Source organism: Terrabacter ginsenosidimutans, from assembly GCF_039539425.1.
Lineage (GTDB): Bacteria > Actinomycetota > Actinomycetes > Actinomycetales > Dermatophilaceae > Terrabacter > Terrabacter ginsenosidimutans.
Genome location: NZ_BAABDC010000011.1, coordinates 1 through 54,370, shown reverse-complemented (window position 1 = coordinate 54,370; position 54,370 = coordinate 1). Strand labels below are relative to the sequence as shown.

The window sequence follows — 54,370 nt, the reverse complement described above, 5'->3', positions numbered from 1 at the left end:
ACCACGTCGGCGCCGACGTCGTCCGGGACGCCCTGACGCTCATCCCGGAGGGCGAGGTGGTCGTCGCCGCCTGCGCCCCGGGCAACGCGCGAGCGCTGCGCGCCTTCCTGTCGGCGGGATTCGAGCCGGTGGCCTCCGTGCAGCTCTGGCGCCCCGAGCGCTGAGCGCGTCCCGAGCACCCGGCGAGCCACCGGCCAGCAGACCGACGACTGGCGGATGTCGCTCGGACATGATCGGATCTGCGCGTGAACACCGGCGTTGACGTGCGACGAGGCGTGGGCCGACAGTCCCACCTCCGGCAGGCCCGCGCCCACCTCTGGCCGGTGCTGCCCCTCGCAGCCGCGGCCTGGTGGGTCGGCGGCGCGCTGCCCTGGGTCCTCGACGGGCTCGGCGCGCAGTCGCCGCGCAACTGGCCCTTCGACGTCGCCACGGGGTCGGCGACCGACGGCTACATCAGTCTGCTGCCCTTCACGACGGCCCGCCTCGGGCTGCTCCTGACGATCACGCTCGTCGGCGGTGGGCTCGCTCCTCTCGCCGTCCTCTGGGTGCGGCCTCGCGGCACCCGGCGCCTCGCCACCGCGACCCTCGCGACGCTCGGTGCCCTGACCTCCGCCGCCTACTCCATCGCCCAGTCCGCGGGAGCCACGCGCCAGCTCGGCGGCGACTTCGACCGTGACGAACGTGTCCTGCTCGGCGTCCTCGTGGTCGCCGTCGGCTGCACGCTCCTCGGACTCGCTCTGGGGCTGCTCGTCGCACTCGGCGGTCCCGTGCTGCGGGCCTTGGCCGCCGCTCCCCTCGCCGTCGCGCTCGGCAGCTGGGTCAACGCCGTCGTGATCGCCCTGACGGGGGTCGAGCGCGCGCTCGGCGTGCTCCGGTGGACGTCGGTCGTCGTGGGCGTCGCCGCCGGACTGGCCCTGGCCGGGCTCGGCCTGCGACCCGTCCGGCGCCTGCTCACCTGGCCGGCGGTGCTGCTCCTCGTCGCGGTCACCAGTGCGGGCCAGACCGCCTTCGCCTACCTCGCCACCTACGTGCGGCCCCGCTCCGGCCTGCCCAACGGGCTGCGCGACCACGTCGAGGCCAGCCGCGACGTCTTCGTCGCAGCGCTCGGCCCCGCCCACCAGGCCTGGGGCGTCCATGCCGCCGCCATCGTCATCGGCGTGCTCGGGTCGCTCGCGCGGTGGCGCCGTTCCGGGACCCCGTCGTCCGGGAAGGCACCGTCCGGGAGGGCACCGTCCGAGCGCGACGGGGGCACCCGGCATACGACCGCTCCGGCACCCGATCGTCACGTCGACTCCACGGTCCCATGACACGGGCGTCACGGAGCGGCACGTACCGTTGGCGCATGCTCCGGGGATCTCGCGTCAGGACTCTCGTCTCCGTCTCGCTGACGGGTGCGCTCGTCGGCACGCTCGCGGCCGGTTGCTCGATGTTCGACTCGCCGCCCGACCCCGGTGACGCTGCGCGTGCCCTCGCCTCGGGACTGGCCTCCGGCGACCTCGGTGCCGTCACGTTCAAGGGCACGACGCCGGCCAAGGCGACCGCGTTCGTCAAGGCGGCCTACAAGGACCTCGGCACCCTCCGGCCCCAGGTGTCGCTCAGCGAGATGAGCCACAACGAGGGCTCCGACCACGCCACGGCGACCCTCTTCAGCCGGTGGGACGTCTCGAAGTCCCCCACCGACTGGACCTACGAGACGCAGGTCAACATGACCCTCGTCGACGACCGGTGGCGGGTGTCGTGGACGCCGGGCGTCGTGGCGCCGCAGCTGGCGTCCGACGAGACCCTCGACGTCGCCCGCAAGTGGCCCCAGCGCGCCGACATCGTCGACTCCTCCGGCGGCAAGATCATGACCGAGCGCGAGGTCGCTGCCGTCGGCATCGACAAGACGAAGGTGTCCGGTGGCGAGGCCGCCGCGTCCGCGAAGAAGCTCGCGACCCTCCTCGAGATCGACCCCGGCCGGTTCGCCGCCAAGGTCGCGGCGGCGGGTTCCAAGGCCTTCGTCGAGGGCGTCACCCTGCGCGCGACCGACCCGCTCCTCGAGCGCAACGGCGCTGCGATAGCCAAGGTCAAGGGCGCGATCACGGTGCCGGCCATGCAGGTGCTCGGCCCGAGCCGCACCTTCGCCGCACCGATCCTCGGGAGCGTCGGTGAGGCCACCGCCGAGCAGATCAAGGCCTCCAAGGACACCCTGCAGCCCGGCGACACCGTCGGCAGGACCGGGCTGCAGTACCGCTACGACGCGCAGCTGCGGGGCGCCCCGGGCCTCGCGGTGCAGGCCGTCAAGCGCGGCGCTGACGGCAGCGTGCTCGAGAAGCGCGAGCTCTTCGCCGAGCAGTCGACCGACGGCACGCCGCTGACGATCACCCTCGACCCGAGGGCCCAGAGCGCTGCGGAGGCGGCCCTCGCCAAGCAGACGAAGTACCCCACGGCGCTCGTCGCGGTGCGTGTGTCGACCGGCGAGGTGCTGGCCGCTGCCGTCGGTCCGGCCGCCAACGGCTCGACCCTCGCCCTGGCCGGCAAGGAGGCGCCCGGCTCGACCTTCAAGATCGTCAGCTCGCTCGCCAACGTGCGCAAGGGTGCGACGGCCGACACGAAGCTGCCGTGCACCGAGACGCTCACCGTCAACGGCCGCCGGTTCAGCAACTACACGACCTACCCCGCCAAGCACCTCGGCGACATCCCGATGCGGACGGCGCTGGCGTTCTCGTGCAACACGGCCTTCATCAGCCAGCACGAGAAGGTCAGCCAGCAGGACCTCATCACCGCGGCACAGTCGCTCGGGATGGGCGAGAAGCTCGACCTGCCGTTCACCGGCTTCCTCGGCTCGGTCCCGCCCACCGACAACGTCGTCGAGCACGCCGCGTCGTTCATCGGCCAGGGCCGCGTCGAGGCCTCGCCGCTGACGATGGCTCTCGTCGTCGCCTCGGTCATGAAGGGCGAGACGGTCCGACCGCAGCTCGTCGCCGGCCTGCCGGCCCTGCCCAAGCCGGCCACCCCGCTCGACCCGACCGAGGCCGGCGTGCTGCGTCAGGAGATGCGCGACGTCGTGGCGGAGGGGTCCGGCACCGTCCTCAAGCCGCTCGGGGTGGAGTACGCCAAGACCGGCACCGCCGAGTTCGGCACGAAGAACCCGCCCGACACGCACGTGTGGATGGTCGCGGGCCGCGGCGACATCGCCATCGCCGCCTACAACGAGGTCGGCGACAACGGCGTGACCGGAGCCGCGCCCTTCATCGTCAGCTTCCTCAAGTCCTACGACCTCCGCTGACCCCCCCTCCCCGACACCGTCGAGAGGCCACGTCTGGCCCAGCCGACACCGTCGAGAGGCCACGTCTGGCCCAGCCCCGACACTCGAAAGGCCACGTCCCGTCGGGGGGACGTGGCCTTTCGACGTCGATCAGGGGCCTTTCGTGGCCTCTCGACGGTTGGGAGGACCCGGGGCTACTGGGCCGGGACGACGTCGACGTCCGCGGCGCGCACGTACGCGAAGCGGTGGCCGAGCGAGATCTGGTAGTAGCGGTCCTGCCCGACGACGTCGACGTGGTCGTTCGCCGTGTCGGGTGAGAACGTCGTCGCCCGGTAGTAGTCCGTCGGCACCGTGAGGTCGCCCACGGCATACCGCTGGCCCTGCGTGAAGGAGTACTGCAGCGGCGCGAGGGCCTGGACCGGGATCCCCGCCGGGTAGGCGGATGCCTCGGGGTAGGCGCGGCCGTAGACGGGCGCCTTGGCCAGTCCCGCCTTGGGCACGACGTAGGAGCCGGTGACCGGGACGGCGGTCGGGTCGGACGCCGGGTTGAGGAACCAGCCCTTGACGCCGTTGAACCAGATGGCCGTCCAGTCGCCCTGGCGGTCGGCGACGGCGAAGGTCAGACCGGTCTGGGCGCGAGCACCGATGTCGGAGACCGACGTCGTCGACGGGGCACCGTTGGCCTTGCGACCGATGTCGTTGACGAGCGGGGCCGTCTCGGACGGGGCGTTGTGCAGGTAGACGAAGTTCGTCGGCTGCGAACCGCAGCTGTCAGCGACCTTGCCGTCGCAGAACGTCACCGTCTGCCGGTTGTCGTCGAAGCCGGGCAGGATCCGGACGAGGTCCTTGGCCGCGCCCGACTGGTGGGACTGCAGCGGCGCACCGAGGAGCTGGAAGTAGTGCTCCCAGTTCCAGTAGGGGCCCGGGTCCCAGTGCATGCCGGCGACGTTGCCCGGCGCGACGCCGGGGACCTGGTCGTGACCGAAGATGTGCTGCATGTCGAGCGGGATGTCGTACTTCGTGGCGAGGTAGCGCACGAGACGTGCCGACGAGCGGTACATCGGCTCGCTGAACCACTCGGCGCCGGTCGCTGCGAAGCCCTCGTGCTCGAGCCCGATCGAGTGGCCGTTGATGTACCAGTTGCCGGCGTGCCAGCCCACGTCCTCGGGCTTGAGGTGCTGGGCGATCTGGCCGTCGGAGCTGCGCAGGCTGTAGTTCCACGCGAGGTACGTCGGGTCGGTCACGAGCTTGAGCGTCGTGTCGTACGACGCCTCGGTGTTGTGGATGACGATGTTGGTGATCTTCGGCGCGACCGGGCGGCTCGCGAGGTCGTGGTTGCCGTAGTCGCCGGGGTCGGAGCCCAGCTTCTCGTAGGGCGCGGGGACCCACTCGCAGTCGAGGCCGGGCGGGCAGTCGACGTCTCCCTTGTTCGCCTTCTTGAGCAGCCCGAGCCGGTCGACCTGGGTCGCCTGCGGCGTGACGCTCGAGGGGAGCAGCGAGACCTGCTTGCCGTCGACGGTCCGACGTGAGGCGCCCGAGGCGATGACGGAGTATGCGTCGTCGGCGAAGGCGTTCGCGACGTCCTCCTGGGCCGAACCCGAGGCGTCGGCCACGGACGCGAACCAGGCACCGGCGTCGGTGGACTCGCCGGTCGGCAGCCCGAGCCGCTTCTGCGTGGCGGCGAGCAGGGCGGCGCCGCCGCGGATGTTGGCGAGCTCGTCCGTGCGCAGCGCGTCCTCCGACAGGCCGGTCAGCGTGGCGGCCCGGCCGAGGGTGTCGGCAGCGGGTGCCGGAGCGGCGGCCGGGGCCTGGCCGAGGCCCTTGCCCTCCGCTGCCGATCCGAGCTCGCCGTCGACGAGGTGCATCGGCCCGTAGCCGCCCGACGTGCTGTGCCCGGGGTTGAAGTCCCAGCGCGTCTGGGCGTAGGACACCGCCTCGAGCACCGTGCGCGGCACGCCGTACTCGGCCGACGCGGCCGCGAAGGCACGCTCACGGCTCGCCGGGTCACTGCTCGCGCTGCTGCTCGCGCCGCCGCCGACGGCGCCCGCGGACGGGTCGGCCGCCTGCGCCGAGGGGCTCGACAGAGCCATCCCGGCGGTGACTGCTGCGAGCGCACCGAGCGCTGCCACGGACCGTCGCACTCTGCGAGTCCCTGGAGTTCGGTGCGGTGTGGAGATGGGTATCACTCGATCGTCCCTTTCGTGTCCCTAGGACCGCAGGACGCTCAGCCGCCGATATGGGTCCATCGGCGCCGACGTCCGTGCGGTTCGGTGCGTCCGGCCCCCGGCCGACTCACCTCTGACTCCGAGCATTCCCGTGCACCGTGAGGCCCGCCACTTGAAACTGTCATCCAACCGTCGTCCCGCATCCATCGCGTCCGGCGTGCATCGTCCGCCGACTGGGAGCACCATGGTTTCCATGGGGCGCGCAGGCCTGTGCGTGGGGTTGGCCATCGCAGCACTCTCCGTCGGGGGCTGCGGCGCCGCCGTGTCCGGCGAGGCCGGCGGCTCGGGTACGGCCGGCAAGGCCGGCACGACGTCCTCGGCTGCCCCGTCGACGACGTCAGCGCGGCTGCGGGTCGGTGGCGGCGGGTCCGACGCTCGCGAGCCCTCCTACGGGCCGGCCTTCCCGCTGACCCTGCGCCGCACCGGCGGCATCGCCGGCTTCGACGACCGCATCCTGCTCGGTCTCGACGGCCGGGTCCGCGTCGAGACGCGCTCGGTCCACGGCCGCGTCTGCACGCTGGGCGCCCAGCAGCAGCGCCAGCTCGTCCTGCTCCTCGCCACGGTGCGCCTCGACCCGTCCGGGTCCGGCCCGTCGGTCACCGACCTGCCGACCGGCGACCTGGCCCCCGTCGACCCCGACAGTCCGGACAGCGTGACCGACCCCATCGTCATCTCGGTGACCGACGCCGAGGCACGCCCGATCGACCTCAGCGACCCCTCGCTGGGCGAGGTCTCGGGACTCGTCGGCAACCTCGTCAACGACGTCACGCTGTCGGTGCCGGCGACGACCCGCTGCACGACGCCGTCGGCTTCGACGACACCGTCGACGTCCGCCGCTGCTCGCTGAGCGGCCGGCACACGCAGAAGGTCGGTATGCCGCGAGCCTGGGCCCGCGGCATACCGACCTCTGGTGGTGCGTGACGTGCAGGGCTGCTCACGCAGCCCGGAGGGCTCCGTCTGTCAGAAGTTCGTCGAGACGTCGTCGATGACGAAGCTCGTCTGCAGCGAGGAGTCCTCGGTGTCGGCGAACTTCAGCGTGACGTTCGTGCCCTTGTAGGCCGTGAGGTCGATCGTCTTCTGGACGTAGGACGCCTTCGGCGTGGACAGGTTCGAGTAGCTCTGCTTCGTGACGCCGTTGATCTGCACGGTGGCCGTGTCGTAGGCGCTCGTCGTCGTCGTCTCGGACGTGTCGATGCGGATGTAGTAGGTCAGCGTCGGCGAGGTCGCCGTGGACGGGACGGCGAAGGTCTGCGACTCGTTCTCCGAGCCGGCGGTGCCGTTGCCACCGAGCCACAGCTTGTACGAGCCGGTGCGGGCCGGGCGTCCCGTGTTGTTCGTGATCGGGCCGGTGGTGCCGGTCCAGCCGGTCTGGCCGGACTCGAAGCCGCCGTTGGTCAGGGCAGCACCCGTGCCGCCACCGCCGCCGGTGCCGCAGGTCTCCGTGCTGGCCGGGGCCGAGATGGCGCCCATGGCGTTGTCGACCGCGGTGCACTCGGCGGAGCCGGCGCCGTAGAGGTCCTTGGCCGCCTTGATGACGCCGGTGCGGGCCGCCGCGTAGTTGCTGCTCGAGGTGAGGTAGGTCGACAGCGTGCGGTACCAGATCTTCTCGACCTTGGTGTGGCCGATCCCCGTCACCGTGGAGGCGTTGCAGGTCGGGCTGTTGTAGCTGACGCCGTTGATCGTCTTGGCGCCCGAGCCCTCCGAGGCCAGGTAGTACCAGTGGTTGAGCGGGCCGGAGGAGTAGTGCGGGTCCAGGCCGCCGAGGGAGCTGCTCCAGCAGTCCTTCGAGGCGCCGTCCTTGCTCGGCTTGTCCATGTAGCGCAGCGGCGTGCCGTTGCCGTTGAGGTTGATCTTCTCGCCGATGAGGTAGTCCGGCGTGTCAGAGGCGTTGTTGGCGTACCACTCGACGGCGGTGCCGAAGATGTCGGACGTCGACTCGTTGAGGCCGCCCGCGTCGCCGGAGTAGGCGAGGCCCGCGGTGTTCTCGGTGACGCCGTGGCTCATCTCGTGGCCGGCGACGTCGAGCTCGACGAGCGGGGCGGCGTTGTTGGCGCCGTCACCGTAGGTCATCTGCGTGCCGTCCCAGAAGGCGTTGACGTAGTTCTGGCCGTAGTGGACGCGGCTGCGGGCGCCGGTGCCGTTGTTCCAGATGCCGGCACGGCCGAGCTGCGTGTTGTAGTAGTCGTACGTCTTGCCCGCGCCGTAGTGCGCGTCGACGGCGGCCGACTGGCGGTTGCTCTGCAGGCCGTTGCCCCAGACGTCGTCGGCGTCGGTGAACGTCGTGCCGTTGCCCGAGGTCGCCTGGTTGAGGTCGGTCGTGTAGTTCCCGTGCGTGTCCTTCATCGTGTAGGACGTGCCGGCCGTGGTGGCGAGCGTGACCGAGCCGACGAAGATGCCGTTGCCCGTGCCCTCCTTGACGTCGTCCCAGCTCGTCAGCGTCTTGCCCGTGGTGGCGTCCACGATGGTGTGGAGGCGGGTCGGGGTCTGGTCGGCCTTGATGCCCTCGGTGATGACCTCGTAGGCCAGCTTGGGACCGGTCGCCGACTGGAAGACGACGAGCTCGCCCGGGGTGGCGGTCTCCTTGTTTGCCTTGGAGGCCGCGAGACCGGCCTCGTGCGCCTGGCTCTTGGAGACGGTCGGGGTCATCGTCGACGGCGTCACGTTCTTGCGGAGGTTCCACGTGACGCTCTTGACGGCGCCCGAGGAGTCCTTGTGGCTGACGAAGTCACCGCCGATGACGCGGAGTCCGTCCAGAGTGCGTTCGTACCGGACGTGGGTGGCACCGTTCGGGTCCGCGATGACGGACTTGACGATGAGCTTCTCGCCGGAGGCGAGGCCGAGGGCGCTCGCGGACGATGCGGCTCGGGACTGCTCGGTCGCCTTGAGGCTCTGCGACTCGGGGGCCGGCGCCTTGTCGCGCCCTGCTCCGGCCGCTGCGCCCGCCGGGATCGCCGGCGAGATGGCGAGGGCGAGGGCGAGCAGCCCTCCGGTCGCCAGCCCAGACTTCAGTCGATTCACTGGTTGCTCCTTGTCGAGATGCGGCGTGTGGCCGCTTGGAGGGAGTTCCGCCATCCCACGACTTGAGATCGGGCCGGAACGAGCGCGACGTTGGCAGCAGCGGAGAACACGGGTCAACGGGGCTTACCAAGTCTTTGCCATATGCGTCCCAAGTTCTGAGTAGCGCTTGGCTGCAGGGGGATTCGGCACAGGGCGCGACTTGGGCGATCTCCCAGAGTCGCCGGGACCAGCCGTCAGTCGGTGGTCGGAGCCTCGTCCGAGAGGGCTCGACCACGGTTGCGAGCACGGTCGCGGGCACGGGCCAGGTCGTCCGGGGTGTCGACGTCGAGAGCCAGCTCGGCGGGGTCGTCGACGAACTGCGTGCGTATGCCGTCTGCGAGCCTGCGCATGCTGCTGCCGTACGCGTCGCCGAGGTCGTCGAGCCTGGCCCGAAGGGTGGTGAGGCGCCAGGCAGCGCAGAGCCAGTTCGGGCGCCCGTCGCGGTCCACGGTGACGGCGAGATCCGCCTCGCCGGGGTCGTGGAGGGCGGCGAGCAGCCGGTCGACATGGGCGGAGGTGACGAACGGCAGGTCGGCCGCGAGGACCGCGACGGCATACGGAAGCGGTGCCTGCGGGTCGGCGGTGAGTGCTTCGACGGCGGCGGCCAGCCCGGCGACGGGGCCGCCTCCGGGCACGCGCTCCATGACGACACGGACGCCCTCCGGGACGCCCTGACCGGGTCCCACGACGAGCGCCGGACGGTCACCGGCCGCGTCGAGCACGCGGGCGACGAGCGGTCGGCCACCCACGTCGAGCACCGGCTTGTGCGAGCCCATGCGCCGTGACGCGCCGCCCGTCAGCACGACGACGGCCGGGGGCGCAGCGGCTGGGACGGGTGGCACTCTCGGAGTCTGGCACGGAGTCTGGCAGGCTGACTCCATGGGACGGGTGACGGTGCGGCGCAAGGTCACGACGATCGATCTCGCGACCCCGGCCACGACGACGCGGCCTGACACGCTCACGGTGGAGGAGCCGCTCGAGCTGCGCGTCAACGGGACGCCGCTCACGGTGACGATGCGCACGCCGGGTCATGACATCGAGCTCGTCCACGGCTTCCTGATGTCGGAGGGGCTGATCCGGTCGGCCGACGACATCGCGCTGGCCCGCTACTGCGAGGGCGCCGTCGTCTCGGGCGAGAGCGGCTTCGACGAGAACACCTACAACGTCATCGACGTGACCCTGGCTCCTGGCGTCGCGGCTCCTGCGGCCTCGGCGACCCGTGCGTTCTTCACCAACTCCTCGTGCGGGGTCTGCGGCAAGGCGAGCATCGAGCAGCTGCGCGCACAGTCGGCCTTCGACGTGCGTTCCGACGCGACGGAGTTCGCGGCCAAGGTCATCTCGGAGCTACCCGACGCCCTGCGCAGCGAGCAGCGGTCGTTCGACAAGACGGGCGGCCTGCACGCCGCGGGCCTCTTCACCGCCGACGGCGAGCAGCTCGTCGTGCGAGAGGACGTCGGCCGGCACAACGCCGTCGACAAGGTCGTCGGGTGGGCGCTCCAGAGTGGCCGCGTGCCGGGGGTCGGATGCGTGCTCGTCGTGTCGGGGCGGGCGTCGTTCGAGCTGACCCAGAAGGCGATCATGGCGGGGATCCCTTGCCTTGCAGCGGTTTCCGCGCCATCGTCACTGGCGGTCGAGTGCGCGGAGGACGCCGGGATGAGTCTGCTCGGCTTCGTGCGCGGGAGCCGTCTCAACGTGTATGCCGGCGCACACCGGATCACGACCAGCTGACCACCGACGTCCACCCGAGCATCTGGAGGCCCACCCGTGGCGATCTACGCGATCCACTACACCTATCCCGACGACGTGACCGAGATGCTGACGATCCGACCCGAGCACCGGGAGTTCCTCAGCGGCCTGTCCGGCCTCCTCGTCGCCGGGATGTACCAACCCGGTCTCGACGAGGTGAGCGAAGGTGAGCCGACCGACCAGGAGCCGGCCAACGCCGCGCTCATCGTCTACTCCGCCGAGTCGATGGAGGCCGTGACGGACGCGTTCGACCAGGACCCCTACTGGCTCGGCGGATACGTCCTGCGACGCGTCGTGCGCCAGTGGGACCCGCCACTGGGACCCTGGGTCGCCGACCCGACCAACTCCCCCGGCTGACATCGCGGGTGATCAGTGAATTCGTCTGTGCTTCAGGCGGATTGCGCATGCACCTGCCGATGCCCTCGCCGCCTGAGCCGATCCGACCCCGAGCTCAGAGCTGCTGGGCCAGGCCCACCACGTGACCCTGGGGGTCGGCGATGAGGGCGAACGACACTCCCGGGACGGTGACGGGCTCCTGCACGACGCGGCCGCCGAGCCGGGTCGCGTTCGCGATGGAGTCGGCCATGTCGTCGACGCCCACGAAGAACGTGACGAGGTCACCGTCGCCCTGCAGCGGGCTGATCGCCGTGTAGAGCGCGCCCGGGACGCCGGTCTCGACGAAGGTGTAGCCGGGGAAGGCTCCTTCGTTCGGATAGGTCCATCCGAACAGGTCGCCGAAGAAGGCGCGGGTCGCGTCGGGGTCGCTGGAGCGGATCTCCGCGTGGACGATGGGGTGACTCATGATGACCTCCGTGGTGTCACGGCCACCGGGCCGGTGACCGCTCATCTCCTTGACGCACGAGCGGTCCGGAAATCGACACGAGGGCAGGGTCAGAGGCCGGTGACCTGTCCGGCCTCGACGTGCCAGCGCTCGTCGAGGCGGACGTTCTCGAGCAGCCGGCGGTCGTGCGAGACGAGCAGCAGCGCCCCGTCGTAGGAGTCGAGCGCTTCCTCCAGCTGCTCGATCGCGGGCAGGTCGAGGTGGTTGGTCGGCTCGTCGAGGACGAGCAGGTTGACGCCGCGAGCCTGCAGCAGTGCCATCGCGGCGCGCGTGCGCTCCCCCGGCGAGAGGCGCCCGACGGCGCTGCCCACCTGGTCGGCCTTGAGCCCGAACTTCGCGAGCAGGGTGCGGCGGTCGGCGGGGTTGACGTCTGGCACGGCCTCGCCGAACGCGTCGCCGAGCGGCAGGTCCTCGCGCAGCCCCGTGCGCGCCTGGTCGATCTCGCCGACGGCCACGCTCGCGCCGAGCGACGCGCTGCCGTCGTCTGGGGCGATGCGGCCGAGCAGCAGCGACAGCAAGGTCGTCTTGCCGGCGCCGTTGGGTCCGGTGATGCCGATGCGGCGGCGCGCCTCCACCTGGAGAGAGGCCGGCCCGAACGTCCAGTCGCCCCGGCGGACCACCGCCTCGTTGAGCGTCGACACGACCGAGCTCGAGCGCGGCGCCGCCCCGATCGAGAACTGCAGCACCCACTCCTTGCGCGGCTCGGCGACCTCGTCGAGCCGGGCGATCCGCGACTCCATCTGCCGCACCTTGCGCGCCTGCTTCTCGGACGACTCGATGCTGGCAGCGCGACGGTTCTTGTCGTTGTCGGGGCTCTTCTTCATGGCGTTGCGAACGCCCTTGGACGACCACTCCCGCTGGGTGCGCGCCCGCGACTCGAGGTCGGACTTGGTGCCGGCATAGGCCTCGTAGGCCTCTCGCGCGTGTCGCCGGGCGACCTCGCGCTCCTCGAGGTAGGACTCGTAGCCGCCGTCGTGGACCGAGACCGAGTTCTGCGCGAGGTCGAGCTCGACGATGCGCGTGACGCAGCGGGCGAGGAACTCGCGGTCGTGCGAGACGAGCACGACGCCAGCGCGCTGGCCGTGGACGAACGCCTCGAGGCGGTCGAGACCGGCGAGGTCGAGGTCGTTGGTGGGCTCGTCGAGCAGCACGAGGTCGAAGCGGCTCAGCAGCAGCGCGGCGAGCGCCGCCCGCGCGGCCTGGCCGCCGGAGAGCGACGTCATGAGCGCGTCGGCGCCCACGTCGAGACCCAGCTCGGCGAGCATCGGGGGGATGCGCTCGTCCAGGTCGGGCGCTCCGCTGACGAGCCAGTGGTCGAGCGCCACGGCATACGCCTCGTCGGCCTTCGGGTCGTCGCCGCCGAGGGCGCCCGCGGCCTCCTCCATCGCGGCGGTGGCGGCGGTGGCGCCGGTGCGCCGGCCGATGTGGTCGGCGACGGTCTCGCCGGGCACGCGTTCGTGCTCCTGCGGCAGCCAGCCGACGAACGCGTCGGAGGGAGCCGTCGTCACGGTGCCGTCGAGCGGCAGGTCTTCGCCCGCGAGGAGGCGCAGGAGCGTCGACTTGCCCGCACCGTTGGCGCCGACGACCCCGACGACGTCACCCGGGGCGACCGTGAGGTCGAGGTGCTCGAAGAGGGTCCGGTGGGCGTGGCCCCCGGCGAGGTCCTTGGCCACGAGGGTCGCGCTCACGTCCCACAGCCTAGGGGCGCCGGGCAGGTGCCCCGTTCACACCGGGTGGACGACGACGACGTCGCCGTCGATGAGCTGGTCGATGCCCTCGGGCACCTCCACGAGGCAGTTCGCCGCAGCGAGCGCCGTGAGGTGGCGGGCATCCGGGGACGTGACCGTGCCGTCGTCGTGGAGCACGCTCGTGACGAACTGGACGCGTCCGGCGCGCGTGCGCCGGGTCCTGCCTGCGTAGGCCGCGTGGCCGGGTCTCGCGCCCGGCTCCCCGTGGCGTCGGTCGAGGCCAGGACGGACGAGCACGTGGAAGGCGACGAAGGCCCCGACGGGGGTGCCCGGCAGGCACACGACGGGCGTGGACCCGTAGCGGCCGAGGCCCTGGGGTCCACCGGGCTGCATGGCGAGGTGGACGAAGTCGAAGGTCGGCAGCGGCGAGCACACCTGACGGACGACCTCGTAGGCGCCGACACTGACTCCCCCGGTCGTGACGACGAGGTCCACCTCGGGGTCGGCGTCGAGCTCGTCGAGGAGGCGTCGGAGGTCGTCGGGCTCGTCGGAGCACACCTCGACGCGGCGCACGTCGCAGCCGGCGGCCGCCGCGAGCGCGGCGACCATGTCGGAGTTGGACTCGTGGATGCCTCCGGCGCCGGGGTCGGTCTCCGGCGGGGCGAGCTCGGCGCCGGTCGCGACGACGGCGACCCGGGTGGGCAGGTGGACCTCGACCGTGGTGCAGCCGGCCGAGCGTCCGAGGGCGATCAGGGCCGGTGTCACGGCCGAGCCGGCTGTCCCGATCACCGTTCCGGCCGTCACGTCCTCTCCACGGAGTCGCACGTGCTGGCCGGCCGCGACCTCGCCCACCACGGTGACGCGCGACGGGGCCGGGCCGGTGGGGCTCGCGTCGGTGCGCTCGACGGGGACGACCGCCACCGTGCCCTCCGGCAGGCGCGCGCCCGTCATGACCCGGGCCGCCTCACCGGGCGCGAGCACGAAGTCCGGGGCCGACCCGGCCGGCACGTCGCCGACCACGGGGTGGCTGCGCTGATCCGGGGATCCGGGGCACACGGCATACCCGTCCATGGCCGAGTTGTCGAAGCGTGGGAGGTCGTCGGCGGCGACGAGGTCGGCGGCGAGGCGACGCCCGGCGGCATGCCGGTCGAGCGCGACCTGCGCGACCCTGCCGACCCCGAGGAGCCGCGCGACGGCGGCACGGTGCTCTGCGACGGAGACGTGACCCACGCGCGCCAGTCTGTCGCATCGGCCGCCGGTACGTTGAGTCGCATGGCGACCGTCGACGAGGTGACGCACGGCTTCCGGCTCGACGGGATGCTCCTCGGCGTCGCGACCGCCGCCACGCAGGTCGAGGGTGGCGACGTCGAGAGCAGCTGGAACGACTGGGCGGACCGTCCCGGCACCATCGCCGACGGCTCCACGCCGCGGCGCGCCACCGACCACTGGGCGCGGTGGCGTGAGGACACCGAGCTGCTGGCCGAGCTCGACGTGCAGGTCTACCGGATGAGTGTCGACTGGGCGCGCCTCGAGCCTCGGCCGGGTCGCTGGGACGAGGTGGCCTTCGCCCGCTACCGCGCGGAGCTGGAGCTGCTGCGCGACAAGGGGATCCGGCCTCTCGTGACACTGCACCACTTCAGCCACCCGCTGTGGTTCGAGCGCGACGGCGGATGGCTCGCACCCGGCGCCCTGTGGGTGTGGGAGCGCTTCGTCGCCGAGGTGGTGGAGCGGCTCGGCGACCTCGTCGCGGAGTGGGTGACGATCAACGAGCCCAACGTCTACGTCACCGGCGCGCACGTGTTCGGCGACTTCCCACCCGGCCACCGCAGCCTGCGTGAGGGGCTGCGCGTCTTCGAGGTCCTCGCCGTCGCGCACATCCGGGCGTATGCGCTCATCCACGCCCTGCGACCCGCCCCGGACACGATGGTCGGCGTCGCCCACCACCTGCGGCCCTTCCAGCCGGGCAACCCGCTCAACCCCTGGCACCGCGCGCTGACCGTGGTCATGCGCCGCCTCTTCCAGGACGCGATCGTGCGGGCCATGACGACCGGTGAGTTCACGGCGCCGCTGCGTCGGCCGGCGGGGATCACCCCCGGGCGTTACGCGGACTTCTTCGGCCTCAACTACTACTCCCGCACGACCGTGACGCGCTTCGACGACGGCACGCCCCCGGGCGTGCCCGTCAACGACCTCGGCTGGGAGGTGTATGCCGCCGGGCTCGGTCAGATGGCACGGTGGGCGTGGGAGACCTACCGCCTGCCCGTCTGGGTCACCGAGAACGGCACGTGCGACGCGGTCGACGCGTTCCGGTCGCGCTACCTCTGGGAGCACCTCGAGGTGTTGGGCACGGTTCGGGCCCGAGGAGTTCCGGTTGACCGCTACTACCACTGGTGCTTCGTCGACAACTGGGAGTGGAACGAGGGTGAGGTGCCCCGGTTCGGTCTGGTCGCCCTCGACTACGAGACGCAGCAGCGCTCCGTCCGCGACTCGGGTCGCTTCTTCGCCGAGGTCATTCGCGAGGCTGGTGGCACTACGGACCTGTATGCGAGATACGTTGCAGGACATACATATCCGATCAGCGAGGCCGAGGGCCATCATCGCTGACAGCGGTCTTCGGGAGACGCGCCCCAGCGCGCGACCACGGGGGTAACGTCAAGGGAGTGGACTCTCTCCGAGGAGGCTCTCATGCGACTCCGGCACCTGTGCGATGCGAGCTGGACCTACGACCTCATCCACGAGGTCGAACCCTCGGCCGGACGTGACGGCCGGATCTACGGCCAGGGCACGGGCACGCTGACAGGGCGCCTGTCAGGCACGGCCTCGTGGTCGAACTTCCCCCGTATCCGGGAGGGGTGGGCCTCGCCGGACGCCCGCGGCGTCATCCACGTCGAGGACGGCGTGGTGCTCTTCACGTTGACCGGGTTGTCCTCGCTGACGGACGGACGCGGCGTGCACGTCCTGACCTTCCAGGCGGAGGCGCCGTCTCACCGGTGGCTCGACGACGTCATCGCCATCGGCGAGGGGACCATCGACGTCGAGCGGGCGCGCCTGGCCATGCGCTACTACGAGTGCGAGGTCGAGCTGCCCCTGCCGGACCTCGACGAGGCTCCGCAGGAGTCCTGACAGGGCAGCCGCCCCGCCCCTGACCAGGGCGAGGCGGCCACGGAGCCGACTGCTCCGCTCACCCCTCCGGAGCGGAGCAGGTGCCCTTGTCCCACGTGAAGCTCGCGCCGGGGGACCAGTGGCTGACGATCTGCACCTTGACGTTCCCACCCGTCGTCGTGTCGTGCAGGACCCAATGCTCCGTGTCGGTGAAGACCATGGGCGTGCCCGTGGCGTCCATCTTGCCGCCGAACCACGAAGCGCCGGAGACCGTGTAGAGGTCGCCGTTCGCACCCATCAGGGTGACGCCGTGCGTGTTCACGGTCCCGGTCTCGTGGAACACGCCCTGACCATCGACCGTCCAGTGGTCGACCATGCTGACCGTGCCGCTGAGCGCCGTGATGTCCCCCGTCGGCGAGCTGCACTCGAAGACGGCCCCCGCTGCCGGGAACGACGAGTGCTCGGTACCTCCGCTCGCGGGCACGGCGCCTGCCGGTCCTGCAGCTGCTGTGGCCAGTCCGATCGTGCCCAGTGCGGTGATGCCGGCCAGGACGGCGCGGCTGCGCAGTGAACGCATGAGTGTCCCCTTCTCCCTGTGTTGACCAGCCGGCGCAGAGCCCCCGAGGTCGGCGGGTGGCGCCGATCGACGCCACCTCCCAAAGTGCTCCGAGCCCGGTCCCCAGAGACGAAAAAGGCCGAACTGTCAGCGAATTCGCAGAGAAGTGCTCAGTTCTGAGCATGCGCTGCACGCAAAGCCGACATTCACGGCGCCGCCGCGGATCCTGCGGAAGGGCGGGGTCAACACTCGATGACGTTGACCGCGAGGCCGCCGCGCGCGGTCTCCTTGTACTTCACCTTCATGTCGCGGCCGGTCTCGCGCATCGTCTTGACGACCTTGTCGAGGCTCACGACGTGCGAGCCGTCACCGCGCAGGGCGGTGCGAGCCGCCGTGATGGCCTTGACCGACGCGATGGCGTTGCGCTCGATGCAGGGGATCTGCACGAGGCCGCCGACCGGGTCGCAGGTGAGGCCGAGATTGTGCTCCATGCCGATCTCGGCGGCGTTCTCGACCTGCTCGGGCGTGCCGCCCATGACGGCGGCCATCGCGCCGGCCGCCATCGAGCACGCGGAGCCGACCTCACCCTGGCAGCCGACCTCGGCACCGGAGATCGAGGCGGTCTCCTTGTAGATGACGCCGATCGCGCCCGCGGTGAGCAGGAAGCGGACGATGCCGTCGCGGTCCGCGCCGTTGACGAAGTTCGCGTAGTAGTGGAGCACCGCGGGGATGATGCCGGCGGCGCCGTTGGTCGGAGCCGTGACGACGCGCCCACCCGACGCGTTCTCCTCGTTGACGGCGAGGGCGTAGAGGGTGATCCAGTCCATGCCGCGCAGCGGGTCGTCGCTCTGGCCCTCGAGCTGAAGGCGTCGGGCCAGCTCGGGCGCGCGGCGACGCACACGGAGGCCACCGGGCAGCACGCCCTCGGTGGCGATGCCGTTGCGCACGCACTCCTTCATGACGCGCCAGATGTCGAGCAGGCCGTCGCGGACCTCCTGCTCGGTGCGCCACGACAGCTCGTTCTCGAGCATGATGCGGGCGATCGACTTGCCGGTCTCGCGGCAGTGGGCGAGCAGCTCGTCGCCAGTGCGGAAGGGGTGCGCGACGGGCGTCGAGTCCTCGACGATCTTGCTCGACCCGTCGGCGTCCTCGCCGACGACGAAGCCGCCGCCGACGGAGTAGTAGGTGTGCTCGGCGAGCGTCACGCCGTCGGCGTCGCGTGCTGTGAACGTCATGCCGTTGGGGTGCAGCGGCAGGGTCTTGCGCCGGTGCAGGGTGAGGTCCTCGTCCTCGACGAAGTCGATCTCGTGCTGCCCGAGCAGGGCGAGACGGTTGCTCGAGCGGATCTCGGCGAGGCGCCCTTCGACGGCGCGCGGGTCGCACAGCTCGGGCCGCTCCCCCGTGAGGCCGAGCAGGACGGCCTTGTCGCTGCCGTGCCCGTGTCCGGTGGCGCCGAGCGAGCCGAAGAGCTGCGAGCGCACGCGCGCGACCCGGTCGAGGACTCCCTCGTCACGCAGCCGCTCGGCGAAGAGCGCGGCGGCCCGCATCGGACCGACCGTGTGCGAGCTCGACGGCCCGATGCCGATCGAGAAGAGGTCGAAAACGCTGAGCGCCATGATGTCCTGACTTCGTGTCGTCGTTGACGGCTGCCACCCGGGGTGGTGGGCGACCGCACGAGCGTACGTCCACGGTCGTCCTCGGCGCACATGCCCGGCCAGGCGCCCTCGCACGCCGACACCTAGAGTCGACGCGTGCCCCAGGTCAGTGCTGACGTCCATGTGCCGCTCCCGCCACCTGTCGCCCGAGCGCTGACCGCGACGGTCGGCGAGCCGGCGCTGCTGCTGCCCGCCCACGTGAGGGCCGAGCCGCTGACCTGGCGCTTCGACGCCGAGGACGAGGGGACGCTCGTCGTGCTGACGCTGGCGTATGCCGTGTCGCCCGGCTGGGTGCGCCGGTTCACCCACGAGGTCACCCAGTGGACGCTCGCCAGGCAGCTGCGGGCCCACCTGGCGCAGGTCGCCGACGCGGCCACCGACCCGGCGCGAGCCGAGCGGGCCCGGTCCAGCGCCGAGCAGGCCTGACGTGCAGCAGCCTCGCTGGGTCGACGCCGCCACCGTGCGCCGGAGCGTGTCGCCGGACCGCGCCCGCAGGCTCATCCGGCGCGAGCTCGCCGACGGGCTCGACCCGGCGTCGGACCCGCCCCGTCTGGCCGCGTCGGTCGGCGACGGCCAGCTCCTCGTCATGCCGTCGACCAACCGGCGCTCGGCCGGCACCAAGGTGCTCTCGGTCGCGCCGGGCAACCCGGCCCGCGGTCACGACCGCATCCAGGCCGTCTACGTCCTGCTCGACGCCGACACCCTGAGCCCCTCGGTCCTCATCGACGGCACCGCTGTGACCTCGCTGCGCACCCCAGCCGTGTCGGCCGTCGCCATCGACGCGCTGGCCCCGGCCGAGGTCGGGTCGGCAGTCATCTTCGGCAGCGGTCCGCAGGCGCTCGGGCACGCGGAGGCGCTGCTCGCCATCCGGCATACGCCATCGGTGACGGTCGTCGGCCGGCGCGGTGACGCCGCCCGCTCGACGGCGCAGCGCATCTCGGGACTCGCGTCGACCCACCGGCTCGCCACGCGCGGGCTCACGGTCGGCGACCCCCAGGTCGAGGCGGCGGTCCGCGAGGCGCAGGTCGTCGTGACCGCGACGTCGGCCACGACCCCGGTGCTCGACGACGACTGGGTGGCCGACGGGGCCTGCGTCGTCGCCATCGGCTCGCACGAGCCGCACCGGCGCGAGCTCGGGTCGGGCCTGCTCGGACGCTCGCTCGTCGTCGTCGAGGAGATCGGGACGGCGCGCCGCGAGGCAGGCGACGTCATCCTCGCGGCGGCGCAGGGCGCGCTCGACTGGGCCGACGTGCGCACCCTCGCGGACGTCGTGCTCGGCCGGGTCGAGCGCGCGACGGACCGTCCGAACGTCTTCAAGAGCGTCGGCATGGCGTGGCAGGACCTCGTCATCGCCGAGCACGTGGCCCGCCCCTGACGTCGAGTGAGCGCCCCGTCCCAGTCGAGTGAGCAGGCGACCCCACACGACCCATGCACGTGGGACGGAGCGCTCACTCGAGTGGGACGGAGCGCTCACTCGACGGTGGTGGCGACGACCTCGTCGATGGGCTGGAAGCCGTCGTTGAACGCCAGGATGCGGCGGGCCGTCGGGTCGGGGTGCTCCACGACCGAGCGGATGACGTGGGCGACGTTGTCGCGGGACACCTGACCGGCGACGACTCCTTCACCGGCCGCGATGTGACCGGTGGCCGCGTCCGTGGTCAGGCTGCTCGGGCGCAGGATCGTCCACGCGAGGTCGGTGCCCTGGAGGTACTCGTCGGCTGCGGTCTTGGCCTCGGCGTAGGCGTAGAAGCCGTTGTCCTCGGGCACGCCGTGGTCGGGCCCGGCGCCGAAGTAGGACACCATGACGTAGCGCCCGACGCCGGCCTGCACGGCCGCGTCCATCGAGCGGATCGCGGCGTCGCGGTCGACGGCATACGTCCGCTCGGGGCTCCCGCCGCCGGCTCCGGCCGACCACACGACGACGTCGCTGCCACGCAGCAGCTCGGCGATCTCGTCGGTCGACGCGTGCTCGATGTCGAGCACGGCGGCCGTGGCGCCGGTGGCCTCGACGTCGGCCACGTGGTCGGGGTTGCGGACGACGGACGTGACGTCGTGCCCGTCGTCGACGAGCAGCGGGGCAGCGAGCAGGGCGACCTTGCCGTGGCCGCCGAGGACAGTGACGCGGGACATGACTCTCCTGGGGTTGGTGGGCTCTTCATCGTCCAACACGGCGAGCCGACGAGGTATGCCGCAGGCCCGGTCGCGACGGCGACCGGGCCTGCGGGTGGGGCTGGGTGGAGGTGGGCTCAGGACCTGCTGCCGCGGCCGACGAGCCAGCCGATGACGACCCCGATGGCGGCCGCCGCCGCGTAGCCGGCATACCGCTGGATGAGGACCGGCATGACGGCCGAGCCGAGGTCGAGGGGCGCATCCTCCTCGATGTCGGCGGGGACCCGGCGCGGCGGCTTCGGCGCGTGTGCCACCGGAGGCGACGACGCCGTCGGCGCCGCAGCCATCGCCGCGCCGGTGTCGGCCGCGAGCGCGTCGGAGCCGGTCTCGACGTAGCCGTTCGAGCCGGCCGGAGCAGCCGCAGCCATCGCGGCCGGAGCAGCCTCCGGCTCGGCGGGCGGTCCGGTGAGCTGCGTCTCGATGCAGGCGACGAACGCCTGGAGCAGCTTGTCGGACACGTCCTGCATGACGCCCCGGCCGAACTGGGCCGGCTTGCCGGTGACGGCGAGGTCGGTGACGACGTCGGCCCGGGCGCCGGTGCCGTCGGGGCTCAGGGTGATGGTCACCGTGGCCCCGGCGGTGCCGTTGCCGCGCTTGTCCTTGCCCTTGGCCTCGATGACGGCGTGGTGCGTCGCGTCGTCGCGCTCGACGAAGGAGCCCGACCCGGAGTAGACCAGTGCGATCGGCCCGAGCTTGACCTTGACCGTGCCGGAGAACCCGTCGTCGGTCACCTCCGTCACGGTGGCCCCGGGGAAGCACCCGCCGACGCGCTCGAGGTCCATGAAGAGGGCCCACGCGTCGTCGACCGAGGTCGGCACGGTGAAGGAGTGCGTCAGGTCCATCCGGCGATCACGCTCCTGCCGCGGCGAGGACCGCGCGCCGCGTCAGCACCGTGGCGAGGTGCTTGCGGTAGTCGGAGTCGCCGTTGAGGTCCGAGGGCGGGTTGGTGCCCTCGGCGACGGACGCGACCGCGGCACGGACGGCTTCGTCGGTCGCGGGCTGCCCGACGAGGGCCTCCTCGACCGAGCGCGCCCGCAGCGGCGTCGAGCCCATGTTGGTCAGCCCGACGCGCGCCTCGGCGATCGAGCCGCCCTCGCTGCGCACCGTCGCCGCCACGCCGACGATCGACCACTGGTGGCTGACGCGGACGAACTTCTCGTAGTGCGCACCCCAGCCAGTGTGCTTCGGGACGCGGATCTGGGTCAGCAGCTCGCTCTCGCCGACGGCGGTCGTGAAGAGGTCCTCGAAGAAGTCCTCGGCCGCGACGGTACGCGTCGCTCCGCCAGCACCGGCTATGACGAACTCGGCCCCGAGCGCGAGCGCGGGAGCGCCGACGTCGCCGGCTGGGTCGGCGTGCACGAGTGCACCACCGATCGTGCCGCGGTGCCGGATCTGGGGGTCGGCCACGGTCTGGATCGCCTTGGACAGCAGGGCCGCGTGGGTGGACACGGCCTCGGAGGCCAGCACGGCGGCATACGTCGTCATGGCGCCGATGACGAGGCGGTCGCCGTCCTCGGAGACACCCTGCAGCTCGGGGATGCGCCCGAGGTCGATGACGACCCCCGGCGCGTTGAGGCGCATGCGCAGGATCGGCAGCAGCGACTGCCCTCCGGCGAGCACCTTCGCGTCGTCACCGTGCTCGGCGAGCGCGCGGATGGCCTCCTCGACCGACGCGGGCGCGAGGTAGTCGAACTGTGCGGGGATCATGCCTGGCTCCCTTCGCTCCCGGCACCGGGATCCTGGTTCGGCACGCCCTCGTCGAAGTGCGGCTGCGCGTCCCGCTCACCCTCCCCGGGCACCGAGCGGCCCTTCTGGATGGCCTTCCACACCCGCTCGGGAGTGCACGGCATGAGGATGTCGTCGACGCCGAGCGGACGCACCGCGTCGACGATCGCGTTGACGACCGCCGGTGTGGAGGCGATGGCGCCTGCCTCGCCGACTCCCTTGGTGCCCAACGCGGTGTAGGTCGCGGGTGTCGTCGTGTGGTCGGTGATGAAGCTGATCGTGTCGGCAGAGGTCGGCAGGGTGTAGTCGACGAACGAGCCGGTCACGAGCGTGCCCTGCTCGTCGTACTCCGCCCCCTCCCAGAGTGCCTGGGCGATGCCCTGGACGAGACCGCCGTGCACCTGACCCTCGACGATGAGCGGGTTGATGATGGTGCCGATGTCGTCGACGCAGACGTACTTGCGCATCGTCGTCGCCCCCGTCTCGGTGTCGACCTCCATGGCGCACAGGTGCGTGCCGTGCGGGAAGGAGAAGTTGTCGGGGTCGAAGGTCGCGTCGGCGTCGATGGACGGCTCGAACCCGTCGGGCAGGTTGTGTCCGGTCCACGCCGCCATCGCGATCTCGGCCATGCTCACGCCCTTGTCGGTGCCCTTGACGCCGAAGGTGCCGGCCTTGAACTCGATGTCGTCGACGCTTGCCTCGAGCAGGTGGGCCGCGACGGTCCGGGCCTTCTCGATGACCTTGTCGGCGGCCCTGACGACGGCCTCGGCGCCCACGACGAGCGAGCGCGAGCCGTAGGTGTCCATGCCTCTCGGCGAGGTCTGCGTGTCGCCGTGCAGCACCTCGACGTCCTCGAACGGGACGCCCAGCCGGTCGGCGACGATCTGGCTCCATGCCGTCTCGTGGCCCTGGCCGTGCGGCGAGACGCCGGTGATGACCTCGACCTTGCCGGTCGCGAGCATGCGGATGCTGGCACTCTCCCAGCCGCCGGCGCCGTAGTTGAGGGCGCCGAGGATGCGTGAGGGCGCGAGGCCGCACATCTCGGTGAAGGTCGAGATGCCGATGCCGAGCTGCACGGGGTCGTTGCTCTCGCGGCGCCGCTTCTGCTCGGCGCGCAGCTCGTCGTAGCCGAAGAGCTCCTTGGCCTTGGCGGTGGCCGCCTCGTAGTTGCCGGAGTCGTAGGTCATCCCGGCGACCGACGTGAACGGGAACTCGTCGTGGGTGATCCAGTTCTGCTCGCGGACCTCGAGCGGGTCGCGGCCGAGCTCTGCGGCGAGCTCGTCCATCATCCGTTCGATGGCGAAGGTCGCCTCGGGGCGACCGGCGCCGCGGTAGGCGTCGACCCACGTCTTGTTGGTCAGCAGCGTCCGCACGGTGAAGTGGTAGGCGGCGAACTTGTAGATGGAGTTGAACATCCACGCGCCGAGCACGGGGACGCCTCCGCCGACGACGCCGACGTAGGCACCGAGGTCGGCGAGCAGCTCGACCTTGAGGCCGGTGACGCGTCCCTCCTTGGTGGCGGCGAGCGTCAGCTTCTGCCACTGGTCGCGGCCGTGGTGGCCCGAGAGCAGCGACTCGCTCCGGGTCTCGGTGTACTTGCACGGCTTGCCGAGCCGGCGCGCGACGGCGATGGTGGCGAACTCCTCGGGGGTCGTCTGGAGCTTGCCGCCGAAGCCGCCTCCGACGTCGGGGGCGATGATCCGCACCTTGGACTCGGGGATGCCGGTGGTCGCCGCGACGAGGAAGCGCAGGATGTGCGGCACCTGGGTCGAGGTCCACACCGTCATCTGCTCGCCTGTCGGGTCGCAGACGGTCGAGCGCGGCTCCATGAAGGCGGGGATGAGCCGCTGCTGGCGGAACTCCCGCTCGATGACGATGCCCCCGTCGCGGGCCTTGGCGATCTCGTCCTCGACGTCGGTGCCCGAGCCCTGGGCCGCCGAGTCGAGGGTCCAGACCGCGGAGGTGTTGGTGCCGAGGTCGGGGTGCGCGAGCACCTCGTCCTTGACGGCCTCCTTGAGGTCGAGCACGGCGGGCAGCTCGTCGTAGTCGACGTCGACGAGCTCGGCCGCGTCGCGGGCCTCGGCCGCGGTGCGGGCCGCGACGACGGCGACGATCTCGCCAGCGCACGCGACGTGGTCGACGACGACGGGCAGGTGGTTCGGGGTCTTCTGCTCCGCGTTGAGCGGCCACGCGTTGGCGACGACGCCCTGGACGTCCTTGATGTCGGCGCCGGTGACGACCCCGACGACGCCCGGGGCCTTTTTGGCCTCATCGGTGTTGATCGCCGTCACGGTGGCGTGGGCGAAGGGGCTGCGCACCATGGCGAGGTGCAGCATGCCGGGCAGCTGGATGTTGTCGGTCCAGCGGGTGCGGCCGGTGATGAGGCGCTGGTCCTCCTTGCGGGTGCGGGCCTTACCGATCTCGGGGGTAGGTGCGTCGGCCGCGCGGTCCTCGGTGATCGTCATGACGACACCGCCTGGGCGCTCGACTGCGAGCTCGAGCTGCTCATCGCGCCGGCCGCCTGCTGCACGGCCTTGACGATGTTGTGGTAGCCGGTGCAGCGGCAGAGGTTGCCCTCGAGACCCTCGCGGATCTCCTGCTCGCTCGGGTCGGGGTTGTTCTTGAGGACGTCACACGCCTGCATGATCATGCCGGGGGTGCAGTAGCCGCACTGGAGGGCGTGGCACTCGTGGAAGGCCTGCTGGACCGGGTGCAGCTCGCCGTCCGTGGCGAGCCCCTCGATCGTGGTCACCTCGTGGCCGTCCGCCTGGACGGCGAGGACGTTGCACGACTTCACACTCGTGCCGTCGAGGTGCACGGTGCAGGCACCGCAGTTGCTGGTGTCGCACCCGACGACGGTTCCGGTCTTGCCCAGGCCCTCGCGAAGGTACTGGACCAAAAGGGTCCTGGGCTCGACCTCGTCGGAGTAGCTCACCCCGTCGACGGTCACATTGATTCGGGTCATGCTGTCGGTCCTCCTGCCACGCTGCAGTTGACATCGTTGACTTCCCCACGCGCAGTCTTACTCGCCGTCACCTGCTTCACAAGGGCAACAGGAAGAACCCTCCACATCCACATCGGACGCCCGGGCACGACTCGACACAACCCCGCCTTTCGCGGCATGCGCGATGCAGACGAGACTGGGGCACATGACACTTCACGCCGACGACTACCAGGCCGCACCCAGCCGCTACGACTCGATGACCTACCGCCGCACGGGCCGTTCGGGGCTCGACCTGCCGGCGGTCTCGCTCGGTCTGTGGCACAACTTCGGCGACGACGTCCCGCTCGACCGCCAGCGCGCGACGCTGCGACGGGCCTTCGACCTCGGCGTCACGCACTTCGACCTCGCCAACAACTACGGCCCGCCCTACGGCAGCGCCGAGCGCAACTTCGGCACGATCTACGCGCAGGACTTCAAGCGCTACCGCGACGAGCTGATCCTGTCGACGAAGGCGGGCTACGACATGTGGCCGGGCCCCTACGGCCAGGGCGGCGGCAGCCGCAAGTACGTCCTCTCCTCGCTCGACCAGTCGCTGGCGCGGATGGGCGTCGACTACGTCGACATCTTCTACAGCCACCGTTTCGACGAGACGACGCCGCTCGAGGAGACGATGGGCGCGCTCGACACCGCGGTCCGCTCGGGCAAGGCGCTGTATGCCGGCATCTCCAGCTACTCGGGCCCGCGCACCAGGGAGGCCGTCGAGATCCTGCGGTCCATGGGCACGCCGCTGCTCATCCACCAGCCGAGCTACTCGATGCTCAACCGCTGGGTCGAGGAGGACCTGCTCGACGTGGTCGGCGAGGAGGGCGTCGGCTGCATCGCCTTCAGCCCGCTCGCGCAGGGCATGCTGACCGACAAGTACCTGAACGGGGTTCCCGAGGGCTCGCGCGCGTCGCAGGACAAGTCGCTCTCGACCGACCTGCTGACCGAGCAGAACCTCACGCACATCCGCGCCCTCAACGAGATGGCGCAGTCGCGCGGCCAGTCGCTCGCGCAGATGGCGCTCGCGTGGATCCTGCGCGACCAGCGCGTCACGTCGGTGCTCATCGGCGCCTCGTCGGTCGGTCAGCTCGAGAACAGCCTCGGCTCGCTCGACAACCTCGAGTTCTCGCAGGAGGAGCTCGACACGATCGACCAGCACGCGGTCGAGGGCGGCATCAACCTCTGGAAGACGTCGAGCGCCCACTGAGCCCTCTGGCCCACTGAGCAGCGGTCGTATGCCGTGTCGCCCGTCGGCGACCCGGCATACGACCCGCTCAGGCGCGCGGGAGAACGGTGAGCACGCGCACGACGTGGTCGCGGAACTCCTGCATGAAGTCGGTGAGGAAGGCGGCGGTCGACTCGTCGGTGACCTCGCCGTCGTCGGTGATGAGGCCGGGCCGGAGGCTGACGTAGGCCTCGGGCGCGGTCATCTGGCGGGCGTTGCAGAAGCTGAGGACGCCGCGCAGGCTCTGCTGGGCGAGTGCCGTGCCGATCTGGCCGGGCGACGCGCCGATGACGGCGGCCGGCACGTGGTTGAAGGAGTTCTGGCCCCACGGGCGCGAGGCCCAGTCGATGGCGTTCTTCAGGGCGCCGGGGATGGACCGGTTGTACTCCGGCGTGACGAAGAGGACGGCCGACGACGCGGCGATGGCGTCCTTGAGCGCGCGGGGCTCGGCCGGGTAGTCGGCGTCGAAGTCGGGGCTGTAGAGCGGGAGGTTGCCGATGGGGATCTCGGTGAACTCGAGGTCCTTCGGCGCCAGCCGGATCAGCGCCTTGCTCAGCGTCCGGTTGATCGAGGTCGATGACAGGCTGCCGACGAAGTAGCCGACCTGGTAGGTGCTCACGATGGTCCTCCTCGGTCCGGGAGCGCGGGCCGCTCACCGCCTCCCATCGTGGCCCCGGGTGCCGGGCTTGACCAGCCCTCCGCTCAGGTCCCGGGCTGCCAGCCCGGGCCGCGGAGGACGTGCCCCAGCCGGTCGCGCCAGGTGCGGGCGGTGCGGACGTCGGCCCAGATCGACGCGTACTCGTGCGTCGCGACGACGAGCGGGTTGTGGGTGCGCAGCTGCTTGGTCAGGCCGTAGACGACGCGCTCGCCCTCGGGCTCGAAGGAGCGGAAGAGCCGGTCCCAGATGACGAGGATGCCGCCGTAGTTGCGGTCGAGGTAGGCGTTGTTCATGCCGTGGTGCACGCGGTGGTGCGAGGGCGTGTTCATGACGTATTCCACTGGGCGCCAGAGCTTCCCAACGCGCTCGGTGTGCAGGAAGAACTGGTAGATGAGGGAGATCGACTGCTGGAGGAAGATCGCCCAGACCGGCACGCCGAGCAGGGCGAGCGGCGCCCAGAACGGGATGCCGCCGAAGGGCGTCCACGTCTGGCGCAGCGCCGTCGAGAAGTTGTAGCGCTGGCTCGAGTGGTGCACGACGTGGCTCGCCCAGAGGATGCGGACCTCGTGGTGGGCGCGGTGGTACCAGTAGTAGGCGAGGTCCTCGGCGAAGAAGATGACGACCCACACCCACCAGAGGGAGGTGTCGAGGCGAAGGGGCGTCACGGCATACAACGCGGCGTAGACGACGAGCTGGAGGGCCTTGTAGAAGATGCCGACGCCGACGCTGCCGATGCCCATCGTCAGGCTGGTGACGGTGTCGCGGACCTCGTAGCCGACCTCGTCGTCGTCCGGTGCGAACCACAGCGAGACGACCTCGATGACGATGAACGCGATGAAGAACGGGATCGCCGTGAGGATGATGTCGACCATCACGCGCCTCGCGTCACCGGGTCCAGCGTGCGTCCCGAGTCGGTGAGCGAGGCCCACACGTCGACGGCCTGGCTGAGGATCGCGTCGGCGAGGCGCGCAGCGAGCTCGCTGTCGCGGGCGGCGATGGCTGCCGCGAGAGGCGCGTGCGCCAGCAGGTCGGCCCGGTCGGCGGCGAGCAGGGCGTCCATGACGTCGGGGCCGCTGTCGATGGCCTGGACGAGCGAGTTGAGGGCGAGCCGGAAGGCGAGGTTGCCGCTCGCCTCGACGACCTCGAGCCAGAAGGCACGGTCGGCGTCGGTCTGGTCGTCGAGGCCGTAGGCCGCCGCTGCCGCCACGACGCGCGCCCGGGCCGCGTCGGACGCCCGGGCGGCGGCGACCCGGGCCGCCTCCACGCCGATGCAGCGGCGCATCTCGAGGCCGTCGCGCAGGATCAGCGGGTCGAGGCCCTCGCCCGAGCGGGCGAGGTGCGCGAGCAGGTCGAGGCCGGCGCTGCTGCGGACGTCGAGGACCGTGGTGGCGCCGCCGTGCACGATCTGGACGAAGCCGGCCTCCTGCAGGCGCTTGAGGGCCTCGCGCACCGCGTGCCGGTTGACGGCGAAGGAGGCGGCGAGCTCGCGCTCGGGCGGCAGGGCGTCGCCGGGCTGGAAGCGGCCGGTCAGGATCGCGTCGCGCAGCTCGGCGAAGACCTCGTCGGACACGGACCGGCGCTTGACGGGGCTGAACCCGCCCTGGGGTGCACTCTCGGGCATGGGGTCGAGGATGACACCTCGACCCGCGACTCATCAAGAGGTTGGACCAGTTCGTGGGCATGAGGCGCCGGTAGCGTGACCCGCATGCCCAGCATCCAGGCGCGCCTCTACCCCGACCTCCCGTGCTTCGGCTGCGGGCCCGGCAACGCGAAGGGGCTGCAGCTGAAGAGCTATCCGCTGGGCGAGGGCGCCGGGTCGGGAGACGGGTCGCCGGAGGGCGTCGTCGCCGCCTTCACGCCGTGGCCCGAGCACGACAACGGCCTCGGCTACCTCAACGGCGGGATCATCGGGACGGTCCTCGACTGCCACAGCGCGGCGGCCGTGATGCTCGAGGCCGAGCGCCGCGGATGGCCGCCCCTGCCGGGAGCCGACCTTGCCTACGTCACGGCCGGTCTCGACGTGCGCTTCCTGCGTCCCGCGCCGCTGCACGACACGGTCCAGCTGCACGCCGTCGTGACGGAGGCGGACGAACCTCAGATGACCGTCGCCGTCGAGCTGCGCTTCGACGGCAAGGTGCGCGCCGAGGCGACCGCCGTGTGGAAGCGCTGGCGCCCGCGCAGCTGAGTGGCCGCGGGGCGCCGCGTTCCCGTGCCTACGGCTACCCGAACATCGCCTTGACGAAGTCCGCCGCGATCTTCGTGTGCCCCGACCGGACGGGGTGCAGGCAGTCGGTGCCGCCGAGGAAGTCACCGGCGCCCAGGGTGCCGAAGGTGTCGGCGACGCGGGCTCCGTTCTGCGCCGAGATCGCCCGGATGAGGTCGTTGAAGCCGACCGGCAGCGTGCCGAGGCCGGGCAGCGTCCCGCCCTCGAGGAACCAGTCGGCGAAGGCGCCGGCGCCGGGGTTGGCCTGCCCGATGTAGCAGTACGGAAGTGGGTTGTAGTAGGTCATGGCGATGATCGGGGTCGTGGGACCGGCTGCCGCGCGCAGCTCCGCGAGGATCGTCGAGTACCTGCCGGAGAAGGCGGTGAAGGCCGTCTGGATCGCCGCGGGGCAGCCCCTCGGGTCGGCGCCCAGGCAGGCCGAGGTGATCGGCCCGAAGATGTCGTTGCCGCCGACGGTGAGGGTGACGACCTCGACGTCGTTGCGGGGGTTGGCGTCGTGGTTGCGGGCCTGGAGCATCGGGAGGGCGACCGGGAGCTGCTCGTCGATGACGGTCTGCGTCGTGACCCCGGGCCGCTCCGGCTGGCCGTTCATGGCGGGAACCGCAGAGCGGGCGAGGTTGACGATCTGCAGCTGCTTGCAGCCGGTGCGCGCGTTGGTGCTCTGCGCGGGCAGGCAGTCGAGGCGGTCCTCGAGCACGGCGTCGAACTGGGCGACGTAGCCGTTGGCCCGCCATCCGGCAACGGTCGTCGCGTAGTCGACGATGCGTGGTGCGGACTCCTGGCCGTTGGCGATCGAGTCGCCGAGGGCGAGGTAGACGGGCAGGCCCGGGACCGGGTCGACACCACCGGACTGCGCCTGGGCGGCTGGCGTGCTCAGTCCCGTCAGACCCGTCACCAGCAGGGCGACAGCCCCGACGATCCACACCGGACGCTTCATTGATGTCCCCTCTCGTGCCGCCCCGAGTCCGTGACACACGCTAGACCCGAGGAGCGCCGTCCGGGGGCGAAGTACGCGGTCGCTCCCCCACGGGGTTGTCGTGCGCGGGATGGTGGTGGTGGATCGGCCCCTCGGTGGCAGCGAGCCGCTCGCCGGCGCCGCCCCAGCGCAGCGCGATGATCTCGGCGGCGATCGAGACGGCGGTCTCCTCCGGGGTGCGCGCCCCGAGGTCGAGGCCGATGGGCGAGCTCATCCGAGCGAGCTCGTCGTCAGTGAGCCCTGCCTCGCGGAGCCGCTCGAGCCGGTTCTCGTGGGTGCGGCGCGAGCCCATGGCGCCGATGTAGGCGACGTCGGGCAGCCGGAGCGCGACCTCGAGCAGCGGCACGTCGAACTTGGGGTCGTGGGTGAGCACGGCGATGACGGTGCGGCTGTCGATGCGACCCTCGTCGACCTCGTTCTGGAGGTAGTCGTGCGGCCACTTGACGATCACCTCGTCGGCGCCGGGGAAGCGCGTCTTCGTCGCGAAGACGGGCCGGGCGTCGCACACGGTGACGTAGTAGCCGAGGAAGCTGCCGACGCGCGCCACGGCGGCGGCGAAGTCGATGGCGCCGAAGACGAGCATCCGCGGCTTCGGTGCGTGCGCGGCGACGAAGACCCGCATCCCCTCGCCACGTCGCTCACCGTCTGGCCCGTAGGTGAGGATGGCCGAGCGTCCTTGCGCGAGAAGCCCTCTCGCGTCGTCACGGACGGCGTCGTCTGCGCGCCCGCTGCCGAGTGAGCCGAGCACGGATGCCGTGTCGTCGCCGTCGTCCTCCGGGTGGACGACCACGCGGCGCCCCACCCAGGCGGGCTCGGGGTGCTCGATGACGGTCACGACGGCGACCGGCCGTCCGGCAGCGATGTCGGCGGCGACGTCGCCGAGCTCGGGGAACGTGTCGCGTGAGACCTTCTCGACGAAGACGTCGAGGATGCCCCCGCAGGTGAGGCCCACGGCATACGCCTCGTCGTCGCTGACGCCGTAGCGCTGCAGCACGGGGTGGCCGGAGTCGACGACCTCCTGGGCCAGCTCGTAGACGGCACCCTCGACGCAGCCGCCGGAGACGGAGCCGACGGCCTCGCCGCCGGGGCCGACGAGCATCGAGGCGCCGGCCTGGCGCGGCGCCGAGCGCCACGTGCCGACGACGGTGCCGACGCCGACGGTCTCGCCGGCCGACCACCACTGCATCAGCTCGTCCATCACCTCACGCACGGGCCACCACCTCGATCAGCTCCTCGAACGCCGCGAGGGAGTGCCCTGCGACGAAGTCGTCGATGTGCGGCAGGGCCGCGACGATCCCCTGCTGCACCGGCTGGTAGCCGGCCTTCCCACGGTGCGGGTTGGCCCACACCACCCGGTGCGACAGGGCTGCGAGCCGGCGCATCTGCTCACCCAGCACCTCCGGTCCCTCGCGTTCCCAGCCGTCTGAGAAGACAACGACGACGGAGCCGCGGGCCATACCCCGCCGCCCCCAGCGGTCGAGGAAGGCGCCGATGGCCTCGCCGAGGCGGGTGCCGCCCGACCAGTCGGGGACGACGCGGCCGGCGGCGGCGAGTGCGCGGTCGGGGTCGCGCTCGGTGAGGGCCCGGGTCACGTGGGTCAGGCGGGTGCCCATCGTGAAGACCTCGACGTGGGGCACCGTGCGCACGAAGACGTGGGCGAGGCGGAGGAGGCTGTCGGCATACGCGCTCATCGACCCGGAGACGTCGATGAGCAGGACGATGCGGCGGGGGCGGGTGCCGCGGCGGCGGTGGTGGATGCGGCCGGGCTCGCCCATGCGGCGCAGCTGCTCGCGGAGGGTGGCGGGCCCGTCGATGGCGCCGCTGCGCGCGCGGACGTGACGACGGGCGCGGCGCAACGGCGAGCGGGGGTCGAGACTCGCGAACACCCGTGCGGCAGCAGCACGGTCGGCCGCGCTGAGGGTTGCGACGTCGCGGTGGCGCAGCACCTCCTGGGCGCTCGCCTGGGCCTGGAGGGTGTCGAGGTCACCCTCGCCGCCGTCGCCCTCGCCGCCGTCGAGCGGAGCCTGGCGCACGGGCGGGCGCTGGACGTCGACGCGGCGCCCCTGCGGGATGGACTCGCCGCCGAACCAGCGCTCGAAGAGCTCGTCGTAGGCCGGGAAGTCGGCCGGGGTGCTCGTCAGGGTCGCGCGGCCGGCCCAGTAGACGCCGGCGCGCTCGCCCATGCCGACGGTGGCCGCCGCGACCAGGAAGGTGCGCTCGCGGTCGGCGGTGACGTGCAGGCCGGCGGCGCGCAGGGCGCGGGCGAATCCGAGGAGCAGCTCGTCGACGTCGGGCTCGGTCGGCGGCCCTGCGGGCGGTGGGGCTGCGGTCAGGGTCATGCGGTGAGCAGCTTGTCGAGCGAGGCGCGGATCCTCTCGGAGTCCTCGCGGTACTTCAGGGCGGCGCCGAGCGTGGCGGCGGCGACCTCGGCGTCGAGGCGGGTCGCGCCGACGGTCTCGAGGGCGCGCGCCCAGTCGAGCGTCTCCGCGACACCCGGCGGCTTGATGAGCTCTCCGGTGGCGCGCAGTCGCTGGACGAGGGTGACGACCTGCTCGGCGAGAGCGGCGCTGACCTCCGGGAGGCGGGTGCGCACGATCTCGAGCTCGCGGGCCAGGCCCGGGTGGTCGATCCAGTGGTAGAGACAGCGGCGCTTGAGCGCGTCGTGCAGCTCGCGGGTGCGGTTGGAGGTGAGCACGACGATCGGCGGGGTGGCGGCGCTGACGGTGCCGAGCTCGGGGATCGTCACCTGCCACGTGCTCAGCACCTCGAGGAGGAACGCCTCGAACTCGTCGTCGGCGCGGTCGATCTCGTCGATGAGCAGCACGCACGGGGCCGCACGCAGCGCCTCGAGCACCGGACGGGCCAGGAGGAATCGCTCGTCGAAGAGCTCGGCCTCGAGCGCCTTGGGATCGTGGTGCTCCTCCCGCGAGAGCGCCTCGACGGTGCGCAGGTGCAGGATCTGGCGTGGGAAGTCCCAGTCGTAGAGGGCCTGCGTCGCGTCGATGCCCTCATAGCACTGGAGCCGGATCAGGCGCAGGTCGAGCGCCTGGGCGAGGGCCTCGGCGAGCGCGGTCTTGCCGGTGCCGGGCTCGCCCTCGAGCAGGATCGGCCGGTTCAGCCGGGTCGCGAGGAAGGTCACCGTCGCGAGCGCCTCGTCGGCGAGGTAGCCCGTGCCGCCCAGGGCGGTCGTGACGTCGTCGGCACTGTCGAACAGGTGGTCCATCCCCTGAGCATCACTCATCGGCGTGGGTTGTGGAAGCGGAGACCCCTAACGGGACGAGTCGAGCTCGTCGGGGGTGTCGGCGTCCCGGCCCGTCGCGAGATCGCCGCACTCGACGAGCTCGTGCGGGTGCGCGCGGTAGTAGTGCCGGGCGCCGTGGTCGCCGACGGCCGTGGCGATGACGCCCTCCCAGTGGTCGCGCCCGATGAGTGCCGGGTGACCGGGGACGCCGTCGTATGCCGCCCGCCGCAGTGTCGCTCGGAGCTCCGGGATGGTGGGACCGCTCGTCTGGTGCAGGTCGACCGCGTGCTCGTCGGGGTCGGGGTGCGGGGAGTGCGCGTTGTCGACGTGGCCCGGGGTGTCGAGCACCCGTGCGACCACCTCGGGCGTCAGGTCGGGCAGGTCGACGAGAGTCACGAGCACGGCGTCGACGCAGCCCTCGCCCTCGTGCGTGGAACGAGTGAGCGCCGTGAGGCCGGCACGGAGGGAAGCGCCCATGCCCTCGTGCCAGTCGGGGCACGAGACGACGTCGACGTCACGGCCGAGCGCGGTGACGATGGCGGTGACCTCCTGGGCGGCGGCTCCGACGACGACGGTGATGCCGGCACACCCGCCGGCGTGGAGGAGCGTGATGGCGCGCTCGACGAGGGTCGGGTCGCCGGGGTGTCGGCGGACCAAGGCCTTGGGACCGCCCATCCGTCGACCGGCACCGGCCGCGAGCACGAGGCCGCGGACGTGCGTGGCTCGCCCGTGCACCGCCGCCGCGTGGGATCCACTCTGCACGTCACTCACAGTCGTGAACCTACTGGCGTCTCCTATGTGCTGGGCTGCCAGACAGGCGCGACGTCGCGGTGGTAGGACCTGCCGGCAAGTCTGCTGAGCAGGAAGGTGACCGGGGCCGGAATCGTCGAGCGAAGGTAGGCACGCTCCGCGTCGGGCATCCCGTCCTGCACCCAGGCCATGAACCGGCCCGACTCGGCGAGGGACGGGGGTCGCAGCTGCTTCTCGACGGCCTTCCACTCCGGCGTCTCGAGGTGCGGCAGCATGAGCGGCTCGAGGTCGTTCTCCTCGTGATGAAGGTGCCGCTCGACGACCTCGCTCGCCCTCACGATGGCGTCCCTGGCGGCGCGGGCGTCCTCGGCGGCCCCGGTCGAGGCGTAGGTGTCCATCGCAGTGCGCGCGCCGGCGAGCGCGTCAGCCATGGCCTCGTGCTCTGTCTCCATGACCCCGACCAGCTCCGTGGCCCCTTCCACCCTGGCCAGGAACGGGAAGACGTGCGTGTCCTCCCCTTCGTGGTGGTGCTTGAGCTGGTCGTGCAGGTTGGCGTAGGCCACCTGCAGCTGCTGGGCGCGGGCCCGGTCACCGTCGGGAGCGGAGGCGAGGGCAGACTCGAAGCGATCGAGGTCGCGCCGCACCGCAGCGTGGATGACGCGGTTCATCGTCATGGGACCTGTCATGCCGAGACGATATCCATCCAGCGCTCAGGCGAGGGCCGGAATCGGCGCAGCCGCGGTCCAGACCAACCAGTGAGCCTCCGCCGCGTGGATCGGATCGCTGGGCGCCGGGCCGCGGGCTGAGCGTTGCCCGGACGCGGTCGGTCCATGTCGGCGCGGCCTGTCCCTCAGCTGTCGGGGAAGCCGGAGTCGAGGCAGAGGATGTTGCCCTCGCTGTCCTTGAACCATGCCGCCTTGCCCATCGGACCCATGTCGGCGACGCCGTCATCCCACTCGACTCCCGGCAGGTCGTAGGTCTCGAGTGCGACGCCCTTGGCCTGCAGGGCACGCGCCTCGGCGACCACGTCGTCGACGTGGAACTGGGCGACGGTGTGACCGGCCTGGCCGGCGTACTCGGTCTGGTAGACGCTGAACGTCGTCCCGCCGTCGGTGCGGTAGATCAGCATCCCGCCGTCAACGAATTCGACGGCTGGCTTCAGACCGAGGGCGTCCGCGTAGAACGACCGGGCCCGCGCGAGATCTGCGGCAGGGATGTTGGCGGTGACTGATGCGCTGGTGAGCATGAGGCCCTCCTGATGGCTGTTCCGGGCCAACCTGCGATGGCCCTCATCCCGCCCTACACCCTGCTGTGGCGAGGCCGCAGCCCAACGACGAATCTGAGATCGGAGGGCCTGTGGCTGTGGCCGGAAGCAGCAGCACGTGCGCGGACTCATCGGGAGAGTCGAGCTCCCCTCGAACGTCATGCCCGCCGTGGAGAGCTAGGCGGTCGTGTTCTCGAGCAGGCTCTTCAGCGTCTGGAGGTCCCTACGGTTGGCGCGTCGCATGGCGCGTGCCATTACCGGGGCCGCGAGCTGGCCGAAGCCCGACGGCTCTCCCCGGTTCCGCAGGGTCATCCGGGTTCCACCTTCCGCCGTATCCGACCAGGTGTAGGCCGTCTCCATGGGGAACGGGCCCTCGGCGGTGCTCATCACGAATCGCTCGCCGTCCACCAGTTCGCGAACCTCGTACGTGTACGCGATGCGCCGGCCCAGAAAGTGTGCAACGAATGCCATGCGCGACCCGACAGTGACCGGCGGCGGTGTCTCCAGGACGACGGAGCTGATGTTCACGTACCAGCGCGGGGCGTTCCCGGGATCGGATGCGAAGGCGGCAACACGATCGCGAGCGGCGTCGATCTCGATGGAGGTCTCCACGTCTACAGCCACCGTTCGAGCCTACTCAGGAGCGGCGTGACCCGAACGGTCCACGAGGCAGGATCAGAGGAAGTCGGCAGGGTCGAAGTCCTCGATGGCGATGATTCGTATGCGGGGCAGTGACTCCCTGAAGGCCTGCACGTCGTACTCGAGGTCGAAGGTGGCCAGACCTTGGGTTCTCAGCTCCAAGAACGCGTTGCTGCGGAACTCCTGGAATCCGACGACGCCCACCCGCCGACCGTCCAGAAGGTCACCCATCTGCTCGACGAAGTCCCCGTCGTTGCTGACCAGGAGCACGTCGGCCTGGCGTCGACGAATCTCGACGAGAGTCCGCTGGATGGCGATGTCCACCACTTTTTCGCCCGCAGCGCCGGAGAGCGGCACGGGGCGGTAGCCGATGGCCATCAAGGCCTGGACGAACGGCATCGGGAGCTCGTTGTTGGCGGCGAGGAAGAAGAGCCCAGCGACCGGCTGCCCCCAGAGCTCCTCCGCGAACTGCAGCAGCCGTTCCCACCTCGGGCGCTCTTCAGGTCGGGGGCGTCGTCCCAGGATTGACGTGCCGAGGGTGGCATCGATGTTCTCCCCGTCGATGAGCACGTACGTGATGCGAGGAGCGTCGGCCATGAGAGGGAGCCTACGTCGACCTGCGTCCGGTCGAGTGTCACGTGGCTGGACAGCAGCCGTCAGTGGACGGTCTCGTGGTTGTGGCACATCTCGACGAACTTCGCGATGCGCGCGGCCCGGGTCTCTGGCTTCTTCGCGTCGTGAACGCGGTAGAGGATCGCGTAACGGTTGGCGCCCGTGAGTGTCTCGAAGAACGCCTGGGCCTGCGGGTCGGCCGCAAGCGCGGCGGCCAGGTCGTCAGGGACGGTCGCGCTCTTCTGGCCGGCATAGGCCGCCGCCCACCGGCCGTCCGCCTTCGCGGTGTCGACCTGCGCCTGCCCGGCCGGGCGCATGCGACCGGCCTTGATCAGCGCCTCGGCCTTGTCCCGGTTGACCTGCGACCACTTGCTCCGCGGGCCGCGCGGGGTGAAGCGCTGCAACCAGTAGGTCGCGTCATGTCCCCGCTTCTGTCCGTCGATCCAGCCGTGGCAGAGCGCGACCTCGAGCGCCTCGGCGTAGGTAACCGTCTCCGCGGCACCCACCTTCCCGATCTTGAGCCAGAAGCCGCGGTGATCGGCGTGGTGCTCGGCGAACCAGGCCTCGCAGTCGGGGACGGTGGCGAACGAGATCACCGGCTCGCCAGCCACCTCCACCGGCGTCTGCTCGGCGGACCTGCGGCCTGCGCTCACAACGTTCCGATGTGACGTCGTGCCTGCTGAACGACGGCATCCACGTCGACGCCGTAGGCCCAGCGTCCGGTCGCGGCAAAAGCCGTCAACCGCTCCGCGGCCCGGTCGAAGAGTCGATCAGCCCCAACCTGGTTTCCGCGGGCTGCATGCGTCATGGCGACACAGACCTGCGCAAGACCCTGCCACAGGTCTCGTTCCTCGACCGGCCCCGCCTTCCAGCGTGCCTCCAGCACCTCATGGGCGGAGAACGGACGGCCTGCTCCCACGAGTTCTCGAGCCGTCTCGAGTGTCTCCTCGGGAGGCAGCGGCTCCTCCGACACCGGCTCGACACCCTCCGCGCCGTAGGGCAGCGGTCGGCCGAGAGCGTCGCGAGGTCTTGCCTGGCGAGCGCGGCCTTCGATGTCCCGGTCACGATCAGCTGCCGTCATGCGCACAGTCTCCCAAGGGCGGCCACGTCTGCGCAGCGCGCGGTCACAGCCGTCGGGCGATGGTCAGACCGTCGAAGGCGGTCAGGACCACGGTCTCGACACGATCGTCGGAGGCCACCAGGTCGTTGAAGGCGCGCAACGCGGCGGTGTTCGCGTCGGCGACGTCGGGATCGGCGATCCGGCCGCTCCACAGGACGTTGTCCGCGAGCAGCAGCCCACCAGGGCGAACGCGCGGCACCAGCTCGGCCCAGTAGGCGGCATACGACGGCTTGTCCGCATCGATGAAGACCAGGTCGATGTCGGCCACCTCGGGCAGGGCCCGCAGGGTGTCCAGCGCGGGCGCGATCCGCAGCTCGATCCGGTCAGCCAGACCAGCGGCGGCCCACGCACGTCGGCCGATCTCGGTCCACTCTGCACTGACGTCGCAACACAGGAGGGAACCTCCCTCGGCCAGCCCGCGGGCGATGCACATGCTCGAGTAGCCGGTGAACGTCCCCACCTCGACGGCCCGGCGCGCCCCGATCAGCCGGGCGAGCAGGGTGAGCAGCTGCCCCTGGTCGTCGCCGATCTGCATCCCTGCCGCGTCCCCGAGCTCGGCCGTCTCTGCCTGGAGCTCGCGGACCACAGGATCGGGGCGCCAGGTCCCGTGCGCCACGGCGTAGGAGCGAATCTCGTCCGTCACAGGAAAGCTGCGCATCCTCGGACGCTACGCCACCCGCCGACACGGTGCGGGACCTTCAGCGCAGGACGAGGGCCAGCGTCGCCCCGACGATGAGGACCGACTGGACGCTGTGCACGACGATTCCGAGCCAGGCGCTGCGATACCTCCGAGATGGATAGGCCAGCGCCAGGGAGTCCAGCAGCGCAGTGGGGATCACCCACGGCATGTGCAGGTGGTAGACGGCGAACAGCACCCCGTTCGCCAGCCAGTCGGCCCGGCCGAAGACGCCGCGCATCCGCGGCAGCAGCAGCCCTCGGAAGAGAAGCTCCTCGCCGAGCACCGTGTTGAACAACGCCATGACGACGATCACCGCGAACCACGGCCAGTTGCCGGACAGGAAGTCGTGACCAGTCGTCGACCGGAGGAACTCGCCCAGGTCGCGGCCGGCCGGGGCGGACAGCGACGGGAGCACCTGCTCGAGCCCGACGACCAGCACCGCCGGCACCAGGACCCACCACACCCGTCCACCGACACGACCCGTGCGCGGGCTCCGGGGCCGGTGCAGCCACAGCGCATCAGCGATCGCCCGCCAGCGCAGGCTGCCCGTCTCGCGCCGCACCAGCACGAGCACGAGCACGCCCTGCCAGACCAGGCCCGCCGTCAGGCAGGCCACCAACGCCCGCGGCCACGCGGTGGGGCCGTCGAGCCACGCGGCGAGCGCCGGGGCAACCAGCCATGAGAGTGCGGCCATCGGCAGCGCCGCGGCAGCCCACACCCCGAGGATCCGGCCCAGGTCGTACTGAGGCGGCGTCGCACCGTCGCGCGACCGGTTCACCGCAACCCGCGGCGCATACGAGTGGGACATGGTGACCTCCTGCTTCTCGTGCAGCAGGATGCGCCCTTGCGATCAGGTCCCACATCCGGGATCACCCTGAAGTCCGGGCTGACTCGACCCCGAGCCGAGACTCCAAGGCCCTTCGGCTGCGCGCCGGCCGGTGCGAGGCCAGGTGCATGAGCGACGACGCCTACACCTTCCGCTGGGAAGATCCCGATCCCGATGACCTGGCCCCGGCGCGCTCTGCCGCTCGGGTCAGGAGACGCCGCTTCCGGTGACGACGACGGCTGATGCGCTCGCCGCGATGATGGCAGCCATCATGCTGTCGATGGCCGAGCGAACCGCGGAGGCCGCCCAGTCCCCCTCGGCGATCCGGCTCGCACTCGCGTTCAGCTCCCGCTTCGAGAGCCCGACCGCTCCCGGATCCACGACCTCGTGGACCACGTTCAGCGCGGACAGCAGGGCGATCAGGGCGCCCGTCCGCGGGTCTGTGGCTGCACGGTTCTTCAGGGCCGTGTCGAGCGCGGCCCGAACCGCGGCTTCGTGCCCCGCGTCCTGCGTGGGCCAGTGATGCGTCGGGAAGAGCCCAAGGACCCGGCCCTCCTCAGCCCGGAGTATGCCGCTGGCCGCGAGCCGCTCGTAGAGTCGGCCCCGGGCGCCCTTGCCCAGCGCCGTCACGACGCCCTGCGGCTTCTTGCCCTCCTTGCTCGCGGCCCTCGTCAGAGCCTCGTCGAGGACCTCGTCACCGGTCGGGCCCGCATCACGCACGACGAGGCGCCCCTGCGGCACTCGCTCGTCAGGCCCCGCGACGTCGACACGCTCGGTGAGCGCCAGCTCGACGAGCAGGGCCCCGCCGAGCGCGATGTCCACCAGGGTGGTCGAGGCGGCGAGCTTCCCGGAGTCGTCATCGGTGAGCAGCAGCAACAGGTCTTCGGCGATCAGCATGCTTCGATCGTCGGCGCCCCCGCCGGGAACGAGTAGGGCCATAGGGCCCGGCCTCACCACGGTTGGTCAACGCGCGGGCTCCACCGTGACAGCGACCTTGCCGCGCACCAAGCCGGCCTCGAGGCGCCGCATCGCGTCGGCTGCCTCGGCCATCGGATAGGTCCGATCCAGGCTCGGCACGACCTGCCCCGACTCGAGCAGCGCGGCCAGCCGCGCGTAGTCGGCACCCCGCTCCTTGGCGATGACGCTCGTCAGTCGTCGGCGGCTGAAAGCCGACGACAGCCGCGCGCGGAGCTGACGTCCGATCGTGCCGCCCGTCCAGTCACCGTCGCCCTCGCCGCCGACGAGCACGAGGGTGCCTGTCGGCGTGAGGGCGCGCCTCAGCCGGGAGAGGTCGGACAGCCCCGCGATGTCGATGATCAGGTCGTAGTGCGTCGTCCCGTCGGCGAAGTCGTCCACGGCGTAGTCGAGGACGTGGTCGGCGCCCAAGGCACGGACCAGGTCGGCCTTGGCTGCACTGGCCACACCGGTGACCTCGGCCCCGAGCGCTGTCGCGAGCTGGACGGCATACGACCCGACGCCACCTGAGGCTCCGGTGACGAGCACCTTCTGCCCGGCGGTCACCGTGCCGGCGTCGACGACGGCCTGCAGGGCCGTGCCCCCGGAGATGGGGACGACCGCGGCCTGCTCCCACGTCACGGTGGACGGGCGGCGAGCGAGCTTGTCCTCGCGGGCGACGGCATACTCCGCGACCGACCCGGGTGCGACGCCGAAGACCTCGTCACCCACCGCGAACGTCGTCACCTCGGAGCCGACCTCGGCGACGACACCGGAGACGTCGCGGCCGATGACGGGCTGCTTCGGGGAGCGGAGGCCGAAGACGAGACGCAGCAGCCGGGGCTTGCCCTGCATGAGGTGCCACGTGCCTCGGTCGAGCCCGGCGGCGCGGACCTCGACGAGCACCTCGCGGGGGCCGATCGCCGGGCGGGTGACCTGCGCGACGCGCAGCACGTCGCTCGTGCCGTAGCCGTCCTGCACGACGGCCCGCATCGTGCTCGCGACACGGGCCGCCTGACCGGGCGTGGTCCCACCGATGAGATCGACCGGTTGATCCTTCATGACTGCTTCTCCTTCGTCTGCGGCGCGCCCTTCGCGTCGTACTTAGTACGAACACGGTAGCGTACTAAGTACGACGCCGACTAGGGGTCAGCGCGACCGACGACAGGAGGCACGACGTGACGACGAGCAGAGGCGGCGGGCCCGGGCCCTCGACGCGCGCGTCGCTGAGCCGGGATCGGGTCCTCGACGGGGCCATGCGTGTCGCCGACGGCGGCGGGCTCGGCTCGCTGACGATCCGCTCCATCGCCGAGGAGCTCGGCACGAAGCCCATGTCCATCTACCACTACGTCGGCGGCAAGGACGAGATCATCGACGGGATCGTCGACCGGGTCTTCGGCGAGATGGATCTGCCTGCCAGCGAAGGGGACTGGCGCTCGGAGATGCACCGGCGCTGCGCCTCGGCGCGCTCGGTCCTGCGTCGCCACCCGTGGGCCATCCCGCTGCTCCAGTCGCGGACGAGCCCGGGTCCGGCGACCCTCCGTCACCTCGACGCCGTGATCGGCTGCCTCCGCAGGGCCGGCTTCTCCCTCGAGCTGACCGCGCACGCGTATGCCGTGATCGACTCCTACGTCTACGGCTTCGCCATGTCGGAGGCCTCCCTGCCGATCAACGGCCCGGAGACCGTCGGCGAGGTGGCCGAGTCGATGATGTTCCAGTACCTCGCGGCCGACTACCCGAACCTGCTCGAGTTCACGACCGGTCACGTCCTGCAGCCGGGCTACGACTTCGGCCTCGAGTTCGACTTCGGCCTCGACCTCGTCCTCGACGCGCTCGACGCCAGGCTGCAAGACGAACATCCCGACAGGACAACCGCCCGCGCCGGCTCGGCACCTCGCGGCTGAGCTCACGAGCCTCCTCCCCCCCGAGCAGCGGCCGCGCCAAGCCACGAACGCCTCCGTCGGCACGGTCGCCGGCGACTGGTCATCGGGGTGCGTTCGGATCGTCCGGGGGTGTCACTACCCTTGACCAGCAGATCGAGTGGGCGACGCCTGCAGGTCGCCCACCCAACCGCAGGTCGACCGATCCACGAGGAGCACTGTGCTGGCCAAGTTCCCTGGACGCTGTGCGCGTTGCCAGAGCCCGATTCGAACCGGTGACGAGATCAACGGCGCCGGCGGCACGTCCACCGCGTGGGTGCACGCTGACTGCGGGACCGAGCTCGCGCTCCCGGGCCTCGGCACGCCACAGCCGGCGACCTCCAGTGGGCCGAGCGGCAAGACAGCAGGCAGGGCTCGGGCGCCGAAGCCCGCCATGGTCGCGCCCGAAGGAGCGACGTTCGTCTACACCGACGGCGCCTGCTCGGGAAACCCCGGCCCGGGCGGATGGGCCTGGGCGATCGACCGTGACCGCTTCGCGTCGGGCTCTGAACGCCCGAGCACGAACCAGCGGATGGAGATCCGCGCCGCACTGGAGGCCGTCACCGCCCTGCCCGGCCCGCTGGTCGTGGTCAGCGACTCGACGTATGTCGTGAACTGCTTCCGCGACCAGTGGTGGGAGGGCTGGCTCAGGCGCGGCTGGACCACGTCGGCGAAGAAGCCGGTCGCGAACCGCGACCTGTGGGAGCCGCTCGTGACCGCGGTCCGGGAGCGCGGCGACGTCGCCTTCCAGTGGGTCAAGGGCCACTCCGGCCACGAGATGAACGACCTCGTCGACGAGCTCGCCGTGGCGGCCAGCCTCATCAGGGACTGAGAGCCCACCCACCGCGCCGTCGAGCCGAGCGCGAGGCCCCCCGGCCGACTCTGGACACCTCCGACGCCGGTGCGCGACGCTGATCGGGTGTCCTCGGCGCCCCCGCCCGTTGGGCGCTCGGTCGAACTCGCCCTCGCGACAGCTGCGGTCCGCGCGCTCGTGGACGGACGCGCCGGCGCCTTGGTCGTTGAGGGTGAGGCGGGCATCGGCAAGACCCACCTCGTGCAGGCCCTCGCCGAGGAGGCCCGCTCCCGCGACGTCACCGTCTGCTACGGCCGCGCGCACCCCTTCGAGCGCACCCGACCCTTCGGGGTCGTCGCCGCCTCGCTCGACCTCCGGCGCCGCTCGCCCGACCGCCGGAGGGCCGCTGTCGGGGCCCTGCTCGCCGGGGAGGGCGCGGGGGCAGGAGGACAGCCCGGTGGCGACTTCCAGTACCGGGTCGTCGAGGAGGTCGTCGACCTCGTGGAGTCCGCGTGCGCCGAGCACGCCGTCCGTGGCTACCGAGCCGCCTTCCGCGACATGCGCATGGACGTCATCGAGGTCCTCCCCAGCGGTGACCGGACGGTGGCGCGGGTGAAGGTCTCGGGGACCCAGACCGGGGACTTCATGGGCCTCCCGGCATCCGGTCGGCACGCCGAGGTGGACCTCATCGACATCATGCGGTTCGACGACGCCGGACTCGTCTGCGAGCACTGGGGCGTCGCGGACATGCTGTCGCTGCTCCAGCAGCTCGGAGCAATACCCGCGGGCGCGGCGACGGCCTGAGGCTTCAGAGGAGGCGAGGCGCCGGCGGGTCACACACGGACGACAGTCATCCCGGGGGCCGCCTGGCGGTCCATGCCGGCGAGCGCTGCCCCGGCGTTCTCGAGGTCGATGACCCGGCCGACGAGGTCGCCGGGGCGGAGCGTTCCGTCCTCGATCAGGCGGAGCATCGCGGGGTAGTCGCCGGCCGGCATGCCGTGCGAGCCGTAGATCTCGAGCTCCTGGGAGACGACGAGATCCATCGGGAGCGGCGGGGTCGACCTCGGCCCGAGCAGCAGGCCCGCCTGGACGTGCCGGCCACGGCGACGCAGGCTGCGCACCGAGGCCACCGCCAGCTCGGGCGAGCCGAACGCGTCGATGGAGACGTGCGCGCCGCCACCGGTCACCTCCCGGGTCGCCGCGGCCACGTCCGCAACGCCGCCGGCGTCGACCACTGCCGCCGCCCCCAGCGACGAGGCGCGTTCCAGCGCAGCCGGGTTCACGTCGACGGCGACCACCCGCGCCCCGAGGGCGACCCCGATCATCACGGCCGACAGCCCGACACCGCCGCACCCGTGCACGGCCAGCCAGTCCCCGGCCCCGAGACGCCCGTGCCTCGTCAGGGCCCGGAACGCCGTCGCGAAGCGGCACCCCAGCGACGCCGCCGTCACGAAGTCCACCGAGTCCGGAAGCCGCACGAGGTTCGTGTCGGCGCCGTGGATCGCCACGCGCTCGGCGAACGACCCGGGTCCGGTGAAGCCCGGCTGCGTCTGGTCCGGGCACACCTGCGCCTCGCCGGCCTCGCACCACGAGCACCGACCGCACCCGCACACGAACGGCACCGTCACCCGGTCGCCGACGGCCCAGTCGCGCACCCCAGCACCCACCGAAGCCACGACACCGGCCAGCTCGTGACCGGGAACGTGGGGCAACGACACGGGGTCGTGCCCCATCCACGCGTGCCAGTCCGACCGGCACACGCCCGTGGCCCGCACGGCGACGACGACCCCGCCGTCCGGACAGGGAGGCGAGGGCACGTCGGCGAGTGACGGCATACGCCCGTACTCGTCGTAGACGACGGCCTTCACGGCGCGTGCGGGTCCGTCAGGACGTCGCGCCACGAGTGCTGCGGCGAGTAGCCGAGCAGGTCGCGGGCCTTGTCGATGGAGTAGAAGGTCTCGTTGCGCCCCATCGGCCGCCGCACCTCCACCCCGTCGTAGAAGCGCTCGCGCACCTCGTCGGTCGTCGCCGCGACGGACATGTCGGCGTTGGCGACGTTGAAGACCTCGTAGCCCAGCCCGTCGACCTCGAGGCAACGCTGCACCATCTGGCCGAGATCGCGGGTGTCGATGTAGGCGAAGACGTTGCGCCGCCGCAGCGACGGGTCCTGAAGGAACGGGGGGAACATCTCGGCGTACTCGTGCGGCTCGATGACGTTGTTGATGCGCAGGCCGTAGATGTCGGCGCCGGTGCGGGCCTGGAAGGAGCGCGCCGTCACCTCGTTGGCCACCTTCGACATCGCGTAGGAGTCCTCCGGCACCGTCGGGTGCTCCTCGTCGACCGGCACGTAGAGCGGCCGCCGCTCGCCCTGCGCGAAGCAGATGCCGTAGGTCGTCTCCGACGACGCGAAGATCACCTTGCGCACGCCGAGCCGGGTCGCGGCCTCGAGCACGTTGTACGTGCTGAGCACGTTCGTCGCGTACGTCCTGGCCTCCGACGTGAGCAGGATCGCGGGCACGGCGGCGAAGTGCACGACGGCGTCGTAGGCCGGCTTGGCCGCGAGCTCCAGCTCGTCGAAGCGGGCGAGTCCCGCGAGGGCGGAGTACGTCTCGCCGAGGTCGGTGAGGTCGACCTTGAGGTCGTCGACGGCCGTATGCCGTAACGGGACGAGGTCGGCGTTGGTGACCTGGTGGCCCTGCTCGGCGAGGAACGGTGCGACGTGCTTGCCGGCCTTGCCGCTGCCCCCGGTGAAGAAGATGCGCATGGCCCGATCCAATCACCTGAGCCTCTGCGACACCGGATCGTCCGCCTCCGGCCGCATGCTGGGTGGGACACGGCAACGCACGCCGCGACGACGCGTCGCGACGAGGCGGAGGAGGGACCGGTGACGGACGACGAGGTCAGGGCGCTGGCGCCGCAGACGACGTCATGCGCCGCACCGTCCCGTGACGCACGTCGACGTCACGGGGTGAGGTAGCTCATGGAGAGCGGGCCCTGGTGGGCGCTGGTGACGACGTGGGTGGTGGTGAATGTCGTCAACGTCGCCCAGACCGTGGGGTTCGCCTCCCGGCGGCGCCACGGGATGGCGGTCAACCACGCCGTGGGCTACCTCATCGCGGCACTGGCCGTCCCGGCCACGGCTGCCCTGGTGGGGCAGGCCCGCGCCGGGAGTCCGTGGTGGGTCGGATCGGCGGTGTTCGACGCCTTCGTGGTCCTCATGCTCGTGGTGGACTACCTGCGGCCGGTCCAGTTCCGCAATCCTCCCAGGCCGGCGGTCCTCGTGCCGTACCTGGTGCTCTTCTTCGGCAGCATCGTCCTGATGGGCGCCTCGATGTACCCGGCGAACCGGAGCCTGTGGCTGGTCACGGTCGCGACGAGTGCCGCGCTGGTCGCCAGCATGACGTGGGCCCTGCGCCAGGGGACGGCGTGAGACCGGAGACGGCACCGCAAGGGACCATCGCCTCTGGCGCCCACCCACCACCACCGGCCTAGCGTCGAGAGTGGGAAGGAGGTGAATGCAATGGCAACGTTGACACGAAGCATCACGATCCAAGCCCCGGTCTCGACCGTGTTCGACATCGCCCTCGACATCGGCAGGCTGTGGAGGGCGGACGACGTGGCTCTGGCCCAGGTGGACATCAAGCCCGAGGGCGTCGGGACGTCGGCACGGCTCTTCTCGCACCTGCTCGGCTTCCACATCGAGGGCGGACTCGAGTACACCGAGGTCGTCCCTCGCGCGCGCATCGTCGCGCAGGTGCACTTCTTCGCGGAGAAGCCGACGTGGACCTTCACGTTCGCCGAGGCCGACGGCGACACCACCGTGACCGCCGTGGGCGAGTGGGTGGTGAAGGTGCCCGTCGTGGGGCGTCCGATCGAGGGAATGATGGTGAGGGAGCACGAGTCCTTCCTCGAAGGACTGCTCGAGAACCTGAAGTCCCAGGCCGAGGCCCAGGTGCTGGCCTGAACCGGGGTGCTGGCAGTGCCGGCGGTCCCGGCAGCCAGCAGCGCCGGGCAAAAGCAATCCCCCGACCAGATGGTCGGGGGATTGCCAGGGACGGAATCCCTGAAGACTGTCTTAGGTCAGATGCCCTTGACCTTCTCCGCCTGCGGACCCTTCGGGCCCTGCGTGACGTCGAACTCGACCTTCTGGCCCTCCTGCAGCTCGCGGTAGCCGCCGCTCTCGATGGCCGAGTAGTGAACGAAGACATCGGCGCCGCCGCCGTCCTGCTCAATGAAGCCGAAGCCCTTTTCGCTGTTGAACCACTTCACGGTGCCTGTTGCCACTGGTGTTGCCTCTTCTTGTTGAGCGAGGCCTCCCGTGTGGAGACCTCATGCTGACGATGATCACGACGAGCGCATTTCGCGAACCTTCGCGCGGCGACCCGATCGTGCCGAGCCCGATATGCGTGGACTCGGACGGCAGCTGGCATTGACGGTAGCAGCCACAGGGGCCGTTTGCCCCGGTCTCCCACAACGGTTCCTCCACGTCGACCCACGAATCCTGTTGGATCGGCCCGGTCGGGGCAATCATGGAGGCATGGACTTCCCGCAGATCTGGCCCCAGCTGAGCAGCTCCAGCCGTTCCTGGCTCGTGGAACACAACGGGGAACCGCTGCCGGACGAGCTCGTCTCCGAGCTCCGCAGCATCACCGGCGACGAGTCGAGCCAGCCGTGGTGGACCGGCCCCTCGGTGGAGGGGCAGACGCAGCTCTCCGACGAGACGGTGGACTGGATCGAGACGGTCGCCAACGAGGAGAGCTGACCGCTACGTCAGCAGCAGCAGCGCGATCCACCCGAACCATGCGACCAGCGCGCTGTAGCCGAGAGCGATGACGAGGGCCAGCGCGCGCGAGCGCCGTCCCGTCGTGCCGAAGTCGCCAATGAGCAGAAGCACGCTCGCCGCGACGCCCAGCCATCCGGGGGCGCTCGAGACGCCGCCGACGACCATGAGGATCGAGAGCACCAAGGCGCCCCCCATCAGTCCGGAGCGTCCCGCCTCGCCCGTGATCCTGAGCAGCGGTATGCCGGCGAGCGGCTGGGCGATCGCCAGGATCATCCAGAGCGGCTGGTGCACACCTGGACCGGGCCAGAACCCGACGAAGGCTGCGGCTGCCAGGACGAGCAGCACCACGTCGATCCCGGCGAAGCCTCGAAGCGTGTCCTTGGAGACGCCGCCCACGCCGGCATTGATCCCGAAAAGGACCATCAGCCAAGGACGCTCGCGCCGACGGCGCCTCGCCAGCGCAACGATGCCGATGAGCAGCAGCACGGCCGCCACGATCGCAGCGACACCGCCGACTGCCGACCGCAGGTCCATCGCCAACCCTTCAGTCCAGGCAGAACTCGTTGCCCTCGACGTCCTGCATCACGAGACACGACTCGTTGACGCCGTCGGCGACCAGCAGCCGCACGCGCGTCGCGCCGAGCTCGAGCAGCCGCGCGCACTCGGCCTCGAGGACGGCGAGGCGCTCCTGTCCCCTGAGCCCGGTGCCGACCCGCACATCGAGGTGCACGCGGTTCTTGACGACCTTGCCCTCCGGGACGCGCTGGAAGAACAGCCGTGGCCCTGCGCCCGACGGGTCGACGCACGCGAACGCGCGGCCCTGTTCCTCCGGCGGGAGTGCGTGGTCGAAGTCCTCCCACGACGCGAAACCCTCCGGGGGCGGAGGCACGACATAGCCCAGCACCTCACACCAGAACCGGGCGACGCGCTCCGGCTCGGCACAGTCGAACGTGACCTGGAACTGCTTCACCGATCCCATCCGCCAACCCTAGGAGCGCGCCTGTCCGTCGTCACTCGGTTTGGGCGGACGCCACTCGACAGCGCGCCGGCACCACGCACGTCCAAGCCTCTTCAGCGGTCGTATGCCGTCAGGACCGTCGCGAGGTCGGCTCTCGTCGAGAGCCACTCGGCGAACGCGGTGCCCTGCTCGTCGGTCCACAGGCTGGCCGGCGACGCCGCGAGGAAGTCCGTCAGCACCACCGCGGTGCGTTCCCGGCCGAGCACGGTCAGGAGCCTGCCGAGGACCTCGGGGTGGGTGCGCACCAGCAGCGAGAGCCGCGCCTCGTCGGTCAGGGCCCGCATGAGCGTCGCACCGGGGTCGGGTGTGCTGAGCAGGTTCGAGGCACGCGTCGTGAAGGCGACGAGCTCCGCCTCGCGCTCTGCGGTGCCGGCCGACACGGGCCGGCCCACGCTGGCACTGGGGGACCTGGGCGGCCGGGGCACGGCGAGGCCGGACGCGGCGCCGTCGGCTGCGGAGACCGCCGGTGCGTCGACGATGCGATGCATGCTCGTCAGGACCTCGCGCAGGCCGGCCACGCCCTGCTCGGCCAGCGACGCGGGCACGGCCTCGTAGATGACGGCACGGACCCGGGGCAGCGTCGGCACCACGCGCGCCGCGAGCGCGAGCAGCTCCGGGTCGATCGGCCCGACGTGCGCGTCGAGGTAGTAGCCGTCGGTCTCGAAGCCGCCGGCGAGGTGGACCTCCCACACCCGGTCGAGCGGGATCATCGAGAGGAAGTCGTCCACGCTCTGGCGGCCGTTGCGCTCGTTGGTCCAGATGTTGTGCAGGTCGAGCAGGATGCCGCAGTCGGCGGCCTCGGCGATGGCCGCGACGTACTCCCCGTCGCTGAGGTCGCCCGGCACGGGCTGCAGGTAGTTCGTCGGCGTCTCGACGAGGAAGGGCCGGTCGAAGGCGTCCTGGTAGGCGCGAATGTGCCGCACGGCCGCGGCGACCGCCTCCGGTGTCTGCACGGGGGGCAGCAGGAACCCGGCGTGCGCGTCGCCGGCGACGTTGAAGGCCAGGTGCTCGCTCCAGTGGACGGCGTCCAGGTCACGGGCCGAGGCGGCCGACGCCAGCACGCCCTCCGGGTTCGGCGCGGTCATGCCCCCGACCGGGTAGCCGACGCCGTGGGCGAGCAACGGACGCCCGCACGAACGGAGCCACGCGAGCGGCTCGGGCGAGATCACCTGGCCGCCGCCGAACCGCGTCTCCCAGAGGGTCTGCGGCTCGACCTCGACGACGTCGACCAGGTCCTCGATGCCGTCCCACAGCTGGTCCAGCGACCCGAGGGCGATGACTCCGACGCCGAGGTCGAACCGCATCCAGCTCATGACACGTCGCCCCTCAACCCATCCGGAGCTGGGGTCCGGCCAACACCGGCTGCAGCTCGAGGTCGGGCGTCACGACGAACTCCTCGAAGCGGCGCCAGTCGATCTGGATGCCGGAGTTGCAGTTGCCGCAACCGAACCGGTCGAAGACGCTGGCCTGGACCTTCTGGAAGGTCTCGAGGTTGCCGAGGATGTTGCCGGGGACGTGCACGGTCACAGCCACACCGCGCGGCGGGAGCGGCTGGGGGTTGAGGTCGGCCATGGTGGTGGTCCTTTCCGATCTGGAGCCGGTCGCGGCGGACTGCCGCCACCTGGCATTCAGAGCGGTCGGCCACCACGGCTGATACCGAAAACAGGACACTCTCGGCATCGGCGGCCGCGGCGTATCAGGGGCGCCACGGGCTCCTCTGGCTTGCACGCACCACATGGAGGAGGCACAGTCGTGGCCATCATGGAGCTCGTCACGAGCTACAACGTCCGCGTGACCCAGTCGAACCTGACCGCAGCGACCCGAGAGATCCAGCTCAAGCTGGAGTTCGGGTCGACGGTCAGCATCTTCTTCGCCCCTTTCCGTCCCAATGTCTGGCTCAGCTTTCCGGCGCCCGGGGTCATCGAGATCTGGATGACGCAGGACCAGTTCCCTGACGTTCACCGCGTCCTCCAGACGGAGGACCCCGTCTACTGCACGGCCCTCGACCTGTTCGGGCTGCAGGTCGGCTCGGTGCACACCCAGCTCGACCTCAGTCTCGGCGAGCCCACCGGTGAGGGCTACCGGGACGGCAGCCTCGAGGCCCTCGTCGTCCGGGCGCGCAGCGCCGCAGCCTCGGAGGGCGCAGGCTCGGAGGGCGCAGCCGCCGAGCAGGGCGTTGGCTAGCGGCTCGAACGGTCAGGCGCGGAGGACCTTGTCCATCGCCTTGCCCTTGGCGAGCTCGTCGACGAGCTTGTCGAGATAGCGGATCTTCTGCATGAGCGGGTCCTCGACGTCCTCGACGCGCACCCCACAGACCGTGCCCGTGATCGCGGAGGCGTTCGGGTTGAGGTGGGCCTGCGCGAAGAAGTCCTCGAACGTCGTCTCCGCGGCGAGGTGCTCCTTGAGTGCCTGGTCGTCGAAGCCGGTCAGCCACTCGATGACCTCGTCGAGCTCCCCCTTGGTGCGGCCCTTGCGCTCGACCTTGTTGACGTAGTGCGGATAGACCGACGCGACGGACGTCGTGAAGATGCGGTGCGCCATCCTTCGAGGGTAGCGACGGGCTGTGACGATGCAGCCCGGACGGGCGATTCCGAATGGCCGCGACATGCGGGGTCGCGGGCTGGCGGGCCGACAACGGCTGGCACCGGCGCCGGGCTTCCCCGCCCCTACGGACGCGGATCGTCCGGGACCCGGTCTAGCCTCCGTCCCATGGCTATCGCTCGCTACCCCAGCTTCGTCATCGACTGCCCCGACGCGGAGGCACTCGCCACCTTCTACGGCACCCTGCTCGGCTGGACGGTCAAGGCGTCCGACGGGTGGGGCGAGATCCGCGACGAGAGCGGGCAGCAGTGCATCTGCTTCCAGCAGGTCGAGGGCTACACGCCGCCGCAGTGGCCAGGCCAGGAGGTGCCGCAGCAGATGCACCTCGACGTCATGGTCCTGGACCTCGACGAGGCCGAGCCGGAGGTGCTCGCACTCGGGGCGACCCGGCACGAGCACCAGCCGGGCACCTCGTTCCGCGTCTACCTCGACCCGGCCGGCCACCCCTTCTGCCTCTGCGTGGACTGACTGCTCAGCTGATGAGGTGCTCGAGCGCGAGCTGGTTGAGGCACACGAAGCCGTAGTCGCGCTCGGCCGCCTTCGCCGGGTCGAAACCGTCGTCGGTCGCGAGGAAGTCCTCGAGGGACTCACCGGCGCCCAGGGTCGGCTCGGCGAGGTCCAGCACGCCGGAGTACGCCCACGCCTCCGCGGTGCGCGGGTCGGCGCGGAAGGCGGCTGACTTCTCGGCGAGCATGAGGTACATGGCCATGTTGGCCCGGGCCGACTCCCACACGCCGTCCATGAACTCCGTGCGCGACGGCTTGTAGTCGAAGTGCCGCGGACCGGTGTAGCGCGGGCCGTCCGGCGTCCCTGGGAAGCCGTTCTCGAGCAGGTCGACGGTGAAGAACGCCGAGGCGAGGTCGCCGTGCCCGAAGACGAGGTCCTGGTCGTACTTGATGCCGCGCTGGCCGTTGAGGTCGATGTGGAAGAGCTTGCCGCTCCACAGCGCCTGCCCGAGCGCGTGCGTGTAGTTGAGGCCCGCCATCTGCTCGTGGCCGGTCTCGGGGTTGAGCCCGACGATGTCGCCGTGCTCGAGCTCGGCGATGAGGGCGAGGGCGTGCCCCACGGTCGGCAGGAAGATGTCGCCGCGAGGCTCGTTCGGCTTGGGCTCCAAGGCGATCCGCAGGTCGTAACCCTGCGACTTGATGTAGCCGGCTACGGTGTCCAGACCCTCCTTGTAGCGGTCGAAGGCGGCGTGCAGGTCCTTCGACCCGTCGTACTCACTACCCTCGCGACCGCCCCACATGACGAAGGTCGACGCGCCCATCTCGGCGGCGAGGTCGACCGCGCGCAGCACCTTGCGCAGGCCGAAGCGGCGCACACCCCGGTCGTTCGCCGTGAGGCCGCCGTCCTTGAACACCGGGTGGCTGAAGGTGTTCGTCGTGACCATCTCGATGGTGAGGCCCGCCCGGTCGGTCGCATCCTTGAGCTGGCCGCAGATGCGCGCACGGGTCGCGTCGTCGGCGTCGAACGGGAAGACGTCGTTGTCGTGGAAGGTGATGCCCCACGCGCCGAGCTCGGCCAGCTTGTCGGAGTACTCCCACGGGTCGAGCACCGGGCGGGTCGGGCCGCCGAACGGGTCCGTGCCGGTCCAGCCGACGGTCCACAGGCCGAAGGAGAACATGTCGTCGGGGGTGGGCTGGCGCGTCATTGCGACTCCTCGTCCAAAGGTTTGTTTTGTCATGCAACTTAATGCCGTGACCAACTAGGGTCAAGGCATGGCCAACCTGCGCCAGGCGAGCCTGCGCCACGCCAACCTCGCCCTCGTCGCGCGCACCGTGCTCGGCGCCGACACCCCGCCCTCGCGTGCCGACGTCGCCGCCGCCACGTCGCTGACCCGGTCGACCGTGTCGCGCCTCGTCGACGAGCTCGTCGCGGGCGGAGTGCTCGAGGAGGTCGAGTCCGTCCTCGGCGGCACCGGTCGCCGAGGACGGCCGGCCACGCCACTCGTGGCCTCGAGGGCCCGGTTCGCCGCCGTGGGTCTGCAGGTCGGGGTCGGCCAGCTCGCCGCCCGACTGGTCGACCTCTCGGGTTCGGTGCTCGCCGAGCAGCTCGTGACCGCGGACCTCGCCGGATCCTCACCCGCCGACACGTTAGGCCGGCTACGCACGCTGGCCCGCATCGTGCTCGAGGGCGCTCCAGGGGGATGTCGGGTCGTCGGAGCGGGGCTCGCGCTGCCCGGGATCGTCGACGTCACCGAGGGACGCCTGCTCAGCGCTCCGAACCTCGGCTGGGAGGACGTCGCTCCCGGGCCCTTGCTCGTGGACGCTCTCGGCGGACTTCCGGTCCGCGTCGGCAACGAGGCCGACCTCGCTGCTCACGCACATGCCCATCCGGCCCCCGGCCGTGACCTGGAGTCGAGGGACTTCATCTACCTCAGCGGGGAGGTGGGCATCGGTGGCGCGGTCGTCGTCGACGGCGCCGTCATGACGGGGCGCCACGGGTGGGCCGGCGAGATCGGCCACGTCTGCGTGGACGCCGACGGACCCGCCTGCCGGTGCGGCTCCACCGGCTGCCTGGAGCAGTATGCCGGCCTGCTCGCCCTGCTCTCGGCCGCGGGACTCGACGCCGCCACGACACCTGCCGACCTGGCGCGACTCGCTCGGGGTGGCGACGACCGGGCGCGGGAGGCGGTGGGATCGGCCGGGCGCGCTCTCGGTGTCGCCCTGGCCGGAGTCGTCAACGTCCTCGACCTACCCACGGTCGTCCTCGGCGGGCACCTGGCGAAGGTCGGCGACCTCCTCGCCCCCGACGTCGAGGCGGCGCTCGGGCGTCGGGTGCTGTCAGCGCACTGGGTGACACCCCGCGTCGTCATCGCCCCGGACGACCTGGCCCCCGGCGCGACGGGGGCAGCGCTGCTCGCCCTCGACGAGGTCGTCCGCCATCCGGCTGCCGTGCTCGCCCCATAAGGGCGCTCCTGAATGCGCACCGGACATGGCCGGCGCGGCACTGCTCTGCCGAACGGAAAAGGGCATGGAAATGCGACAACCCCGCCGGTTTCCCGGCGGGGTTGTCTGAAAGTGTGTCCGGCTGCGTCCTACTCTCCCACACCGTCACCAGTGCAGTACCATCGGCGCTGAAGGGCTTAGCT

61 protein-coding genes (1 of these 61 cut by a window edge) are annotated in these 54,370 nt (G+C 71.2%); 21 read left to right on the top strand and 40 right to left on the bottom strand.

Going from position 1 to position 54,370, the window contains the following annotated elements; translation table 11 throughout:
• The 3 genes from ABD831_RS20435 to ABD831_RS20425 all read left to right on the top strand — a co-directional run.
• A protein-coding gene (locus ABD831_RS20435; RefSeq protein WP_344951260.1) for an N-acetyltransferase crosses the window boundary here: on the top strand, window positions 1–164 show its end. Its footprint begins 478 nt before the window's first position; only the last 164 of its 642 coding nucleotides appear in the window; the start codon falls outside the window, past its left edge; it ends in the stop codon at window positions 162–164.
• Window positions 165–245: 81 nt separating this feature from the next.
• Entirely contained in the window at window positions 246–1,307 is a 1,062-nt protein-coding gene (locus ABD831_RS20430; RefSeq protein WP_344951258.1) for a hypothetical protein, read from the top strand.
• Between the two features lie 35 nt (window positions 1,308–1,342).
• Window positions 1,343–3,268, top strand: coding sequence for a penicillin-binding transpeptidase domain-containing protein (locus ABD831_RS20425; RefSeq protein WP_344951255.1), 1,926 nt, complete (start codon window positions 1,343–1,345; stop codon window positions 3,266–3,268).
• A gap of 173 nt (window positions 3,269–3,441) precedes the next feature.
• Here the strand turns inward: ABD831_RS20425 and ABD831_RS20420 are convergent, their stop codons facing one another.
• Window positions 3,442–5,376, bottom strand: coding sequence for an N-acetylmuramoyl-L-alanine amidase (locus ABD831_RS20420; protein ID WP_344951252.1), 1,935 nt, complete (start codon window positions 5,374–5,376; stop codon window positions 3,442–3,444).
• A 289-nt stretch (window positions 5,377–5,665) separates the two neighbouring features.
• On the opposite strand from ABD831_RS20420, the gene ABD831_RS20415 reads away from it, so the two are divergent.
• Window positions 5,666–6,319 carry a hypothetical protein gene (locus ABD831_RS20415; protein WP_344951249.1) on the top strand — a complete coding sequence of 218 codons (654 nt, stop codon included), beginning with the start codon at window positions 5,666–5,668 and terminating at the stop codon, window positions 6,317–6,319.
• 113 nt (window positions 6,320–6,432) lie between these two features.
• On the opposite strand, the gene ABD831_RS20410 is transcribed toward ABD831_RS20415, so the two are convergent.
• Together ABD831_RS20410 and mobA are read right to left on the bottom strand one after the other, a co-directional pair.
• Window positions 6,433–8,490: a M4 family metallopeptidase gene (locus ABD831_RS20410; RefSeq protein WP_344951246.1), complete on the bottom strand. Its 2,058-nt coding sequence runs from the start codon at window positions 8,488–8,490 to the stop codon at window positions 6,433–6,435.
• Window positions 8,491–8,723: 233 nt separating this feature from the next.
• A complete protein-coding gene (gene mobA, locus ABD831_RS20405) occupies window positions 8,724–9,371 on the bottom strand; it encodes a molybdenum cofactor guanylyltransferase (protein WP_344951243.1) in 648 nt (215 codons plus the stop codon).
• A 37-nt stretch (window positions 9,372–9,408) separates the two neighbouring features.
• Here mobA and fdhD point away from each other — a divergent pair, with 37 nt between their 5' ends.
• A complete protein-coding gene (fdhD, locus tag ABD831_RS20400) occupies window positions 9,409–10,257 on the top strand; it encodes a formate dehydrogenase accessory sulfurtransferase FdhD (RefSeq protein ID WP_344951240.1) in 849 nt (282 codons plus the stop codon).
• 36 nt (window positions 10,258–10,293) lie between these two features.
• On the top strand, window positions 10,294–10,632 hold the full coding sequence (locus ABD831_RS20395) for a YciI family protein (protein ID WP_142179585.1): 339 nt from the start codon (window positions 10,294–10,296) through the stop codon (window positions 10,630–10,632).
• Between the two features lie 94 nt (window positions 10,633–10,726).
• Here the strand turns inward: ABD831_RS20395 and ABD831_RS20390 are convergent, their stop codons facing one another.
• The 3 genes from ABD831_RS20390 to ABD831_RS20380 all read right to left on the bottom strand — a co-directional run bounded on the left by ABD831_RS20390 (window position 10,727) and on the right by ABD831_RS20380 (window position 14,034).
• A complete protein-coding gene (locus tag ABD831_RS20390) occupies window positions 10,727–11,077 on the bottom strand; it encodes a VOC family protein (RefSeq protein ID WP_344951236.1) in 351 nt (116 codons plus the stop codon).
• Between the two features lie 89 nt (window positions 11,078–11,166).
• Window positions 11,167–12,804, bottom strand: a complete 1,638-nt coding sequence (locus ABD831_RS20385) for an ABC-F family ATP-binding cassette domain-containing protein (RefSeq protein ID WP_344951233.1) — start codon at window positions 12,802–12,804, stop codon at window positions 11,167–11,169.
• 36 nt (window positions 12,805–12,840) lie between these two features.
• Window positions 12,841–14,034: a molybdopterin molybdotransferase MoeA gene (locus ABD831_RS20380; RefSeq protein ID WP_344951231.1), complete on the bottom strand. Its 1,194-nt coding sequence runs from the start codon at window positions 14,032–14,034 to the stop codon at window positions 12,841–12,843.
• A 42-nt stretch (window positions 14,035–14,076) separates the two neighbouring features.
• On the opposite strand from ABD831_RS20380, the gene ABD831_RS20375 reads away from it, so the two are divergent.
• Window positions 14,077–15,408, top strand: coding sequence for a glycoside hydrolase family 1 protein (locus ABD831_RS20375; RefSeq protein WP_344951228.1), 1,332 nt, complete (start codon window positions 14,077–14,079; stop codon window positions 15,406–15,408).
• A gap of 81 nt (window positions 15,409–15,489) precedes the next feature.
• Window positions 15,490–15,927 (top strand): hypothetical protein, encoded by a 438-nt coding sequence (locus tag ABD831_RS20370; RefSeq protein WP_344951225.1) that lies wholly within the window; start codon window positions 15,490–15,492, stop codon window positions 15,925–15,927.
• 58 nt (window positions 15,928–15,985) lie between these two features.
• On the opposite strand, the gene ABD831_RS20365 is transcribed toward ABD831_RS20370, so the two are convergent.
• Both ABD831_RS20365 and ABD831_RS20360 read right to left on the bottom strand, forming a co-directional pair.
• On the bottom strand, window positions 15,986–16,483 hold the full coding sequence (locus tag ABD831_RS20365; RefSeq protein WP_344951223.1) for a hypothetical protein: 498 nt from the start codon (window positions 16,481–16,483) through the stop codon (window positions 15,986–15,988).
• Window positions 16,484–16,704: 221 nt separating this feature from the next.
• Window positions 16,705–18,078 carry an L-serine ammonia-lyase gene (locus ABD831_RS20360; RefSeq protein ID WP_344951220.1) on the bottom strand — a complete coding sequence of 458 codons (1,374 nt, stop codon included), beginning with the start codon at window positions 18,076–18,078 and terminating at the stop codon, window positions 16,705–16,707.
• Window positions 18,079–18,213: 135 nt separating this feature from the next.
• Here ABD831_RS20360 and ABD831_RS20355 point away from each other — a divergent pair, with 135 nt between their 5' ends.
• On the top strand, window positions 18,214–18,543 hold the full coding sequence (locus ABD831_RS20355; protein WP_344951217.1) for a hypothetical protein: 330 nt from the start codon (window positions 18,214–18,216) through the stop codon (window positions 18,541–18,543).
• A 1-nt stretch (window position 18,544) separates the two neighbouring features.
• On the top strand, window positions 18,545–19,492 hold the full coding sequence (locus ABD831_RS20350; protein ID WP_344951214.1) for an ornithine cyclodeaminase family protein: 948 nt from the start codon (window positions 18,545–18,547) through the stop codon (window positions 19,490–19,492).
• Window positions 19,493–19,587: 95 nt separating this feature from the next.
• On the opposite strand, the gene ABD831_RS20345 is transcribed toward ABD831_RS20350, so the two are convergent.
• From ABD831_RS20345 to ABD831_RS20325, 5 genes are all read right to left on the bottom strand, one after another.
• Window positions 19,588–20,247 carry an SDR family oxidoreductase gene (locus ABD831_RS20345; RefSeq protein ID WP_344951211.1) on the bottom strand — a complete coding sequence of 220 codons (660 nt, stop codon included), beginning with the start codon at window positions 20,245–20,247 and terminating at the stop codon, window positions 19,588–19,590.
• 116 nt (window positions 20,248–20,363) lie between these two features.
• Window positions 20,364–21,128: an SRPBCC family protein gene (locus tag ABD831_RS20340; protein WP_344951209.1), complete on the bottom strand. Its 765-nt coding sequence runs from the start codon at window positions 21,126–21,128 to the stop codon at window positions 20,364–20,366.
• Window positions 21,129–21,135: 7 nt separating this feature from the next.
• Entirely contained in the window at window positions 21,136–21,993 is an 858-nt protein-coding gene (locus tag ABD831_RS20335) for an FAD binding domain-containing protein (RefSeq protein ID WP_344951206.1), read from the bottom strand.
• Window positions 21,990–24,476, bottom strand: a complete 2,487-nt coding sequence (locus ABD831_RS20330; RefSeq protein WP_344951203.1) for a xanthine dehydrogenase family protein molybdopterin-binding subunit — start codon at window positions 24,474–24,476, stop codon at window positions 21,990–21,992. Before ABD831_RS20330 ends, ABD831_RS20335 begins: the two co-directional genes overlap by 4 nt.
• Window positions 24,473–24,976 (bottom strand): (2Fe-2S)-binding protein, encoded by a 504-nt coding sequence (locus ABD831_RS20325; protein ID WP_344951200.1) that lies wholly within the window; start codon window positions 24,974–24,976, stop codon window positions 24,473–24,475. Before ABD831_RS20325 ends, ABD831_RS20330 begins: the two co-directional genes overlap by 4 nt.
• Before the next feature lie 184 nt (window positions 24,977–25,160).
• Between ABD831_RS20325 and mgrA the strand changes: the two genes are divergently transcribed.
• Entirely contained in the window at window positions 25,161–26,204 is a 1,044-nt protein-coding gene (gene mgrA / locus ABD831_RS20320; RefSeq protein WP_344951198.1) for an L-glyceraldehyde 3-phosphate reductase, read from the top strand.
• 67 nt (window positions 26,205–26,271) lie between these two features.
• On the opposite strand, the gene ABD831_RS20315 is transcribed toward mgrA, so the two are convergent.
• The 3 genes from ABD831_RS20315 to ABD831_RS20305 form a co-directional block, all read right to left on the bottom strand.
• On the bottom strand, window positions 26,272–26,841 hold the full coding sequence (locus ABD831_RS20315; RefSeq protein WP_344951195.1) for an NADPH-dependent FMN reductase: 570 nt from the start codon (window positions 26,839–26,841) through the stop codon (window positions 26,272–26,274).
• Window positions 26,842–26,924: 83 nt separating this feature from the next.
• Window positions 26,925–27,752, bottom strand: coding sequence for a sterol desaturase family protein (locus ABD831_RS20310; RefSeq protein WP_344951373.1), 828 nt, complete (start codon window positions 27,750–27,752; stop codon window positions 26,925–26,927).
• Window positions 27,752–28,501: a FadR/GntR family transcriptional regulator gene (locus ABD831_RS20305; protein WP_344951192.1), complete on the bottom strand. Its 750-nt coding sequence runs from the start codon at window positions 28,499–28,501 to the stop codon at window positions 27,752–27,754. Before ABD831_RS20305 ends, ABD831_RS20310 begins: the two co-directional genes overlap by 1 nt.
• 84 nt (window positions 28,502–28,585) lie before the next feature.
• Between ABD831_RS20305 and ABD831_RS20300 the strand changes: the two genes are divergently transcribed.
• Window positions 28,586–29,065, top strand: a complete 480-nt coding sequence (locus ABD831_RS20300; protein ID WP_344951190.1) for a PaaI family thioesterase — start codon at window positions 28,586–28,588, stop codon at window positions 29,063–29,065.
• A gap of 34 nt (window positions 29,066–29,099) precedes the next feature.
• On the opposite strand, the gene ABD831_RS20295 is transcribed toward ABD831_RS20300, so the two are convergent.
• From ABD831_RS20295 to ABD831_RS20225, 15 genes are all read right to left on the bottom strand, one after another.
• Window positions 29,100–30,041 (bottom strand): SGNH/GDSL hydrolase family protein, encoded by a 942-nt coding sequence (locus ABD831_RS20295; RefSeq protein ID WP_344951188.1) that lies wholly within the window; start codon window positions 30,039–30,041, stop codon window positions 29,100–29,102.
• 40 nt (window positions 30,042–30,081) lie between these two features.
• A complete protein-coding gene (locus ABD831_RS20290; protein ID WP_344951185.1) occupies window positions 30,082–31,290 on the bottom strand; it encodes an XdhC family protein in 1,209 nt (402 codons plus the stop codon).
• On the bottom strand, window positions 31,283–32,419 hold the full coding sequence (locus ABD831_RS20285) for a vWA domain-containing protein (RefSeq protein WP_344951183.1): 1,137 nt from the start codon (window positions 32,417–32,419) through the stop codon (window positions 31,283–31,285). The genes ABD831_RS20290 and ABD831_RS20285 overlap by 8 nt, the downstream gene beginning before the upstream one ends.
• Window positions 32,416–33,303: an AAA family ATPase gene (locus ABD831_RS20280; RefSeq protein ID WP_142179608.1), complete on the bottom strand. Its 888-nt coding sequence runs from the start codon at window positions 33,301–33,303 to the stop codon at window positions 32,416–32,418. Before ABD831_RS20280 ends, ABD831_RS20285 begins: the two co-directional genes overlap by 4 nt.
• Window positions 33,304–33,348: 45 nt before the next feature.
• On the bottom strand, window positions 33,349–34,083 hold the full coding sequence (locus ABD831_RS20275; RefSeq protein ID WP_344951179.1) for a nucleotidyltransferase family protein: 735 nt from the start codon (window positions 34,081–34,083) through the stop codon (window positions 33,349–33,351).
• Between the two features lie 32 nt (window positions 34,084–34,115).
• Entirely contained in the window at window positions 34,116–34,757 is a 642-nt protein-coding gene (locus tag ABD831_RS20270; RefSeq protein WP_344951176.1) for a hemerythrin domain-containing protein, read from the bottom strand.
• A 164-nt stretch (window positions 34,758–34,921) separates the two neighbouring features.
• Window positions 34,922–35,317, bottom strand: coding sequence for a VOC family protein (locus ABD831_RS20265; RefSeq protein ID WP_344951174.1), 396 nt, complete (start codon window positions 35,315–35,317; stop codon window positions 34,922–34,924).
• A gap of 195 nt (window positions 35,318–35,512) precedes the next feature.
• Window positions 35,513–35,947: an SRPBCC family protein gene (locus ABD831_RS20260; protein WP_344951171.1), complete on the bottom strand. Its 435-nt coding sequence runs from the start codon at window positions 35,945–35,947 to the stop codon at window positions 35,513–35,515.
• A 63-nt stretch (window positions 35,948–36,010) separates the two neighbouring features.
• Complete coding sequence (locus ABD831_RS20255; RefSeq protein ID WP_344951169.1) at window positions 36,011–36,571, bottom strand: NYN domain-containing protein; 561 nt, start codon at window positions 36,569–36,571, stop codon at window positions 36,011–36,013.
• 59 nt (window positions 36,572–36,630) lie between these two features.
• Complete coding sequence (locus ABD831_RS20250) at window positions 36,631–37,203, bottom strand: YdeI/OmpD-associated family protein (RefSeq protein WP_344951166.1); 573 nt, start codon at window positions 37,201–37,203, stop codon at window positions 36,631–36,633.
• 32 nt (window positions 37,204–37,235) lie between these two features.
• The gene (locus tag ABD831_RS20245; RefSeq protein WP_344951163.1) at window positions 37,236–37,559 is read right to left on the bottom strand and encodes a DUF309 domain-containing protein; all 324 of its coding nucleotides are present in this window, start codon (window positions 37,557–37,559) and stop codon (window positions 37,236–37,238) included.
• A 151-nt stretch (window positions 37,560–37,710) separates the two neighbouring features.
• Window positions 37,711–38,364 carry an O-methyltransferase gene (locus ABD831_RS20240; protein WP_344951160.1) on the bottom strand — a complete coding sequence of 218 codons (654 nt, stop codon included), beginning with the start codon at window positions 38,362–38,364 and terminating at the stop codon, window positions 37,711–37,713.
• Window positions 38,365–38,404: 40 nt separating this feature from the next.
• Window positions 38,405–39,193, bottom strand: coding sequence for a CPBP family intramembrane glutamic endopeptidase (locus tag ABD831_RS20235; RefSeq protein ID WP_344951157.1), 789 nt, complete (start codon window positions 39,191–39,193; stop codon window positions 38,405–38,407).
• A 225-nt stretch (window positions 39,194–39,418) separates the two neighbouring features.
• Complete coding sequence (locus ABD831_RS20230; protein WP_344951154.1) at window positions 39,419–40,108, bottom strand: GOLPH3/VPS74 family protein; 690 nt, start codon at window positions 40,106–40,108, stop codon at window positions 39,419–39,421.
• Between the two features lie 66 nt (window positions 40,109–40,174).
• On the bottom strand, window positions 40,175–41,227 hold the full coding sequence (locus ABD831_RS20225; RefSeq protein WP_344951151.1) for an NAD(P)-dependent alcohol dehydrogenase: 1,053 nt from the start codon (window positions 41,225–41,227) through the stop codon (window positions 40,175–40,177).
• A gap of 116 nt (window positions 41,228–41,343) precedes the next feature.
• Here ABD831_RS20225 and ABD831_RS20220 point away from each other — a divergent pair, with 116 nt between their 5' ends.
• The 3 genes from ABD831_RS20220 (at window position 41,344) to ABD831_RS20210 (ending at window position 43,681) form a co-directional block, all read left to right on the top strand.
• Entirely contained in the window at window positions 41,344–42,069 is a 726-nt protein-coding gene (locus tag ABD831_RS20220; RefSeq protein ID WP_344951148.1) for a TetR/AcrR family transcriptional regulator, read from the top strand.
• 292 nt (window positions 42,070–42,361) lie between these two features.
• Window positions 42,362–42,916 carry a ribonuclease H family protein gene (locus ABD831_RS20215; RefSeq protein WP_344951145.1) on the top strand — a complete coding sequence of 185 codons (555 nt, stop codon included), beginning with the start codon at window positions 42,362–42,364 and terminating at the stop codon, window positions 42,914–42,916.
• 87 nt (window positions 42,917–43,003) lie between these two features.
• Entirely contained in the window at window positions 43,004–43,681 is a 678-nt protein-coding gene (locus ABD831_RS20210; RefSeq protein WP_344951142.1) for an ester cyclase, read from the top strand.
• A gap of 29 nt (window positions 43,682–43,710) precedes the next feature.
• On the opposite strand, the gene ABD831_RS20205 is transcribed toward ABD831_RS20210, so the two are convergent.
• Together ABD831_RS20205 and ABD831_RS20200 are read right to left on the bottom strand one after the other, a co-directional pair.
• A complete protein-coding gene (locus ABD831_RS20205; RefSeq protein ID WP_344951139.1) occupies window positions 43,711–44,745 on the bottom strand; it encodes a zinc-dependent alcohol dehydrogenase family protein in 1,035 nt (344 codons plus the stop codon).
• The gene (locus ABD831_RS20200) at window positions 44,742–45,641 is read right to left on the bottom strand and encodes an NAD-dependent epimerase/dehydratase family protein (protein WP_344951136.1); all 900 of its coding nucleotides are present in this window, start codon (window positions 45,639–45,641) and stop codon (window positions 44,742–44,744) included. Before ABD831_RS20200 ends, ABD831_RS20205 begins: the two co-directional genes overlap by 4 nt.
• 216 nt (window positions 45,642–45,857) lie before the next feature.
• Between ABD831_RS20200 and ABD831_RS20195 the strand changes: the two genes are divergently transcribed.
• Together ABD831_RS20195 and ABD831_RS20190 are read left to right on the top strand one after the other, a co-directional pair.
• Entirely contained in the window at window positions 45,858–46,307 is a 450-nt protein-coding gene (locus ABD831_RS20195; protein ID WP_344951133.1) for a hypothetical protein, read from the top strand.
• Window positions 46,308–46,397: 90 nt separating this feature from the next.
• Window positions 46,398–46,841, top strand: coding sequence for an SRPBCC family protein (locus ABD831_RS20190; protein ID WP_344951130.1), 444 nt, complete (start codon window positions 46,398–46,400; stop codon window positions 46,839–46,841).
• Between the two features lie 116 nt (window positions 46,842–46,957).
• Here the strand turns inward: ABD831_RS20190 and ABD831_RS20185 are convergent, their stop codons facing one another.
• Complete coding sequence (locus ABD831_RS20185; protein ID WP_009777120.1) at window positions 46,958–47,161, bottom strand: cold-shock protein; 204 nt, start codon at window positions 47,159–47,161, stop codon at window positions 46,958–46,960.
• Between the two features lie 253 nt (window positions 47,162–47,414).
• On the opposite strand from ABD831_RS20185, the gene ABD831_RS20180 reads away from it, so the two are divergent.
• Window positions 47,415–47,639, top strand: coding sequence for a hypothetical protein (locus ABD831_RS20180; protein WP_344951119.1), 225 nt, complete (start codon window positions 47,415–47,417; stop codon window positions 47,637–47,639).
• Between the two features lie 3 nt (window positions 47,640–47,642).
• Here the strand turns inward: ABD831_RS20180 and ABD831_RS20175 are convergent, their stop codons facing one another.
• The 4 genes from ABD831_RS20175 to ABD831_RS20160 all read right to left on the bottom strand — a co-directional run bounded on the left by ABD831_RS20175 (window position 47,643) and on the right by ABD831_RS20160 (window position 50,250).
• Window positions 47,643–48,194, bottom strand: coding sequence for a hypothetical protein (locus ABD831_RS20175; RefSeq protein ID WP_344951116.1), 552 nt, complete (start codon window positions 48,192–48,194; stop codon window positions 47,643–47,645).
• 10 nt (window positions 48,195–48,204) lie between these two features.
• Entirely contained in the window at window positions 48,205–48,639 is a 435-nt protein-coding gene (locus ABD831_RS20170; RefSeq protein ID WP_344951113.1) for a VOC family protein, read from the bottom strand.
• 92 nt (window positions 48,640–48,731) lie between these two features.
• Window positions 48,732–49,991, bottom strand: coding sequence for an MbnB/TglH/ChrH family RiPP precursor modification enzyme (locus ABD831_RS20165; RefSeq protein ID WP_344951110.1), 1,260 nt, complete (start codon window positions 49,989–49,991; stop codon window positions 48,732–48,734).
• A gap of 13 nt (window positions 49,992–50,004) precedes the next feature.
• Complete coding sequence (locus ABD831_RS20160) at window positions 50,005–50,250, bottom strand: hypothetical protein (protein ID WP_344951107.1); 246 nt, start codon at window positions 50,248–50,250, stop codon at window positions 50,005–50,007.
• Window positions 50,251–50,430: 180 nt separating this feature from the next.
• On the opposite strand from ABD831_RS20160, the gene ABD831_RS20155 reads away from it, so the two are divergent.
• Window positions 50,431–50,862 (top strand): hypothetical protein, encoded by a 432-nt coding sequence (locus ABD831_RS20155; protein WP_344951104.1) that lies wholly within the window; start codon window positions 50,431–50,433, stop codon window positions 50,860–50,862.
• 12 nt (window positions 50,863–50,874) lie between these two features.
• On the opposite strand, the gene ABD831_RS20150 is transcribed toward ABD831_RS20155, so the two are convergent.
• A complete protein-coding gene (locus ABD831_RS20150) occupies window positions 50,875–51,219 on the bottom strand; it encodes a DUF2200 domain-containing protein (RefSeq protein ID WP_344951100.1) in 345 nt (114 codons plus the stop codon).
• 168 nt (window positions 51,220–51,387) lie between these two features.
• Here ABD831_RS20150 and ABD831_RS20145 point away from each other — a divergent pair, with 168 nt between their 5' ends.
• A complete protein-coding gene (locus ABD831_RS20145; protein ID WP_344951097.1) occupies window positions 51,388–51,747 on the top strand; it encodes a VOC family protein in 360 nt (119 codons plus the stop codon).
• A gap of 4 nt (window positions 51,748–51,751) precedes the next feature.
• On the opposite strand, the gene xylA is transcribed toward ABD831_RS20145, so the two are convergent.
• Window positions 51,752–52,930 (bottom strand): xylose isomerase, encoded by a 1,179-nt coding sequence (gene xylA / locus ABD831_RS20140; protein WP_344951094.1) that lies wholly within the window; start codon window positions 52,928–52,930, stop codon window positions 51,752–51,754.
• A 67-nt stretch (window positions 52,931–52,997) separates the two neighbouring features.
• Between xylA and ABD831_RS20135 the strand changes: the two genes are divergently transcribed.
• Complete coding sequence (locus ABD831_RS20135; RefSeq protein WP_344951091.1) at window positions 52,998–54,188, top strand: ROK family protein; 1,191 nt, start codon at window positions 52,998–53,000, stop codon at window positions 54,186–54,188.
• Window positions 54,189–54,370: the final 182 nt, after the last annotated feature.

Excerpts from the sequence above, each read along its gene's own strand:
- ABD831_RS20365 (WP_344951223.1), bottom strand. The coding sequence starts at position 16,483 with ATGCGTTCACTGCGCAGCCGCGCCGTCCTGGCCGGCATCACCGCACTG.
- ABD831_RS20425 (WP_344951255.1), top strand. The coding sequence starts at position 1,343 with ATGCTCCGGGGATCTCGCGTCAGGACTCTCGTCTCCGTCTCGCTGACG.
- ABD831_RS20265 (WP_344951174.1), bottom strand. The coding sequence starts at position 35,317 with ATGCTCACCAGCGCATCAGTCACCGCCAACATCCCTGCCGCAGATCTC.
- ABD831_RS20370 (WP_344951225.1), top strand. The coding sequence starts at position 15,490 with ATGCGACTCCGGCACCTGTGCGATGCGAGCTGGACCTACGACCTCATC.
- ABD831_RS20295 (WP_344951188.1), bottom strand. The coding sequence starts at position 30,041 with ATGAAGCGTCCGGTGTGGATCGTCGGGGCTGTCGCCCTGCTGGTGACG.
- ABD831_RS20230 (WP_344951154.1), bottom strand. The coding sequence starts at position 40,108 with ATGCTGATCGCCGAAGACCTGTTGCTGCTGCTCACCGATGACGACTCC.
- ABD831_RS20280 (WP_142179608.1), bottom strand. The coding sequence starts at position 33,303 with ATGGACCACCTGTTCGACAGTGCCGACGACGTCACGACCGCCCTGGGC.
- ABD831_RS20145 (WP_344951097.1), top strand. The coding sequence starts at position 51,388 with ATGGCTATCGCTCGCTACCCCAGCTTCGTCATCGACTGCCCCGACGCG.
- ABD831_RS20195 (WP_344951133.1), top strand. The coding sequence starts at position 45,858 with ATGGAGAGCGGGCCCTGGTGGGCGCTGGTGACGACGTGGGTGGTGGTG.
- ABD831_RS20310 (WP_344951373.1), bottom strand. The coding sequence starts at position 27,752 with ATGGTCGACATCATCCTCACGGCGATCCCGTTCTTCATCGCGTTCATC.
- fdhD (WP_344951240.1), top strand. The coding sequence starts at position 9,409 with ATGGGACGGGTGACGGTGCGGCGCAAGGTCACGACGATCGATCTCGCG.
- ABD831_RS20305 (WP_344951192.1), bottom strand. The coding sequence starts at position 28,501 with ATGCCCGAGAGTGCACCCCAGGGCGGGTTCAGCCCCGTCAAGCGCCGG.
- ABD831_RS20390 (WP_344951236.1), bottom strand. The coding sequence starts at position 11,077 with ATGAGTCACCCCATCGTCCACGCGGAGATCCGCTCCAGCGACCCCGAC.
- ABD831_RS20325 (WP_344951200.1), bottom strand. The coding sequence starts at position 24,976 with ATGACCCGAATCAATGTGACCGTCGACGGGGTGAGCTACTCCGACGAG.
- ABD831_RS20160 (WP_344951107.1), bottom strand. The coding sequence starts at position 50,250 with ATGGCCGACCTCAACCCCCAGCCGCTCCCGCCGCGCGGTGTGGCTGTG.
- ABD831_RS20270 (WP_344951176.1), bottom strand. The coding sequence starts at position 34,757 with ATGACAGGTCCCATGACGATGAACCGCGTCATCCACGCTGCGGTGCGG.
- ABD831_RS20335 (WP_344951206.1), bottom strand. The coding sequence starts at position 21,993 with ATGATCCCCGCACAGTTCGACTACCTCGCGCCCGCGTCGGTCGAGGAG.
- ABD831_RS20375 (WP_344951228.1), top strand. The coding sequence starts at position 14,077 with ATGGCGACCGTCGACGAGGTGACGCACGGCTTCCGGCTCGACGGGATG.
- ABD831_RS20415 (WP_344951249.1), top strand. The coding sequence starts at position 5,666 with ATGGGGCGCGCAGGCCTGTGCGTGGGGTTGGCCATCGCAGCACTCTCC.
- ABD831_RS20330 (WP_344951203.1), bottom strand. The coding sequence starts at position 24,476 with ATGACGATCACCGAGGACCGCGCGGCCGACGCACCTACCCCCGAGATC.
- ABD831_RS20360 (WP_344951220.1), bottom strand. The coding sequence starts at position 18,078 with ATGGCGCTCAGCGTTTTCGACCTCTTCTCGATCGGCATCGGGCCGTCG.
- ABD831_RS20170 (WP_344951113.1), bottom strand. The coding sequence starts at position 48,639 with ATGGGATCGGTGAAGCAGTTCCAGGTCACGTTCGACTGTGCCGAGCCG.
- ABD831_RS20285 (WP_344951183.1), bottom strand. The coding sequence starts at position 32,419 with ATGACCCTGACCGCAGCCCCACCGCCCGCAGGGCCGCCGACCGAGCCC.
- ABD831_RS20150 (WP_344951100.1), bottom strand. The coding sequence starts at position 51,219 with ATGGCGCACCGCATCTTCACGACGTCCGTCGCGTCGGTCTATCCGCAC.
- ABD831_RS20300 (WP_344951190.1), top strand. The coding sequence starts at position 28,586 with ATGCCCAGCATCCAGGCGCGCCTCTACCCCGACCTCCCGTGCTTCGGC.
- ABD831_RS20180 (WP_344951119.1), top strand. The coding sequence starts at position 47,415 with ATGGACTTCCCGCAGATCTGGCCCCAGCTGAGCAGCTCCAGCCGTTCC.
- ABD831_RS20200 (WP_344951136.1), bottom strand. The coding sequence starts at position 45,641 with ATGCGCATCTTCTTCACCGGGGGCAGCGGCAAGGCCGGCAAGCACGTC.
- ABD831_RS20340 (WP_344951209.1), bottom strand. The coding sequence starts at position 21,128 with ATGGACCTGACGCACTCCTTCACCGTGCCGACCTCGGTCGACGACGCG.
- ABD831_RS20190 (WP_344951130.1), top strand. The coding sequence starts at position 46,398 with ATGGCAACGTTGACACGAAGCATCACGATCCAAGCCCCGGTCTCGACC.
- xylA (WP_344951094.1), bottom strand. The coding sequence starts at position 52,930 with ATGACGCGCCAGCCCACCCCCGACGACATGTTCTCCTTCGGCCTGTGG.
- ABD831_RS20135 (WP_344951091.1), top strand. The coding sequence starts at position 52,998 with ATGGCCAACCTGCGCCAGGCGAGCCTGCGCCACGCCAACCTCGCCCTC.
- ABD831_RS20240 (WP_344951160.1), bottom strand. The coding sequence starts at position 38,364 with ATGCGCAGCTTTCCTGTGACGGACGAGATTCGCTCCTACGCCGTGGCG.
- ABD831_RS20225 (WP_344951151.1), bottom strand. The coding sequence starts at position 41,227 with ATGAAGGATCAACCGGTCGATCTCATCGGTGGGACCACGCCCGGTCAG.
- mgrA (WP_344951198.1), top strand. The coding sequence starts at position 25,161 with ATGACACTTCACGCCGACGACTACCAGGCCGCACCCAGCCGCTACGAC.
- ABD831_RS20345 (WP_344951211.1), bottom strand. The coding sequence starts at position 20,247 with ATGTCCCGCGTCACTGTCCTCGGCGGCCACGGCAAGGTCGCCCTGCTC.
- ABD831_RS20165 (WP_344951110.1), bottom strand. The coding sequence starts at position 49,991 with ATGAGCTGGATGCGGTTCGACCTCGGCGTCGGAGTCATCGCCCTCGGG.
- ABD831_RS20255 (WP_344951169.1), bottom strand. The coding sequence starts at position 36,571 with ATGGCCGACGCTCCTCGCATCACGTACGTGCTCATCGACGGGGAGAAC.
- ABD831_RS20235 (WP_344951157.1), bottom strand. The coding sequence starts at position 39,193 with ATGTCCCACTCGTATGCGCCGCGGGTTGCGGTGAACCGGTCGCGCGAC.
- ABD831_RS20175 (WP_344951116.1), bottom strand. The coding sequence starts at position 48,194 with ATGGACCTGCGGTCGGCAGTCGGCGGTGTCGCTGCGATCGTGGCGGCC.